This window comes from Streptomyces sp. NPDC102462 (assembly GCF_044765425.1).
Lineage (GTDB): Bacteria > Actinomycetota > Actinomycetes > Streptomycetales > Streptomycetaceae > Streptomyces.
Map to the genome: position 1 here is coordinate 1 of NZ_JBIWKB010000038.1, position 57671 is coordinate 57671.

Below are 57671 nucleotides of genomic sequence, written 5' to 3' on the forward strand. Positions count from 1 at the left end.
ACTCTGGCGGATAGTGCTTCATGACCACGGGACATCCGTTCTCCTGGACTCAAGATCCAAGTCTCTCGGGTGTCCAAGATCCGGGGTCAAGCCCCGTCGGCGAAGCCTGGTAGACCGGCCTTCGCGAGTCGGGCGATGGCATCAGTGATCGTGACGGGCGGATTGCGCTTCTCTCCGGCAAGCCTGACCACCGTATCCACCACCTCATCCGGCACCTCGCCATACAGCCCGCACAAGTACGAATCCGGGTCGATCACCCGCACTCCGTGCCCAGCCAAGCCACCCGCCGGGAAGTCGGCAAGGTTCCAGGTAACCAGCGTGGCGGCACCGGCAGCCACCGCTGCCGCCGCATGGTGCCGGTCGTCGGGATCATCGCCAGGCATCTCATCCACAAGATGCTCATAGGACGCTGCCGCGATCTCACAGTCAGCGAAGAAGCGTCGAACGGCATGGCCGACCGCGGCAGCCGACTTCGCTGAACGCCTGCCCTCCCGGACGATGACCCGCTCCCACTCCGCGAGGAGCCGCTCGGACCACACGATCTCGTGAACCGAGTCCTCCGTGAGGGCCAGCATCACGTCCATCACCGAGAACGGAAACAAGACGTTGGTGTCCACGAAGACCCGCGGTGCCACGCTTCCCCCTTCTGCTTCGCCGCTGGCGGTGAGAACCGAATCAACTGGCCGATTCGGTGTCGCCCAACACGTCGGCGATCTGACGTCGCCCCTCCCTGCGGCGCTCACGCCGCTGCTGGAACGCCAGCACATCGGCAAGGCGCACCACACGATGACTGCTTCCGGGCAGATTCACCGACGGGATGTCGCCAGCATCAAGGAGACGGGTGACAAACGGTCGAGACAAGCCCAGAAGCTCAGCAGTCTCAGCGGGCGACAGCTGAACCTCGGAGGCCAGGACCGTAACCGCATGCCCGCGGGCCAGCTCGTCGGCGGAGGCGAGGAGAATGCGGACCAGTTCCCGTGGCAGCACAAGCTCGCCACCGTCCGAGGTGCGCACCAAAACCTGAACCTGCTCTGGCACCATTCGGGCAGCCGCGGCGAGGGCACCCTGATGTGAGGGATTCGGTGCGACCTTCTCAGCACGGGCAAGGACGCTCGTACGAGCCATAGCCTCCTCCAATCACTGTCCCAGGCAAGAACTCATCTGAAATAACTGTAACCGAGGGGTCCTGCACGGACAACCGTGTAGTCACCAAGGGCGGTCACGACGGTCAGAGGACCTGCCTGGCGCTGTGACGGCGCCCCGATCAACACATCCGTCGAAGGTGGGTAGACCGGCCGGACGCACCGTTTGGAGGTCTGCCCAGTTCCGGAACTGTTTCGATGACATCCAACGCCGACATCAACGAAGCCGGACGGCAGCGCACAGCGGCACTCCTGGGCGACTGTCGGATCAGCCGACGGCGGCGACAGAGGCGGGTCTCCTGATCTGGCGTGCCCCCAGGAAACGGCTCCTCCTGAGCTGAGGTCGATGATGGAGCACCCCGGGTCGGCGGCGCGCCTTCGGCCATCGGTGATTCGCCAAGGTCCTCCCCCCTTCGGGGGAAGTCCAAGCCGCGCCACAGGCCCCGGACGCTCTCCGCGAGCCGCTGGCGCGCGGCAGGCTCGTCCGGTCAACCTCATCGGCAAGGCATCCACGACACGCACTGACTCAGGTCGACAACGTCCTCGACGGGCCCGGCGGGGGCGGTTTCAAGCTGCGTGTGGAGTGAAGGTGACGCGGGAGTCACTCTCGTCGATGGCGAGGTTCAGGGTGCCGTCCAGGGCCTTGGCCAGGCGTCGCAGCAGCGGGAGAGTGGGCACAGTGTCGCCGCCTTCCATCCGGGACACCTGAGGCTGCGTCATCCCGGCCCGCGGCGCGTGGGCGCGCTCGGGACGGGGCAGGGAAGAGCGGGTCGGACGGTGCTGGAGGGCGCGCTCCGAGGTGGGAGGGGGCTCAGCTTTGGGTGCTGCCGTCGATTAGCTCGCGGATGATGTCCGCGTGGCCGTTGTGTTGGGCGTATTCCCTGGTCATGTGCAGCATGATGCACCGCACGTCGAGATCCCCGAATCGGTGGTGCGTGCACACGTCATCCAGTGAAACCCCGGCGAAGATCTCGCGGCTGCGCTCGCAGGCGGCCCGGTAGCGCGCGACGTCCTCACGCAGTGTCGCGCCGTCGTCCAGCAGGAAGTCGCCGTCCCTGCGCTCCGGCCAATTGAAGGGCGCGGGTTCCTCGCTCTGCTTGATGACGTTGACAAACCAGATGAACTCGACCTTGGTGAGGTGTCGCACCAATCCGTGCAGGGTGGTGAGGGACGGAACGACACGCCGGGCAGCCTGTTCCTCGGTCAGCCCATCGAGCTTCCTCAGCAACTCGGCGCGATGGTAGTCGAGCCACCCTGCCAAGGCCTCACGTTCAGGCGCGATGGTGCGCAGGTCGACGGGCTCGAGCGGCGAAGCGAAGGTCTGCGGCCCAGAGGCGTCATTCATGGCCGCATTGTCGCAGACGAGGTCAACGCCCCATCCTGATCGGGGCATCGTGCTGGTCGGGCTGGGGGTGCCCTTTCCGGACATCCGCATCGCGCGGCAGGACAGCGGGCGCTGCTGCCGTCAAGGACGCTAGCGGTTCTTGTGTGTGCGGCTGCCGGTGACCAGCGCTGCCAGCACCGCGGTGACCCCGGCGACGACGCCGGGAACCGCGGTGCCGCCGTGATCGACCGCGTACTTGGCGAGAAAGAGGAGCGCCACCAGGAACCCGGAGCCGACCGCCATGCCCGCCGCGTGGAGATACAGGTTGAGCTTCTCCATGTGACGGCGGTGCGCGGCGTCCTTGATCTGCTCCTCGGCAAGCCGCGCCTGCTGGGCCAGGTCCTCCTCGACCATCTTCAGAATCCGTTCCGGCGCGTCCGGCAGGATCCGGCTCCACGTCTCGGCCTGCTCCGCCGGGGACAGTTCGCGCCAGTGCGCGGTGGGTGTGGTCCGGGCGTCCGGCTCCGGGGGCGGTTCGGGAATGGTCATGTGGCAGCCCCGTTCTCGTCGCCGGTGGCCGTACCGGCTGCGTCCAGGCGGGCGAGTACGCGGTTGAACGCCTGCTCGACTGCGGCTTCGGCGGAGGGCCGGGACGGCTCGGGCGGTCCGGACGGTGGGTCTGGGGTGGGCGGGGGTGGTGCGGCTTTCGCGGCTACGCGGATGCCCCAGGATCTCAACATGCCGCTACGGAAGGCTCGTTGAGAGTTGACGTGAGCGGCGTCAGTGGGCGGAGACGGTGTGGGATGCCGGTTGCTGCGCGCGGTGATGAGCAGCACCAGCACCCAACAGCCCGTCGCTGCCACGCTCCAGCCCCAGCTCCAGCCGCTGATCGGCGGCAGCCGGGTGAGCAGGAGGTAGCAGAGCAGGGTGGCCGTGGCGGCGGTGACGGCGGCGGCGGTGCGGCGGCGACGCTGTCGGTACTCCTGGCTCGGGTGCGGGCGGGGCACGAGTGCGGCGGGCTCGGCAGCGGGTGATTCGCCGTACCGCTCCGCCAACTCCAGCAGAGCCGTGGCCCGTTCACCGGTCGGGGTGCGGAGGGCGAGTTCTCGTAGATCGTCTCGGACCAGATGGTGAAGCCTGGCTGAGGGATCGCCCAACGGGTCATGGAAGGGATCGCCGGCATCGTCCGCGGCACGGCCTTGGCGCGGCTCCGTGCTGATCCAACTGGCCGCGAGAAGACGGGTGACGGCCCCTCGGCGTGGGGACCGCGTCCCGTGCCTGCTGCCTTCGAGCAGTGCGACGAGGTACGCGTCCGGACCCGGCCATGCCGCTGAGCGCCCCACGTCATGCAGAGGCGCGCGGCGCAGACGAGCCAGCTCGGCACACCACTCCGTATCTGTTACGGCGTCGAGGAGCTGATCGAGGTACGCGGCAGCGGCGTCGAGGTCGCCCGACGCCAGCGCGTGGTAGGCGGCCCGGCCGCGATCGCCGTTCCGCTCGGCGACGGCGCGCAATGCGGCGTGGACCTGTTCGGGCGCGGGCAGGCTGCGCAGGAGCAGAAGGCGCAGGAAAGGGTGCGGTGTGCGGGGCGGGCCGTCATGGCGCGGGTCGCCCGTGTCCAGGTGAAGAACGGTGCGCGGGTCCGACCGGAAGGCGACCAGTTCCCGGTAGAGGTCGTCGGCGCCCAGGACACGCGACTCCTCACGGGTGAGGGCGAGATCGGGGACGGTGGCCGCCAGAGCGAGCACCTGTCGTACGTTCTCCTGGAGACCGGGCGGCAGGAGCTGTTCCGTCAGCTCGCGGGTCAGGTGGCTGTCCCGTGCGAGGGCAGCGCGGAGCTGTTCCTCCCAGGGGGCGGACGGGTCCTGGGACAGTACCGTGTCGAGGATGCGCCGGGTTGCCGTCGGAAGCCCTCGGGTCAGCTCGAAGAGGGTTCGACTGAAGGCGCGATTGTCCCGGCCGCCGAGGGTGTGGCGGGCTGCGGACCCGGATTCCTGGATCGCGTGGCGGACCTCTGCCTCCACGTCGCGCGAGGACAGGTCGAGGCCGGCGGCGCGGAGTCCGTCGAGCACCTCGGTCGGCTGTTGGCCGTGGGCGGGGGCCCCGGTGGCGGGGCCGAGTCCGGTGTGTCGCAGGGTCGTCGAGTAGTCCGCGGTAACGGCCACGACCACCAGGCCGTCGGCGGGGTCGGCCGTCTCGGACCGGCGGGCCGTGACCAGATGGCGCAGGAGCCTGCCGGCTGCCGGTGTGTCCGCGTTCTCCAGGAGCAGCAGGATCCGGCTGGTGCTGCGTCGGCGGTAGCGGCGGTAGGAGTTGCGGAGGTCGGCGAAGAACGCATCGAGGAAACGGCGTTCGGTGGTCTCCCGGTCAGCCCTGGGCAGTGCGCCGACGAAGCGAACGACAGTGGTGGCGATCAGGCGGAAGTCCAGGGCACTGTGCTCGTCCCGGTGGGAGATCCGTCGCGGTGGGAACGGCAGCGAACGTCGCGAAGGTGAAACAGTCGAGGACGAGCCGGCGGCAGTGCCCCTGCGGCCCGCGAGAGCCCGTGCGGCCTCCTCTATGCGGAACACGGGCACGGAGTCATGCGACATCGGCACGGAGTCATGTGACGTCGGCACGGAGTCATGCGGCAGCGGCACCGAGTCATGCGGCAGCGGCACGGAGTCGGCAGGCGGCGGCCCCACCGACCTGGTGTACTCACGCGGCAGGTCCGCCAACAGGGCGCTGAACGAGGGGAAGACGAGCAGGGACCGTCCCGGGACGGGGCGGCTGAGACCCAGCGCGATCTCGACGAGCAGCCCGACGAGTTGGTCGTCCGCCCCGCCTCTCGCATCCACCCGCGCCCCCGGAACGTCCCCGATCCACCGCTCCAGCCAGTCGAACAGATCCTCCGCGCCGCGCCCACGCCCGCCGGTGAGCAGCGTCACGGGCACGTCCCGATGCCCGGCCGAGCGCCCCGGGAGCAGAAGTGACTCGACATAGCTGACAAGGCGTTCGTCGCGCACGTAGGTCACGCCGTTCCCGTCCCGTGCCACGGCTGCCCCCTTCTCGTCCCTCACGCGTCACACCCCGACAAGGGTCCCAGCCGGCAGGCCCGCATGAACAGACAGCCGCCCCCGTCGCCACCGGGTGCCTGTCTCTGAACCCAGTAGGGCTGACGAGGCCTGGGGGGCGCGGCTACTCTGAGGGTGCCTCATCTCAAGGCAGGGCCGGGGCCTTTGGACGAGCGGACAACGTGCGCCCCGGGGGGCCTACGTCGTCCGCGTAGGTCCCGGTCCGATGAGATGAGGTGGCAGGGATGGTCAGTACGGACACCAGCCAGGTGAGATCTGGGTGGTTACGTAAGGCGGCTTCTCGGTTGGCCGTCGCTCTCGGGGCGAAAGTCCTGTGGGCGGCGATCGTGAAGCTGTTTGACCACACGGGAGTTGATCTTTAACTCCATAGTGAGGCGGGTGGGATTCCTCCCAACCACCCCCGGGCCTGATCGCTGCAGAGCGACCGGGCAGCAAGCCCGCCTCACACCCTGTCCCTCTCGTCCTGACCGACTTCGCTGAGGTCCACATCGGCAGGGAACGCGGCGATGGGCGTGTTCGTGGCCTGCGCGTCTCGGCACCTCCGGCAGCCGTCCCAGCCAGCCCTTCACGTAGCGACTTCGGCGTAGCTGACGTCGCTGGACGAGCAGGGCGGCGAGTTCTCCTGCGGGGCCGGCGGTCCACCACAGAGGGAGCCGTCCTGCCCGGAGGTCTGCCAACCGTCAGGACCACAACGCCGCCCGGGTCAGCCCACGCCTGTTGACTTCAGTACCGTCAGCAACGTGCGGGCGTCCCGGACGGTGGGGTGGGTTTCGCCGAGGTCGGCGGCGGCGTCGTTCAGCACCTGTTCGGCGTTGGTTACTCCGCCGGGCTGGTCGCAGCCGAGCATGGCGTGGGAGACCCGCAGCCGCAGGGTCAGTGGGTGGCGTGCGCCCAGACGTGCTTCAGCCTCGCTGAGGAAGGCGCCGCAGCCGTGGCGCGTCTCCGCCATGGACATCCCCTCCTGTCCGCGCTCCCAGCGAAGGACCCGGGCCGCCAGTTCCTCGGCCGCCTCGTCCAGCGTCCCCGGGCCGGCAGCGGCACCATCGTGCCCATCCTGCGCGAGCGTGGTGGCGGCAGCGTCGGCAGTTCGCTCGGCCGCCTCTTTCAGCACACTCGCACCGGAAGCGGCATCATCACCCGTCTCCCCGGTGGCCGCAGCATCAACAGGCCGCCCCGCCGCCTCGTCCAGCCTCCCCGTGCCGGACGCGGCGCCATCGTGCGCCGGCGTGGTGGCTGCGGTGTCGACGGCTCGCTTGGTCGCCTCCTCAAGGGCCCCCGCGCCGGGAGCGTCGGGCGTGTGGGAGGGCTGGGGCATGGCCCATGTGGTGTCTTCGGGGGCGTGGGCTCGGGTGTGGGCGAGTGTCTGGTAGTGGCGGGTCGCGGGCACGGTGGCGTGTTCCGCGACCAGGGTGCGTGCCTGTTCCGACAGGGGCGGTGGGGCGATCCTGCCCTCGGCGGCTCCGGGGACCAGGGCCTCGGCCACGTCGCGGGCCGTCGGCCGCTGTTCCGGGTCGGGGTGGAGGCAGGACCGGATCACCTTCCCGAGGTCTCGGGGCAGGCCGGCGAGATCGGGTGTGCCGGCCCGGATGGCGGCGACCACGGACGGTACGTCCTGGCCCCAGGGGCTGCGCCCCAGCGCGAGGCGGGCGAGGACGGTGCCGAGGGAGAACACATCGCTGGCCGGCGTGAACGTGGGCTGCTCGCGCAGTTGTTCGGGGGAGCCGTACGCGTAGGTGCCGGCGAAGCCGCGTCGTGGCTCGGTGAGCCGTTCGATCTGGGCGATGCCGAAGTCGATGACGCGTGGGCCGTCCTCGGTCAGCAGGACGTTGGCCGGCTTGAGGTCGAGGTGCACGATGCCCTCGGCGTGGATGGCGCTCAGGGCGACGGCGATGCCCGCCCCCAGCGTACGTACGAGGTCGGTTTCCAACCGTCCGCAGCGCTCCACGAGTTCCTGCAAGGAGGGGGCGGCCACGTACGGCACCGCCATCCATGGCGTCGGACCGTCGGTGTCCGCGGCGATCACCGGCACGGTGAACCGCCCGTCGACCCGTTGGGCCGCCCGCACCTCATGGGCGAAGCCCCGCTTGATCGGGGGAGCCGCCGCGAGGTGTGCGTGCAGCGTCTTGACGGCGACCATCAGGCCGTCGGGGTCCTGGCACAGGTAGACACGTCCGAAGCCGCCCTCGCCGACGCTCTCCAGCACCTCGTACGTGCCGAAGACGCCTGGCTGGTCCACGCCGGGGTTGGGCCGGGCCCGTTCCATCTCCCGCCAGGTCCCGATGGCCGCCGCGTGCGGGTGCACCGCGATCCGGCCGTCCGCGGCGCCCGTGGACGCCCGCTTGCGCGCGGCCTGTTCACCGGTCGCGGGCTGCTCGGGCTGCACCACGACGACCCGTGCCGTCACCGGTTCGCCCTCCTGGAAGACGTACGCCTCGATCTGTACGTTCTCGTCGCTCTGGCGGGACACGTAGACGCCCGGCAGCCCCAACCGCTCGCACACGGCGGCCTCTTCGGGAGTGGGTCGCAGGTCGCCGCGGGCGAAGCAGAGGGCCGTCGCCTCATACCCCTGCCGGGACAGGCCCCGTAGCACGGCCGCCCAGTGCTCCGCGTTCCACACGCGCCATGTCACGTCGTCCGGGCCGTTGTTCACGATCGCGAGGCGGGGCGCTTCGGACCCGCCGGCCTCGCGGGCCAGCACCGCGCATGCCGCCTCCGGCGCCGCCTGCACGGTATCGCCCAACAGCGTCGCGGTCGGTTCGTCGATGCGTAGCACCGAACGCCGGGCCATGCGGGCGAGTTCGTCGCGCTGTCCGCGGAGGGTGTCGTACTCCGGCGACCCCGGCCCCTGGCCTTGCAGTTCCATGCACGCGAGTACTTTTCCGAAGCAGTCGACGGCCGTCTCGTAGTCCTCCGCCGCGACCGCCGCCTTCGCCTGCTGGACGCGCGCGGAGAGGGTCTGGGGGCTGTCCGCCCCGTGAAGTTCCTCGGAGCGCGCGGCTATCTGCCCGTACATCCGGCCCGCGCGCTGGAAGTCTCCTTCGGCTTCGACGGCGGCGGCCGTCGCGAGGAGGTCCCGCAGGCCGTCCTCGCCGCCCTCGTTGCCGAACGGCAGTACGCCGGCGACCTCGGCGTAGCGCTGGCGGGCGATGGTGACGAGCTGGTGGCCGGGGCCGAGTTCCTGCTGCGCGGTCTGCAGCATCTGGGAGAACGCGCGCAGCGCCGCCGCGTTGTCGCCGCTCTTCTGCTGCCAGTAGCCCACCTCGCACAGCAGGGTGAGGGCCGTCTCGGTGCGGTTCTCCGCCTCGGCGGTCCGGCGCATGGCCTCGTAGCGGCGCACGGCTTCCTCGGGGCGGCCCGACCGGCCGTGCCAGTGGGCCAGTTGATGCCGGGCCAGTTCGGTGTCCCGATGGCGTGGTCCCTGGATACGCTCCCGGTCGGCCATCAGTCGGCCGAACAGGTGCACCGCGGCCTCCGGTTGTCCGGACTCGCCCGTCCAGTGCGCCAGTTGGTGCCGGAGCGCCAGCGTGTTGGCGTCCTGCGGTCCCAGGAAGCGTTCCGCCAGCGCGACCAGATCCGCGTAGCGTTCGGCGGCCTCCTGCGCATTGCCCTGACGGCCCGTCAACTCGGCCTCCGCGCTGCCCTCCCGCAGCGCCGCGGCCCAGTCCGCGCGGGGTCCTGACGCCGCCCCGCGCAGCTTGCCGAACCACCCCACCAAGCCCACCCCCATCGCCGTAGCCGGACGTGTGTCCCGTGGTCAGTATGCTCTACCCAATCGTTTGCGCCAATCGTTTGGGCAGTGGTGCCCGCTGACCTCGTACGGAAGCGAACCGACGGGTGTTCGGGGCGGCTCTACGCTTTCGCGTACGCTCTCGTTCTCGCGTTCACCGTGGGGTCGGCCCGATCGGCGTGCCCGAAGAGGCCCGCACCACCAGTTCGGGCCTGAGCGTCTCCGAGGCGACGGGCTCGCCCGCGATACGGCGCAGCAGCAGCCGTACGGCGCGTCTGCCCTGCTCGGCCATGGGCGAGCGAACGCTGGTGAGCGGTACGGGGAGTTCGGCGGCGAGCGGAGTGTCGTTGAACCCGGCCAGCGCGAGGTCTTCGCCGAGCCGCAGGCCCAGGTCGCGGGCGGCGCCCATGGTGCCGATCGCCGCGAGGTCGTTCACGGCGAAGATCGCCGTCGGCCGGTCGGGTCCGCTCAGCAACTCGACGGCGGCCCGGTGCCCGCCGGCCGTGTCGAAACCGCAGTGCCGCACCCAGTGCGCGGGCAGCGGCAGGCCGACCTCGCGGTAGCGGTCGGTGAAGCCGGTGGTGCGGTCGGTGCCGGTGCTGGCGAAGGACTCACCGGCGATCACGGCCACCCGGCGGTGGCCCAGGTCCAGGAAATGCTCGGCCACACTTCGCCCGCCCAGCCGGTCGTCGCAGGTGACCGCCGGGTGGCCGGTGTCGGTGCGGCGGTTGACGAGCACGAAGGGCGTGCCATCGAGGGCCGGGTCGGCCAGCGCGGCCCCGTCCAGGTGTGCGTCGCCGATGATCAGGCCGTCCACCCGGCGGCCCAGGACCATTGCGATCCGCTCGCGCTGGGTGGCGGGGTCGTCGTGGGTGTTGGTCACGAAGGTGGAGAGCCCCCGCAGGGTCGCCTCCTCCTCCACGCCCTCGTAGATGGTGGCCACCACGATCTCCGACAGCCGCGGGAAGAGCACCCCGACCAGGTTGCTGCGCCGGGTGCGCAGGCTGGTGGCGTGCGGGTTGGGCCGGTAGCCGAGTTCGTCGGCCAGCTCCCTGATCCGCCGCGCCGTCTCGCCCGACGCCGCGCGGCCCTGCTCACCGGAGGGGCCGTTGAGGACCCGGGAGACCGTCGAGACGTGCAGCCCGAGCCGTTCCGCGATCCCCCGCAGTGTCACCGGACCGCCCTCGCCCGCCATACCCGTCTCCCACCTCGCCGCCGTCGGACCGCCCCCATTGTCCCCAACGGGGCGCCTCCGGCGGTCCCACGGGCCGACCTGGGATCGGGCCGGCGGATTCTGGGCGGCAGCCGGGCGGGGTGTCTTGGCGTTCGTCTTCGGAGGGAGCGCGGTCGGGGACTGGCGTGGGCGGGCCGGGGCCGAGGCCCTGCCGAGCCGGGTCGCGCGCTGAGCGCTCCGCTGGGTGCGCCGCGATGGGCCGTCGGTCGGCTGCGGCGGCGTCGTGGCTGGGCGCGCCCGCGCGGCGGAGCCGCATATCGACACAGCCTCGCGCCCCTTAGGGGCGCGCTGTCGGACCGCAAGGGACTTCGCCCGGCCTGCCCAGTACGGGAGCGAGGGCTCGGGGTGGCCGAGGACTCACCGAGTCGGGTCGCGGGCGGCACGTCGCCCAGTCGGTCCTGCCGGGGCGGGCGGGTCGCGGGGTCCCGTGCGGTCCCGGTCGGCGCGCTGAGCGCTCCGCTGGATGTGCCGCGATGGGCCGTCGGTCGGCTGCGGCGCCGCAGTGGCTGAGCGCGCAGTTCCCCGCGCCCCTTCGGGGCGCTGTCGGACCACAAGGGACTTCGCCGGGCCTGCCCAGCGGCCGAGGACTCACCGAGTCAGGTTGCGGCCGGGCGCGTCGCCCAGTCGGTCCTGCCGGGGCGGGCGGGTCACTGCGCTCCCATGCGGTCCCGGTCAGCGCTGAGCGCTCCGCTGGGGGCGCCGCGAGGGGCCGTCGGTCGGCTGCCGCGTCGTCGTGGCTGGGCGCGCCCGCGCGGCGGAGCCGCATATCGATACAGCCCCGCACCCCTTTGAGGCACGCGCCCCTTTGAGGCACGCCGTCCACGGTGCGGAGGCACGCCCCCGGGGGCAGACCGGGCCGAGGGTGCACGACTCTGCGCGCACCGGCGCACCGCCGTACGCCGCTTACCTCGCGGTCTGCTCCGGGAATGCTTGCCGGCTGTGTGCAAGGAACGCGCGCACCGAGGGGTTGTGTGCGCTCTTCCAGATCAGGGCGAGCAGTGCCGGTGATTCGACATCAACGATGGTGCGGGCGGTGAGCCGGTCGCGGTGGCTCTCGGCCATCGAGTCGCTGAGGATGGCGACGCCGAGCCCGCGGGCGGCGAGGCCGGCAATGGCATCCGCGGCGCTGGCTTGCAGCGCGATCGCGGGTTGGAGGCCCTGTGCGGCACAAGCCTGGTCGAAGACCGCGCGCAGGCCGGTGCCGGGTGGCATGCATACGATCGGGTGGGCGACCAGGTCGCGCAGGGTGACCCGCCGCTGTTCTGCCAAGGGGTGCCCGGCAGGGACTGCCGCGACGAGCCGTTCGCTGATGAGGGTCAGCGCCTCCACTCCGTCGGGGGTGGCGGTCGCGGCGCCGATGAGCGCCACGTCGACGGCGCCGGTACGCACCCCTTCGAGGAGCCGGTCGGAGCTGTCCTCCAGCACCGAGATCTCCACACCGGGATGCGCTTCGTGGAACGAGGCGAGGGCGTCGAACAGCGGGGTGAGGGTGCAGCCGGTGACCATCCCGACGCTGAGCCGCCCCTGGATCAGATCGGTCACCTCGCCCACCGCCTGGCCGACCGCGCCGGCCGCGGCGAGTGCGGCACGGGCGTGTTCGAGCGCGGCCTTCCCGGCGACGGTGAGGGTGACGGTGCGGGCGGACCGGTCGAACAGCTCGGCGCCGAGTTCCCGTTCGAGCTGGCGGATCTGGGCGCTGACGCCGGACTGGCTGATGTGCACCCGCTCGGCGGCACGGGTGAAGTTCCGCTCTTCGGCGACTGCGACGAAGTACTCCAGCTGCCTCAGCTCCATAACTACAGATTCTAGTTTATAGAAAATCCATCTGTTGGACTTCTGCCCGGCGGGCGACCACGCTGGGCAGTACGAGAGCCCGACACCAGGAGGAACCCATGCCGGAGTACGAACAGGCCATGCGGCCCGAAGACATCACCCGCTTGTTCGTCGAGCGATCCAACGTCGGTGACGCGGCGGGGGTCGCCGCGCTGTACGAAGAGAACGCGGTGATGGCCTACCCACCCGGCGAGGTGACGGTCGGGCGGGAAGCGATCCGTGCGCTGTGGGAGAAGGTGCTGGCCAACGCTCCCCGCTTCGAGCCGGAACCACCCCTGCCGACGCTGATCAGCGGTGACATCGCCCTCACCTCGACCCCGCCGAAGGACGGGGCCGGCGCCCGGGCCCAGGTCGTCCGGCGTCAGCCCGACGGAAGCTGGCTGCGCCTGCTCGACCAGCCCGAGTTCGTCCCGCCCACCCGCTGACCCCCTCGCCTCCGAGGGCGGGTGGGGCTTCACCGCGCCGGAAAGTAGGGAAGGTTGGAGCCCGCCCGTGCGGTCAGAGAGTTGGGAACTGGGCGTAGATCTTGCCTTTGGTGTCGTGGACGGTGACCTGGCTCACCCAGTGGGGGGAGTCACTGCCGGGCTTGATGTGGGCGATGGCGTACCAGACGCCCCAACCGGGCCTGCCGGGCAGCTCGATGAGCTTGCCGCGCACCGTGCCCCCCTCCGTCTCGATGTCGACGCCGGAGGCGGTCCCCTTGCCGCCGTAGTACAGACCGGAGAGGTAGGCGCGGCCGTCGGAGGACTCCGACTGCACCGTGACGCCGGGGGTGTTCCGGTCGATGTTGCCGTCGGCCACGCTGCGGAACTCCGGCTCCGGCGCGGAAGGCGTCGTCCAGTGCTTGCCCTTCGCCGTCAGCCAGAGCTGGAAGCCGGGAGCGGCCGTCACGCGTTCACCGGACGCGACGATACGGGGCGTCGGCGCCGGATCGGTCGAGGAGGCGGATGCGGACGGGGCCGGTGGGGCCGGTGCGGTGGGCGAGGACGCCGGTGGGGGCTTGATGCGATCGGCGTCGGAGTGCCCGCCGGGCAGCACGACGAGGGCCAGGGGCACCAGCAGCAGCCCGCACCCCGCGCCCAGCACGGTCGCCCCCCGCCTGCGCCGGATCCGCCGCCCGCGGCGCTCCACCGCCGCCAGTGGCAGCCTGGAGGGCGTGATGTCGTACGCGGCCTCGGCCAGTTCGGCACGCAACCGCTCGGTCTCGGCATGCTCCGCACCTGGATCTGCTTCGGTTCTGAGGTGATTCATCGGGGGGCTCCGGATACGGGACGGGAAGGATCGGAGACGCCGAAGGCAGGATGCGAGCGCAGGGCCGCGAGACCGCGCCGCGCATGCGTCTTGACCGTTCCGAGCGAGCAGTCGAGCAGCTCGGCGATCTCGGTTTCGGCAAGGTCCTCCCAGTAGCGCAGCACCAGCACCGTCCGCTGCCGGGCGGAGAGCGAGGCGAGCGCCTTGGTGACCATGGCGCGGCGCTCCACGGACTCGGCATGGCCGCCGTCCGGTTGCTGCACCTTCTCGGGCAGGAAGGGCATCAGCAGATGACTGACCCTTCTCCTGCGGATGCGGCTGAGGTTGTTGTTGACGAGTGAGCGCCGTACGTAGAAGTCGACCTCGTCGGGCGGTATGCGTTCCCAGCGCGCGTACGTCTTGGCCAGGGTGGTCTGCACAAGATCCTCGGCTTCGTGGAAGTCCCCGGTGAGCAGGAAGGCGGTCCGCAGCAGACGGGTCCAGGCCGCACGGGCGTAGGCGGCGAAGTCGGTGCTCCCGGGGGAGGCTGCGGGTCTCTCGTACTGCGGCACGGACGCGGTCCCTCTGAGTCGGGTACGGGGAGGAGGAGCCGGGGCGGGGACCAGGCGGGCCCCCGCCCGCGGGATCACGGTGTCGTCAACTGGGCGTAGACCGTGCCTTCGGTGTCGCGGACGGTGACTTGGGTCACGTAGTGCAGGGAGCCGCTGCCGGGCTTGATGTGGGCGGTGGCGTACCAGACGCCCCAACCGGGCCTGCCGGGCAGCTCGATGAGCTTGCCGCGCACCGTGCCGGCCTCCGTCTCGATCTCGACACTCGACGCGGTCCCCTTGCCGCCGTAGTACAGACCGGAGAGGTAGGCGCGGCTGTCCGTCAGCTCTGACTGGAGGGTGACGCCCGGGGTGTCCCGGTCGATGTTGCCGTCGACCACGCTGCGGAACTGCGGGTCGGGCGAGGAAGGCGTCGTCCAGTGCTTGCCCTCGGGGGTCAGCCAGAGTTGGAAGCCGGGGACGGCCGTCACGCGTTCACCGGACGCGACGATACGGGGCGTCGGCGCCGTCTTCTGCACCGCCGAGGCCGCCGCGGTCTGGGTGACGGCGGCGTGCGGTGCCTTGGCCGGCGCGGCGTGCGACACCGTGGCCATTCCCGCCACGGCGGCCGTGACCGCCGCGCCGGCCAGGTACTTCAGCATCCGGTTCATGAACGGGTGACTCCTTGTGGAACACGGACCCTTGGGGTCCAGGGTGGCTGATGACGGAGGGCGCCTCTCCACCCGTCCAAACTCCCGCGCGCCGCCTCCCGGATGACATGCCCGCCAAATTTCTTCACACGGGGTGCTACGCCGCCACTTCACCGCCCGGCCCACGAGCCCGACCGACCACAGGCGGGCCCCGAACCGACCGCAGGACATGACTGCCGCAGACCGGACGCACGCGTGCTCACGGCCGACGAGAAACTACGCGCCCGGAGAACACCACGGACGACCACCGCCCGCGCTGCCACCGCGCCGGACGTCAGTTCCCTCGCAGCCGGCGAAGGATGATGCGCGCCCCGGTCGGCAGCCGAGCTGAAGGTCTCTGTCCGTACGGCGTACCGAGCCATGGAGTCGCCGGTCGCGGCGGGTGCCCCGGTGTACGGCGGCCCTCGGGCACGACGGTGGTCACCGGCTACCGAACCCGGCTGACCGGACCGACCCGCGACGAGGCGGAGCCGCCCTTCCCGACCGGGCTGCCCGGCGGACCTCGCTCACCGGCGGTCGTGCCTGGACGACTTCGACGCCCGCCGGTACCGGACGAGGCGGTCGCACGGCTCTCGCCAGGCATCCTGCGGCAGTTGCCCGACCTCGTGGAACCCGCAGTGACCCGCGGTCGCCCGCGACAGCGCCGGTCCCCCGAAACCCGACGACCGGGCCCGAGCCGTGCCCCCGACCGAATCCCTCCCCCACACGGCCCGCGCGCTGCTCCAACTGGGCACGGAAACCGAGGTCTTGCCGTCCCCCACCGCATTGCGCGACCTACTGCCGCACACGACCGCCGCCCTGACCGCCCCCTACCAAAACCCGCCAGAACAACCGTGACGACGGCCGGCGGGCCGGCCTCGGCGCGCCACGGCATGGCGAACGCGCCGATCGACATGGTCAGGGGCCGCCGATGATGCCCCGTCGACTACGGACCTGTGTCGGTCGATCGCCTGCCGCGCCGCGTGGTCACCTTCCGGGCAAGGGTGTGACCGTGTCGGCCGGTGGTTGGTGGGTGGTGATCCAGCGGTTGGTGGATAGGGGGTCTTGGGGTTGGGGGTGGAGGGGGGTGTTCAGGTGGTGGGTGTGGTCGAAGGGGGTGTGGGTTGTGGTGTGCCAGCCCTGGTGGGTGAGGGTGGTCGCCGAGTCCGGGCGGGGGTCCGGGTCGAACAGGGCGAGGAGGTCGACGCCGATGCGTTCGCGGGCCGCCGTGTAGAGGGGGGAGTCGCGGACCGCGGCCGGCTCGACGCCCACTTTCACCTCGTAGACGAGGGAGCTGCCGGGGGCGCTGAGGGTGGTGACGGCGGTGATCAGGCGGCGTTCGGCGGCGGCCGGGAGGTAGAGGAGCAGGCCCTCGGCCAGCCAGGCCGTCGGGCGTGCGGGGTCGAAGCCCGCTGCGAGCAGGGCGTGCGGCCAGTCGTCCCGTCGTAGGTCCGCGGCGATCGTCACGCGCCGGGCGCGGGGTGCGGCGGACAGGGCGTCCAGGGTGTGCTGTTTGAAGGCGAGGACGGGCTCCTGGTCGATCTCGAAAACGGTGCTGCCGCTCGGCCACGGCAGTCGGTACGCGCGCGTGTCGAGGCCGGCACCGAGCAGCACCAGTTGGCGGGTGCCCGCCCCGGCACGGTCCTGCAGATGGTCGTCGAACACCCGGGTCCGCAGGCCGAAGTAGCGGCCGAGCCTGCCCCACAGGGGGTCGGCGTCCCCGCCCGGCACCTCGTCGGGGCGCACCGGCCAGTTCGCGCAGGCCGGGGCGGCGCGGACGAAGTGCTCGGCGTACTCGTCCCGGGCCAGCGCGTCGGGCCGGTGCGTCTCGATGGCCCTGGCGGCGGCCACCAGCAGCGCGGTCAGGCCGACGCCTGTCTCGACGCCCTTGGTGCCGTGGGGGGTTGCGGGCATGCCTCTTCCTCTTCGGGGTGCCGGGTCCATACGGCGGTGCGCTCGTACGCGGTGACGCGGGCGCCGTAGAGGCGCCGCATGAAGCCCAGGATCTGCTCGTCGGGGGTGTGCAGGGCGGTGGTGCAGTCGCTGAGGACCGTGATGTGGAAGCCCTTCTGGAACGCGGTACGGGCCGTGCTGTCCACGCAGACGTCGGTGAACAGCCCGGCGAGGGCCAGGTGTCCGGTGCCACGGCCGGCGAGGTGGTCCTCGAAGCCGGCGCTGAGGAAGGCGTCGAAGCAGGCCCGTTTGGTGAACACCCGCTCGCCCGGGGCCGGTTCGATCGGCGCGGCGAACTCGGCGCCCCAACTGCCCTCCAGGCACTTGGGTGGCCGTCCGCGCCGCTCGTCCCGGCGCCGCCAGGCGGGTCCCTGGTCGGCCGGGTCCCCGGTGAAGCGGACGAACACCACCTCGGTGCCGTGGTCCCGGGCCGCCGTGACCGCGCGCACGGTGTTGGCGACGACGGTCCGCAGTGCCGCCGGGTCACCGGGGTAACGGGAGGCCGCGAGCGGGCCGGTGCAGAAGTCGTTCTGCACGTCGACGACGACCAGCGCCGTGCCCCGGTGCGCCGCCGGCGTCATGGTGCGGCGGGCCGTGAGGCGGCGACGGTCTGCCCCGCCCCGGCGCCCGGCTCCACCTGCCCCGCCCCCGCCTCAGCACCCGGCTCCACCTGACCCGCCCCCGCCGCCGCACCCGGCTCCAGCGCGTCGAGGAAGGCGTTCACCACGTCCGTCGTGCGGTGGTGCCCGCCGGCGTCCGGGGTGAGGACGCCGTCCCGGCGGACCCGGGCGAGGGCCCGCTCCGCCGCTGCCCCGGCGCCAGGGCAGTGCGCGTGCCGCTCGGCGATCGCGGCGGCGGCCCGGACGGTGGCCACCGGGTTGACCAGGTCGCGTCCCGCCAGGTCGTCCGCCGAGCCGTGCACCGTCTGGTACTCGACCAGCCCGTGCGCATCGGGGTGGAGATGCACATTGCGGGTGCAGTGGTCCTCCTGGCGTCCGGCGCCGAACCGGTCGAGCAGGACGACATGCATGATGTCGGCCCACTCGTTGCCCGCCACCAGCACCGTACGGTCGGACGGGCCGTGCGCGATCAGGTTCCGGTTGACCGTGTCCGGTTGGAGGACCCGTACGTCGATGCCGTGGCGGTCGGCGAACTCGGCGGCCCAGTCGTCCAGCGCACCGTCCAGCAGATGGAACTTGTACGCCATCACGATCCGGTCCGGCCCCTCCTGCGGCCACTCACGCCAGGCCCGGCGCACCGCGTACTCCAGGACCTTCCCGGTGATCTCCCGGCTGAACTCCGTGACCCGACGGACGTGTCCGGGCCGGTGCTCGTTGTCACCGGTGTAGAAGCCCTGCGCCTGGTCCCGGACCAGCAGCGCCCTGGCCCCGCCCGCGTCGAGCGCGTCCACCTTCACGGCCCGTAGCCGCTGCCGGACCAGGTACAGGGTCTGCGCGTTGATCGCCGTACGGAAGATCACCCGGGTGCCCGCCGCGGCCCGTGCGCGGACGAACCGTTCGTAGTGGTCGGCGTCCTCCTGGGTCAGCCGGCGCATCTCCTCGATGCCGTCGCCGTCCCGTGCGGCGGACCGCGACCGCAGGGAGACGTACGAGTGGTAGGTGCGCGGCGAGCGCACCACCACTACGTCCCTGCCGTACATCCGGGCGAACCCGTCCAGGACCCGCTCGAAGACCGCGGCGATCTCCGCGCCCGTGCCCCGGCCGACAGCCAGGCCGACGATGTGTTCCGCGCTGCTCATGGCGACTTCCGGCCGCCCGTGTCAGGCCATGGACCCGGCGCTGGGCCCCACCCCGGCGACCAAGTGGTCACCGGGGATGCCCGCCTTGTCCGGGGCGTAGTAGTCGCGGATGCCCTCGACCCAGGTCGGCACGGTGATCCGGTCGTCGGCGGTGGGGCCGAAGGCGTCGAAGAGGGCGTCGATGTTGCCGCGTTCGAAGCCGATCGCCGTCATCAGGGCCATGAAGTCCGGGCGTTCGATCAGCCCGTCGCCGTCCGGGTCGCCGAGGGCGGCGAGGGCCTGGGCGAACCCGGTGATCGTGGCGTCGAAGCGTTCGGGCGAGAGCACACAGGCGGTGTACTCCTCGAAGCTGATCACGCCGTCTCCGTTGGCGTCCAGTTCGGTCAGCAGCGTGGTCCAGTACCGTTCGAAGGCGGCCCGCATGGCGTCCTTGGCCGCCTGGCCGCAGCGGGGTGCCGCGGCGACGACCCGGTCGCCCATGAGCGTGAAGTCCTCGGCCTCAAGGACTCCGTTGCCGTTCGCGTCCAGCAGGGAGAAGACGAGGGCTACTCGCTGGGTGGCCTCTGCGCGCATGACTTCGTGACCTCTCGTGAGGGTGCGTCGGGGAATGGGGGGACGGGCGGGACCTGCGCCCGCTCCGTACGGCCGGACTCCGCCCGGCCCGCATCATGATTGCCGTGGGGCCCCGCGGCGTGTGGGCTATGCGGTGATGTATCGCCGGATAGGTGGAATCAGCCGGATTCTGTGGCGTGTTGCGGTGGGGGCGTGCACGCGCGTGGCGGTCGCGGCGGTGAAGGTCAGTCGGCGGCGGTACGGGACGTCCGGCCGCCGCGGGTTCCGCCCGGGCGGCGCCCGGCCGCGGCCAGGGCCAGTGTGACCGCGAGCGAGGCCGCCGCCATCGCGGTCATCCCCGTGGCCGGCGAGGTCAGTTGGGCCACCGAGCCGGCCAGCGCGGCGCCCACGCCCTGCATCGTGATCATGCCGGCCGAGTGCAATCCCAGGGCGTGGCCGCTGAGTTCGTCCGGGGTCAGGGTCATCAGCCGCTCCTGCTGCACCAGGCTCGCGCCGAAGCCGACGGAGGCGAGGGCGACACAGACCGCGGCAAGCGGGACCGCGGGACGCAGCGCGAAGATCACGTACGGGGCGGCGAGCAGCACCAGCAGCGGTGTCGCCAGCCGGGCCCTGAGCGGCCCCGGCAGCAGCCGGCCAACGGTCACGTCACCGGCGAGCATGCCGAGCGCCGCGCAGGCGAACAGGGTGCCCGCGGCGTCCGGTGCGTACGACACGTAAAGGGACTCGCAGCCGACGACCAGACCGTTGGGGATCCACAGGCCCAGGTAGGTCAGGCGGCTCGGGCGGGCCGACCACAGGACGGCGTTGGTGCGCCAGGTCTCCGCGACCGAGGGGCGGCCGACCGCCCGGGGCGGGCGCGCGGTCAGGCCCAGGCGCAGGGCGAGGGCCGCCGCCAGGTAGAGGACGGCCGCCAGCAGCAGCGAGGCGCGCGGGGAGAGTACGGCGACCAGGACGCCGCCCGCCGCGTACCCGGTGATCTGCATGATGCCGGACATCATGTTGAACACCGAACGCCCCAGCAGATAGCCGTCCTTGGTCAGGATCTCGTTCAGCAGTCCCCAGCGGACGCCGCCGCCGAGGGAGGCGACGAGGCCGAGGACGAGGACGACGCCGAAGAGCGCGGCGATCGGCAGGCCGGGCAGGGCGAGGACCGCCGTGCCGGCCGCGAAGGACAGGGAGATGCCCGTCAGCGCGGCCCGCGGGCGCAGCCGGTCGGAGCCGGACAGGAGCAGGGTGGCGCCCAGCACCTGGGCGAGCGACGGGCCGAACATGCTCAGGGCGGACAGCAGCGGCGAGTCCGTCGCCCGGTACACCAGCGTCCCGAGGGCGAGACCGCTGACGGTCTGGGCGGCGGTGTGCGCGGCGGTGGCGAGAAAGAGCGGCGCGAACTCCGGCGTACGGAACAGACCCCGGTACCCCGACCGCCCGGAGCCCGACCGCCCCCCGAGCGGACGGTCGCTCGACGGGCGGTCGGTGGCCGGACGCTCACGCTCCGGGGAGGGGCGATCCCCGGGTGGGCGCTTCAGGGCCGGACGGTCCCCGAGCGGGGGCTCCGGGGAGAGACGGTCCCCGGACGGGCGCTCCAGGGCCGGACGGTCCCCAGGTGAGGACTTCGGGGAGGGGCAGACGGCGGAGCCCGCCCTTGCGGCGGGCGCGCGGTCGCTCGACGGGCGGTCGGTGGATGGACGCTCACGCTCCGCGGAGGGACGGACCCCGGATGAGGGCTCCGGAGAGGGGCGGACGGCGGAGCCCGCCCTTGCGGCAGATTCGCCGTTGCTCGGCGGGCGGTCGGCTGCCGTATCGGCGAGGGGCGCACGCTCCAAGGCCGGGCGGCCGGAAGTCACGCTGCCGGAAGGCGGACGGTCGCGCGACGGTCGGCCGGAAGACGGGCGGTCCTGAGCCGCACCGTCCGGAGTCGAGCCTCCCGGGGTCGCACCGCCCGGAGCCGCGCCGTCCGGCGTCGGGCCGTCCGGCGTCGGGCCGTTCAGAGCCGGACCGCCCAGAGCCCCGCCGCCCACTGTCACACCACCCGGAACCGCACAATCCGGAACTGGGCCGTCCGCTGTCGCGCCGTTCAGAGCCGGACCGCCCAGAGCCCCGCCACCCGCTGTCACACCACCCGGAACCGGGCCGCCCGCTGTCGCGCCGCCCGGAGCCGCACCATCCGGAGCCGGGCCGCCCAGAGCCGCGCCGTCCGCTGTCGGGCCGGCCGGTGTCGGGGGGCTCTGGGTCGGTTCGACCCCGGGCGGGCCGGGTGGGGGCGGGGCAGGTGGGGGCGTTGGGGAGAGGGGGTTTGGGGTGGGGGTCTTGCCGCGGGGTGGGGTGGTTGGGGGCATGGGCGGAGTCTTGGGGCGGCTGAGCGGGGGCCGTTATTGTTTCGCCCTGGCGCGAAACGTCGTACGGGAGGAGACCGCCGTGGGCTGGTGGCAGATCAACGCCGACACGCTGGCCGGGAGCCGCTTCGTGCTCTCCCCGCTCGCCGAGACCTTCGCCGCCCTGAAGCTGCTGCACGCGGGCAGCGGGACGCATCCCGGCGAGGCCGAGTGGCTGCGCACGCATCTGCCCGCCTACCGGGCGCGGCTCGCGGCCGACCCGGTCACCGCGCTGCTGGTGCGGGCCGGCCTGGGCCGGCAGCGGTCCCTGCGGCCGGAGCCGTGGCGGCCGGGCGGCCGGGAGGTCGAGGGCTGGAACGCCGACTTCCTCACTCCCCCGCCGCGCGACGGCGAGACCTTCGATCAGGGCGTGGCGCGGGTGCGGGCGGCCCGCCCCGAGGCGGCGCGGGCCGATCTGCGGGTGGCCCTGGCCGGGCCGGTCCCCGCCGCACTGCACCGCGACGACCTGCCCGAGCGGGCGGCCACGCTCCTGGAGTACGTCTGGACGAGGACCGTACGGCCGTACTGGGAGCGGCGCCGGCGCGTCCTGGAGGCGGATGTGGTCGCGCGGACCGCGCAGGTGAGCCGGGGCGGCTGGGCGGCGGCGCTGGACGCGCTCGCGCCGGGGCGCACGCGCTGGCTCGGCGAGAACCGGCTCCAGGTGAACCGGCACGAGTACCCGCCCCGGGAGATCTCCGGCGCGGAGTTGGTGTTCGTGCCGGTGACCGTGCAGACGGGCTGGGTGTCCTGGGAGGAGCGGGACCGGTACGCCGTGATCTACCCGTGCGCCGGGGTGCTGACGGACGTACGGGACCGTGTGGTGCCCGCGAGCCTGGGCGCGCTGCTCGGGGCGGCCAGGGCCGAGGTGCTGGTGCTGCTCGGCTCCCCGATGAGCACGACGCAGGTGACGGCGGTGACCGGGCAGGGGCTCGGTTCGGTCGGGCGGCATCTGAAGGTGCTGCTGGAGGCGGGACTGGTCGAGCGGCGGCGGGCGGGCCGGTCGGTGCTGTACTCGCGGACCGCGGCCGGCCAGGTGCTGGTCGAGGCCGGAAGGCCGTGACGCGCCGGCGGCCGGCCGCGGCGGCATCGTGACCCGGCCGCTCCCTCAGGTCCGCGGCTGCGCATAGCATCCGGTCATGACGACTACCGACCAGAACGGCTCCGTGCTCGACGTCGAGATCGACGCCCTCCAGGGCGGCCCCGCGGATCTGCCGCAGTACGCGGGCCAGGCCGTGCTCATCGTGAACGTGGCCTCCAAGTGCGGCCTGACCCCGCAGTACTCGGGGCTCGAACGGCTCCAGGAGCGGTACGCGGCGCGGGGCTTCACCGTGCTCGGCGTGCCCTGCAACCAGTTCCTCGGGCAGGAGCCCGGCAGCGCCGAGGAGATCGCCGAGTTCTGCTCCGCGACGTACGGCGTGACCTTCCCGATGACCGAGAAGGTCGAGGTGAACGGGGCGGAACGGCATGCCCTGTACGAGCGTCTTGCCGGTTTCGCCGACGCCGAGGGGCACAGCGGCGACATCCGCTGGAACTTCGAGAAGTTCCTGATCGGGCGGGACGGCACGGTGGTCGCCCGGTTCGCGCCGCAGACCGAGCCGGAGTCGGCGGAGGTCGTGGCGGCCATCGAGGGTCAGCTCCGCTGAGCGGCGGCCCACGCGGTTGACCTTGCCCCTGGGGCAGGGCTGAGCGTCCTTGTCACCGGGCGGAAGGACCGCCCGGTGACGGAGGGCGGGTGCGCCGGGCCGAAGGAGAGGCTGCTGTGGTGGACGAGGAACTGCTCACCATCGGCGTGTTCGCCGCCAGGTCCCGGCTCTCGGCCAAGGCCCTGCGGCTGTACGACCGTCTGGGGCTGCTGTGCCCCGCGTACGTCGACGAGGCCAGCGGCTACCGCTACTACCGTGCCGACCAGGTCGAACGGGCCCGTCTCGTGGCCATGTTGCGGCAGTTGGACATGCCGCTCGCGCGGGTCGCCGAGGTGGTCGGGGCGGACGGGGCCGAGGCCGCCGACCGGCTCGCCGCGTACTGGGCGGACGTCGAGTCGCGGCTGGCGGGGCAGCGGACGCTCGTCGAGTACCTCCGTGGACGGCTGTCGGGGAGGAGTTCCGAGATGTACCGGATGTTCGAGGTCAGGACGGTGGAGGTGCCCGAGCAGGTGGTGCTCACCGAGACCCGGCACACGCTGGCGGACGAGTTGCCCGCGTGGATCGGGGCGTCGCTGGGCCGGCTGGAGGCGGCGGCGCGGGAGTGCGGGGGTGTCGTCGGGGCGCCGTACGTCGTGTACCACGCGGAGGTGTCCATGGAGAGCGACGGGCCCGCGGAGTCGTGCGTGCCGGTGGCCGACGAGGCCGCGGCGCGGGAGTGGGCCGCGCGGCGCGGGCGCGCCTGGCAGACGCGGGTGCGGGTGGAGCCCGCGGCCCGGCTGGCGTACACCCGGATCACCAAGGCGCAGGTGGCGCACCCGCAGATCCTCGCCGCCTTCGAGGCGGTTCAGGAGTGGCTGACGGCGCGGCGGCTGGAGCCGGCGGGGCCGTGCCGTGAGGTGTACTTCGCGGACTGGGACGCGGCGGCGCCCGGGGACGCGGTGTGCGACGTGGCGTTCCCGGTACGGTGACGCAGCTCATGCCGGTGGCGCCGAATGACCCTTGAAAAGGGGCGAGCCCCCTCGGCAAGGACGGCGAACTGGTCGAGAGGGCTCTGGGTCAAGCGTGTGCAGTTGTTGTCGCTTGTGCAGGTGTAAACGGTGGGGTTGTGGTTGGTGCGGTTGTCCGGCGGAATCCGGCGGGGCCAGAAAGGTTTCCCTACGCCTTGACCGACGCCACGAAGGCGTTCCACACGTCGGTGGGGAAGGCCAGGACCGGTCCCTCGGAAACCTTGGAGTCGCGTACGGCGAGTCCCTCGGGTGCGGGCGACTTGACCTCGACGCACGCCCCGTTCCCTGCGGAATAGGAGGACTTCGTCCACGTCGCCGTGGCGCCCTGAAGCAGTGCCATGTCCACTCCTGTTGCGAGTTTCTGTCGTGCGATTCGCGCCAACGGTCTTCCAGTTGGCGTGATCGACGCTACTCGCCACCCCTCCCTCGCGGAGGAGTCGTTCACTCGACTGGATGGCATATTCCAGGGGAGTCTTCCACCGGAACGATGGGCCCGTGTACGATGCGGCGCCCCGCTCCGCGGAAGGCTCAACGGGCATAGCTCTTCGCCACATCCGAGATGAACTGCCGGGATTGTTCCACATTGAGGGACTGTGCCCGCAGATGTTCGTACATCACCGCGTACTTCTGAACGTCGTGCGCCTTCTCCAGGTACAGGTCGCTGGTGACCCCCTCCAGGTACACCACGCTGGAGTCGGCCGCGTCCGCGAACTCCAGGATCGCGTACTGCCCGTTGAGCCCGGGATGCGCCCCGCACTCGAACGGCAGCACCTGCACGGTGACATGGGGCAGATGGGACATCTCGATCAGATGCTCCAGCTGCTCGCGCATCACCAGTTCGCTGCCGACGAGCCGGCGCAGCGCCGCCTCGTCCAGCACCACCCACAGCCGCAGCGGGTTGTGCTCGGCGCTGATACGTTCCTGTCGCCGCATCCGCACCTGGACCCGCTTGTCGATGTCCTCGGTCGACGTCTCCGGCAACGCCCCCTGCACCAGGGCCTCCGCGTACGCGCGGGTCTGCAACAGGCCCGTGACGAGCTGGGGTTCGTACACCCGCAGCGACTCGGCGTCGGTCTCCAGACCGATGTAGACGCTGTACGGGATGTCCCCGAACGCATGCCACCAGCCCTGCTGCCGCGAGTCCCGGGCCATCTCCATCAGCGAGTCGACGATCCGCTGGTCCTCGACCTCGTACACCCCGCACAGGTCACGGACGTCCCGCTGGCTGATGCTGCGCCGCCCGTTCTCCAACCGGCTGATCTTCGACTGCGACACCAGCAGTCGCTCCGCCACCTCCTCCGCCGTCATGCCCTTGAGCTCGCGGAGCCTGCGCAGCTCCTGGCCCAACCGGCGTCGCCTGACGGTGGGATTGACATTGGACGCCACGGGATGTGCACCTCCGGCTGACTGCCTGTTACCTGGCACTTTGCGTATCTGCTGTTGAGCAGACTGCCACCAAGGTGCTTATTACCGCTGGCAAACGGTGGATATGCGGCGCGTACGCGTCAGTTCGGGCACAGACGGCCGAGCGGGACGGCGAGACCAGGGTCTCACCGTCCCGCTCGGACCAGCGGCTCCCGAACCGGGTCTGGGGACTGACGGTGCGGCATACGGTGGTGCTTCCGTGCGGCCGGGTGGCGCGCGGTGCCGTGGAAACTGCGGCTCAGTGGACCACGGCGCGCGCCATCGAACCGCGGCGCGGCTGCATCGGAACCCCGCGCGCGGGTTCCACCGCGGGCCGGGCGCCGGGCCCGGCCTGCTGCCGGCCGGCCGCGGCGGGGCCGCGACGCGGCTGGGCAACCGCACCGTTCTGGACGTCCATCACGGCGTGCGCCACGAGGCCGCCCATCGGGTCGTGCCTGATCAGGTCCCGCAGCCGGGAGCGGGACGAGCGTCCCTCGTTGCCCGGATACAGGTGCTTGCCGAGGCCGACCGCGTGCGCCAGGGCGGCGAGCGCCGCGGTCCGCGGGTCCGGCGGCACGCCGGTGCGGATCGCGGAGTCCAACCGGGCACGGATCTCCCGGCTGATGTCGGTGTCCGTCGCCTGATAGCGAGTGGTCGGCAGCACCCCGCACATCTGGCCCGGCACGGCGGCGACCATGCCGCACCGCTCCAGATGCGAGAGGTAGGTCTGGCGAAGCCCCAGGCGGGGCCCGCCGATCCAGTGGACGGCACGCACCGGAGCGCCGCGCCTGCGCAGCAACTCCAACGCGCTGTCCAGAGTCGGATCTCCTGTCGGCCGTGGCACCACCACGGCGATACGATCCCCGTCTGGGGCTATCCGTCCGGCCAGCGCCAGCTCCACTAGCTGTGCTCCGGCCAGACCGAGGTCGAGCGACTGCGGCTGCGCAGTGGTACCCGTGGTCGGGTCCAGTGCCAGCAGCAGAAGCTCCTCCGGAAGTGTTCTGCGGCTCCTGCCCATCCATGCCTCCCCGCGTGGATGAATGACAGGGTGACCCCTCTCACATTGGTCTGTCGAGGGTGCGTGACCGGTTCGTAAGGGAACCGGTAGGTATGTCGTTCTCGTCTACCCCATGGGTTTGGCCCATACACAGGACACTGGTACATGGTTCGGACAGCGGTGGGGGACGCGGTCCGGGCGGGGTCAGCGGTCAGCAACGGTCGGTTCGGCAGCCGTACTCAGGACGTGCGGCACATGGAGGAGGCATCGGTGGCGGGCGAGTCCCCCGACAGGTCGAAGCAGCGCGAGTCGTCGGGAGAACCGACGCCGGGGAGCGCGGGCGCGGTTCCCGACGCGCGGGATCCGCGGCTCGCGGTGGCCCGCGCGTCCGAGTCCCACGGGGGTGCGGACACGGCGACCAAGGTGCTCTCGACACGGGAGGCGTCCCCCGACGCCCCGACGCCCTCCGGGCAGCGAACCCGCACCGGTGGCCGGCCGGGGTCCACGACCACGGGCGAAACGGAGAGCCGGGACGGGACCGAGGACACGGGCGGGACCGGGGACCGGGCCGGGGCCAGGAACACTGGCGGAACCGAGAGCCGGGGCGGGGCCGGGGACACCGACGGGACCAAGGGCCGGGCCGGGACCGGGAAGACGGCCGAGGCCGAAAGCCGGGGCGGAGCCGGGAAGACGGGCGGGACCGGGGACCGGGCCGGGGACCGGAGCGGGCGTGTGGAGGCGGCCGGGAACACGGCCCAGACCGAGAGCCGAGCGGGGGTCCGCAGCGGGAGCGCCGAGACGGACGGAAACACGGCGGGGGCCAACGCGCGCGCCGTCGGTGCGGCGGAGGCCGGGGACACGGGCGAGACCAAGGGCCGGGGCGAGGCCGAGGGCCGGGCCGGGGCCGGGAAGACGGCCGAGGCCGAGGGCCGGGCCGGGGCCGGGGACACGGGCGAGACCGAGGGCCGGGGCGGGAGCGCGGAAGTGGCTGGGGAATCGGCGGGGGGCGCCTCGCGTGCCGGTGCGGTGGAGGCCGCGGCGGCGGACGGCGTCGGTCCGGAGACCGACGGGACGGGAGCGCGTCTGGCGGCTGCTGTGGCGGCCTGGGTGCGCTCGGGTGACTCCGACGGCGCTGAGCCCGCTGGAGCGCCCTCCAAGCCGCTTCCCGGGGCCGCTGAGCCTCGACCGGAGGACTCCGCCGCCTCGAAGGCGCCCTCCGCTTCCGGAACCGACCCCGAGGACGCGGACCGCACCTCGGATCCCGCGACGGCCTCCGAACGGACGACTGCCCGTCAGACGCCCGCAGCCACCGACACGAGCGCGGCCCCCGCAAAGAGCACGGGCTCCAAGCCACACGCGGACTCCGCAACGGCGGACTCCGAGGCGGGGGCGAACGGCAAGGCGGACTCGGGCTCCAAGTCGGGCACGGGCTCCGGGCCGGATACGGGGTCCAAGGCGAACGCGGACTCGTCGGCGGCCGACTCCGACGTGGACGCCGGCTCCGAGGCGGGGGCGAGCCGCGGCGCGGGCGCCCGTGCGGCGGCCGGCCGGGAGGCGGGCGTCGCCCGTGCCGCGGAGGCGGCCATAGCCGGCCCCTCGGTTTCCGGCGCCCGGACGGACGACGAAACCGAGGCAGGGGCCGAGGACGCCGCGGGCACCGATACTTCTCAGGCGTCCGGCACCGAGGCGGGTGCCGACGCCTCCGCAAAGACCCGCGATGCCGTGGCCGCCGACGCCGCCCCCGACTCGGCCGACCAGGCGGACGCCGGCTCCGCGGCAGGCGACGACGCGACGACCGACGCCGACGCCAAGACTGGTGCTGCCTCCAGGACGGATGCCGGCCACGGCTCCTCCCCCGGTGCCGACGCCTCCGCAAAGGCCCGCGATGCCGCGGCCACCGACGCCGCCCCGGACTCGGCCGACCAGGCAGACGCCGGCTCTGCAGCAGGCGGCGGGGCGAAGGCCGGCGTCAAGGCCGGTGCTGCCTCCGGGGTGGATGGTGGTTCCAAGGCCGGTCATGGCTCTTCCTCGGGTGCCGGTGCGCAAGGCGACGCCGGGGCCGGTGCCGGGCGCGAAGGCGGGGCCGGGGCGCAGGGGGTTGATCAGCCGACCGCTGTTTTCAAGGCCGTGCGGGTGCCCGCGGACGCGCCGGTCGATCAGCCGACGACCATGCTCAAGCTGGGCGGCGCAAAGAAGCCCGGCGGCGCCGAGACCGACGCCGAGCGGACCAGCAAGTTCGTCGCGCTCAAGCCGCTCGACGACCCGGCCACCCGCAGGCCGCCGGCGCCCCCCGCCGACGCCACCGCCCGCGTCCCCCAGTTCGGCCCCGAGCGCACCACCCAGCAGCCGCTCCCGCCCAAGCCGCCGCTGGACCTGCTGGCCGAGCTGACGAACACGCCGCCGCCCCCGCAGACCCCGGTCCGCACCATCGTGCGCCGGATCAAGATCTGGACCCCGCTGGTCCTCCTGCTGGCCGTCGTCTTTGCGATCGTGCAGGCGGTGCGCCCGCTGCCCGCGCCGAGCCTCGACCTGACCGCCGAGGAGAACTACACCTTCGACGGCGGCAAGGCGTCGATCCCGTGGCCGTCCGGCGGTCAGGGCGCGCTCGACGTACAGGGCATCGGCTCGTTCGGCTCGTCCGGCGAGCAGAAGCCCGTGCCGATCGCCAGTGTCGCCAAGGTCATGACCGCGTACCTGATCCTGCGCGACCATCCGCTCAAGGGCGGCGACGGCCCGAAGATCCCCGTGGACCAGACGGCCCAGGACCAGGCGACGGCGGACGGCGAGTCCACCGTGGAGGTCCGCGCGGGCGACACCATCACCGAACGGGAGGCGCTCGAAGGGGTGCTGATCGCGTCCGCGAACAACGTGGCGCGGCTGCTCGCCCGCTGGGACGCCGGTTCGGAGAAGGCGTTCGTGGCGAAGATGAACGCCGCCGCCAAGGACCTGGGGATGACCCACACGACGTACACGGACCCGTCGGGTCTGGAGAAGACGACGGTCAGCACGGCCGTGGACCAGGTGAAGCTGGCGAAGGCCGCGATGCAGGACGCCACCTTCCGGGAGGTCGCCCGGATGATGGAGTACACCGACTACAAGGGCACCAAGCACAGCAACTGGAACCGTCTGGTCGGCTACAACGGCGTGATCGGCATCAAGACCGGCACCACCACCGCGGCCGGCGGCAATCTGGTCTTCGCGGCGACCCGGGAGGTCGGCGGGGAGACGCGGACCATAGTCGGCGCGGTGCTCGGCCAGGGCCCCGGCGGTGCGGACAACACGATCATCAGCGGCGCCCTGGACGCGGGCGACAAGCTGATCCGGGCCGCGCAGGGCGCGCTGAAGTCGGCGACGATCCTGAAGAAGGGCGATGTCGTCGGGTACGTCGACGACGGGCTCGGCGGCCGTACGCCGGTCGTGATCACGAAGGACGTCACGGCGGTCGGCTGGGCGGGTCTCAAGGTCGGGCTGTCGTTCGTCACCGACGATGTGCCGCACTCCGCGAAGGCGGGCGCGAAGGTCGGCACCCTCACCGTGGGTGACGGTTCGAACGGCGCGGTCAAGGTGCCGGTCGCCTTGCAGAAGGACCTCGCGGAGCCCGGTTTCACGGACAAGCTGACCCGGCTCGGCTGACCCGCCGCGCCCGGTCCGTCCCCGCACCCCGTCGACGGGGCCCCCACCCGGGGGCCGCGTGGCGGGGTGCGTGCTAGCGTCACGAATCGGGGCAGGTCGCCGGTCAAGGGACAGGGCCGCGAACTGGCCGGTAAGCGGCCGGAAACACCGGGGAACACGGCCGAGAACAAAAGACGGGACACGGGGAGTGCCTTCAGGTGGCCACTGCGGAGCCGACACGCGCCGACGACGCCGATCCGGGCCCGGGATCCGGCTCGCGAATACGCCTGCCCGCAACCGACGTTGACGCCCGCACGGGCCCCGCGGACGACCGTGCGTCCCGCCCGGCCGGGCTGCTCGCCGTCGCCGAACCCCTGCGGCAGCGGCTGTTGCGGCATCCGGCACTCTCCGTCACCGCGCTCGCCGGTGTGCTGCACATCATCTGGTTCTTCACGTTCGCCAACAGCGGCGGCGACCTCGCGGCGCAGGACGCGTGGGCCGAGTTCGTCGGCCGGCACCCCGACTCGGCGTACAACCTCGCCTGGTACGGCGGGATGCACCCGGTGTCGTACAGCGTGGTGTCGCCGTATCTGATGTCGGTCCTCGGTGTCCGTACGACCATGATGGTCGCGGGGACGGTGTCGGCGGGGCTGCTGACCATGGTGCTGATCCGCAGCCGGTCGGTGCGCAATCCGCTGTGGGCGGCGTTGGCCGGGGTCTTCGCGCTGCTGTGCAACGCGTTGTCCGGCCGGGTGACCTTCGGTCTCGGCACGCTGTTCGGGCTGGGCGCGGTCGCGGCCGTCTTCTGCTGGCCCTACCGCTGGCGCCACAAGCGGTGGGCGAAGGCCCTGGTCGCGGCGCCGCTGGCCGCGCTGGCCACCATGGCATCGCCGGTCGCGGGCCTGTTCGTGGGCCTGGTCGCGGTGGCGTTGTTCCTGCAGAAGCGCCGCCCGGGGGCCTGGGCGCTGGGGCTCGCGCCGTCCGCGGTCGTCGCCGTCGCGGCCTGGCTGTTCCCGTTCTCGGGCACCCAGCCGATGGGTCTCGGCTCGATGGCCCTGCCCCTGCTGTACGGGCTGCTGTGTCTTTTCCTGGTGCCGAAGCAGTGGACGACGGTCCGGCTGACGGCCGGGGTGTACAGCCTCGCGGTGCTGCTGGTGTGGCTGGTCAGTTCGCAGATCGGGTCGAACATCTCCCGGCTGGCGATGCTGTTCGCGGGGGTGGCGTTGGTCGCGGCGCTGCCCTTCGCGGTGCCGCGGTCACGCAAGTGGTACGCGATCGTGCTGTCGTTCCTGGGGTTCGCCGGCTGGATCGGCTTCAAGTCGGTCGATGACATCGTGCACACGACGCCGGCGGCCTCCTGGGCGCGTGAGCTGGCCCCGCTGGTCAACGAGTTGCAGCAGGTGGACGCCGAGAAGGGGCGGGTCGAGGTGGTCCCGGCGCGCTCCCACCGGGAGGCGTCGGCGCTCGCCCCGTACGTCAATCTGGCGCGCGGCTGGAACCGGCAGGCCGACATGGAGCGCAACCCCCTCTTCTACGACGACACGCTCAACTCGGCGAACTACCACGAGTGGTTGCAGCGCTGGGCCGTCCACTTCGTGGTGCTGCCCAAGGGCGAGCCGGACGGTGACGGCGGTGAACGGGAGCGGGAGCTGGTCCAGCGCGGGCTGCCGTATCTGAAGCAGGTCTGGGGCGACGCCAACTGGCAGTTGTTCCGGGTGACGGACCCGGCGCCGCTCGCCGAGCCGAACGCGGTCGTCGACCGGGCGGAGCAGGGCGAGCTGACCATCGAGGTGCGCAAGGCGGGCCGGGTCCTGATCCGCATCCCGTACTCGCCGTGGCTGAGCATCGTGGACGCCGACGGCAAGAGCCTGAAGCCGCCGCAGGAGACGCAGACCTCCAAGCATCGCGCCGACGGGATGCCGAAGACGTACGAGAACGTCAACGGCTGTCTGATGGAGACGGCGGAGGACGCCAAGGGCGACAAGTGGACGATGCTGCTGGCCCCGCGGGCCGGGACGTACCGTCTGGCGGCGCCGTACCAGCTGCCGCGGGGCACGCCGTGCCCGGACGAGCTGAAGCGGTGACCGGCGCCGGTCAGGCGTCGGACGGTCCGGTGGCCCGCAGTTCGGCCACATAGCGGTCGGTGCCGGGGATCGTCGGGATGAACGGCGCCACCAGTTCCACCCGGCCGAGGCCCGAGTCCCGTACCTGTTGGTCGAGTCCGGTGAAGTGCCGTTCCCAGCACTGGCGCGGGTCGCTCTCCAGGAACCAGAGCAGGGTGAGGCGGGTGTCGGTGCCCTCGACCTGTTTCACATAGGTCATGCGGTCGCCGGGCAGCGGTGTCGGGCGGAACACGGTCACCAGGGCGGCCGGGGAGCCCGCCAGCCGCTTGGGCAGGTGGCGGCCGCGCAGCCACTCCAGCAGGGCGGCCCGGCCGCCGCCCTGCTCGGCGTCCACGACCTCCAGGACCAGCCCGGCATAGGGGTGGTCGAGGGCGTGGTGGTCGCGGGGGCCGGCGGCGCCGTCCCGGTAGACGGTCGCCTCGTGGTCCTGGAAGGCCGTGAAGACATGGGTGCGGTCCTGGTAGACGCGGGCGTCGCGGTTCAGGCGCCGGTTGATGGCGACCGTCCAGCGCATGTGGTCGTCGTAGCGGCCGTCGGTGATCCAGTACGTGGAGAGGTAGCAGCCGGCGGTGACCGGCCGGGCCACGGCCGACTTCTCGGGGTAGCGCAGGAGTTGCAGGTCTCGGGTGGCCACCCAGCGGCGGCCCGCGTACATCCAGGGCATGGCCATCGCCCCGGCGTAGTAGTGGTCGTCCTCGTACCAGCGGTTGTAGGCGTACTCGTGGCCGGGGTGCGGTTCGACCATGGTGATCAGGGCGTGTCCGGGGCGGACCCCGTAGGGGCCCACGGCGGCCAGTTCGGCGTACAGCTCGCTGCGGGTTTCCTCACTCATGCCGTTCCCCTCCGTCGTCCGGTGCTCTTCCTGACTCCTGCTCTTCCTAACTCCTGCAGACGCCCATACTCTGACGCTCCGTCAGATAAAGCGCCAGGGCCGGGACAGCCAGGAGGTCCGCCATGTCACTGCTCGCGGGCAAGACCGTCGTCGTGTCGGGGGTGGGGGCCGGGCTCGGCCACCAGGTCGCCGCGGCCGTCGTACGGGACGGGGGCAACGCGGTGCTCGGGGCGCGCACCGAGGCGAACCTCGCCAAGAGCGCGGCGGAGATCGACCCGGCGGGCGCGCACACGGCGTACCGGGCGACCGACATCACCGACGAGGAGCAGTGCGGGGCGCTGGCGGGGCTGGCGCGGGAGCGGTTCGGACGGATCGGCGCCGTGGTGCATGTGGCAGCGTGGGACTCCTACTTCGGCGGGCTCGAGGACGCGGACCTTGCGACCTGGGGGTCGGTGCTCGATGTGAATCTGCTGGGCACGCTGCGGATGACCCGGGCCTGTCTGCCCGCGCTGAAGGCGGGCGGCGGTTCGGTGGTGTTCATCGGGACACAGTCGGCGGTGGCGGCGCCCACGCAGGTGCAGCAGGCCGCGTACGCCGCTTCGAAGGGGGCGTTGACCAGCGCGATGTACTCGCTGGCGCGCGAGCTGGGGCCGTACCGGATCCGGGTGAACACCGTGCTGCCCGGCTGGATGTGGGGCCCGCCGGTGCGGGCTTACGTTCGGTTCACCGCGCAGGCCGAGCAGGTGCCGGAGGCGGAGGTGCTGGGCCGGCTGACGGACCGGATGGCGCTGCCGGAGCTGGCGACGGACGGGGACGTGGCGGACGCGGCGGTGTTCCTGGCCTCGGACCGGGCGCGCGCCATCACGGGGCAGTCGCTGCTGGTCAACGCCGGGGAGCTGATGCGCTGAGCCCTCTCGCCGCCCCCGCGTCGATGTTCAGGGATGTGAATCAAGGTCAGCAAGGCGAACCTTTTTACCCGCACTTGACCTTCCATCGACTTGTCGTGCCCTCTTCAGCGCACCCACGATGAGCGGGCACTTCGCGGCCTTCCCCGTCCCCGCTCCGTTCGTGCGAAGTGCCGCCCGGCTGAGCGGAGTTCACAAGGCGGACCCTGGAAGGGGGGCACATGAACGGTCTCGACTGGGCCGTGCTCATCGCCTACTTCGGCGTGATGGTCGCGATCGGGGTGTGGTCGCACAAGCGCGTGGACAACGTGAGCGACTTCTTCACGGCCGGCGGCAAGATGCCCTGGTGGCTCTCCGGCATCTCGCACCACATGTCCGGCTACAGCGCGGTCATGTTCACCGGGTACGCCGGAATCGCCTACACCTACGGCGTCACCTCCTTCGTCACCTGGTCCTTCCCCATCGCGCTGGGCATCGCCATCGGCTCGAAGCTGTTCGCGCCGCGGATCAACCGGCTGCGCTCACGGCTGCACGTGGCCTCGCCGCTGGAATACCTGAAGAACCGCTACAACCTCCCCACCCAGCAGGCGCTCGCCTGGTCCGGCATGCTGCTGAAGATCGTGGACGTGGGCGCCAAGTGGGCCGCCATCGCCACGCTGCTGTCCGTCTTCACCGGCGTCTCCCTCAATCAGGGCATCCTCATCACCGGTGTGATCACCGCGATCTACTGCACCATCGGCGGCCTGTGGGCGGACGCGCTGACCGAACTCGGCCAGTTCGCCATCCAGTTACTGGCCGGCCTCGCCATGTTCGTCGCGGTGGTGGTCGAACTCCACGACAAGAACATCGGGTTCCTCGGCGCCTGGGACGAGCCCGCGCTGCACGGCCACGGCAAACCGCTGGTCGGCCCCTACGGCACGGTCTTCCTGCTCGCCTTCCTGTTCATCAAGCTCTTCGAGTACAACGGCGGCATGCTGAACCAGGCCCAGCGCTACATGGCGACCGCCAGTGCGCACGAGGCCTCGCGTTCGGCCCGGCTGTCCGCGGCGCTCTGGCTGGTGTGGCCGGTCGTCCTGTTCTTCCCGATGTGGATGTCGCCGCTGCTGGTCCAGGCGCAGAAGCCGGACGGCTCCGACTCCTACGCCCTGATGACCGAACAGCTCCTGCCGCACGGCATGCTGGGTCTGGTCATCGTCGGCTTCTTCTCCCACACCATGGCCATGTGCTCCTCCGACGCCAACGCCATCGCCGCCGTGTTCACCCGGGACGTGGCACCGGTGCTGTCCGCACGGGCGCGGGGCTGGGGCGAACGCTCGGGCCTGATCGCGGCCCGCATCACCACCGTCGTCTTCCTCGGTCTGTCCATGGCGGTCGCCACACAGGTCAACTCGCCCGCGTTCAAGGACATCATCACCGTCGTCATCAAGTGGGTCGCCGGTCTCATGGGGCCGATCGCCATCCCGATGATGCTGGGGCTGCTGCGCACGTTCCGCAGGTCGGGACCGACGGCCGCGCTCGTCAGCTGGGCGGCCGGGCTGCTGGCCTTCTGGCTGGTCAACTACCCGATCAACTGGAATGTCGACGGCGGCGTCCCGCTCCAGTACCAGGTCTCCGTGCCGCTGGCCGTCTCCCTGGTGCTGTACGTCCTGATCGGCTACCTCAAGCCGGAGGACACCCCGGAACGGCTCGCGATCATCGAGCGGATCAACACGGACGACGACAGCGCGGCCCGCGCCGTGCCGGCGCCCGCGCAGCCGGGCGACAACGCGGTGGGCGCGCCCGCGCAGGAGTGAGCGTCAGGCCCTCGGATACCGGACCAGCCACCCCGGCGACGACCCGGAGGGCCCGTGCAGCGCGGGCCCCTGGGTCATCTCCATCGCGAAGTCGTCGGCCAGTTCCAGGATCGTGGGGCGGCCCTCCAGCTCGGCCAGCCAGGCCGGCGGGAGGGCCGTTTCGCCGTGCAGGGCGCCGAGCAGTCCGCCGGTGAGCGCGCCCGCCGCGCCGGAGGGCCCCGCCTGGTTGACGGCCAGGCACAGCCCGTGCCGTACGTCCTCCCCCACCAGCGCGCAGTACACGGCGGCGGCCAGCAGCCCGTCCGCCGTGCCGTCGCCCGCCAGCTCCTCCACCCGCGCCGGGCTCGGCATGCCCTGCCGCACCGCACCGAGCGCGTGCTGCAGGGCGTCCGAGACCGGCTGGTGGCCGGGCCGGGCGGCGAGCAGGGCGAGCGCCCGCTGGACGGCGCCGTCCAGGCTCTCGCCGCGGGCCAGCGCGTGCACGATCACCGCGTAAGCGCCCGCCGCCAGATACGCCGTGGGGTGCCCGTGGGTCTGCGCCGCGCACTCCACGGCCAGCTGCACCACCAGTTGCGGCTCCCAGCCGACCAGCAGCCCGAACGGCGCCGACCTGGCCACCGCCTCCGGGCCCAGCTCGCCCGGGTTCTTGGGCTTGTCCAGCGTGCCCATGTGCGCGTCGCCGAAGCCGATCAGCAGCGCCCGCGTCGGGTCCCGCCGGGCGTACAGCCACTCCTCCCGGGCCAGCCAGCCGTCCTCCTCACGGCGCTCGTCCGGACCCCAGTCCCGCTGGGTGGCCGCCCAACGCAGATACGCCCGGTGCAGATCGGTCGGCGGATGCCAGGCGCCGGTGTCGCGGCGTACCTGGGCGCGGATCAGGCCGTCCACGGTGAACAGGGTCAGCTGGGTGTGGTGGGTGACCGCGCCGCGCCTGCCGAAGCCGACGGCCAGGTCCACCAGGCCCTCGGCGCCGAACGCGGAGCGGATCTCCTCCAGCGTGAGCCCGTCCGCCGGGCCGCCCAGCGCGTCGCCGACGGCCGCCCCGAGGAGCGTGCCCCGCACCCGGCTGCGGAAGTCCTGCTGTTCGGCACGGCCCCAGACCGCACCGGCTGTCGCACCCACCAAGACCTCCTCCGGGCAGCGTCCGTACGCACGACAGCACAGCACTGTATTCGACCGGGAACGGTCCGTTCAGGAGGCGGATCAGTATGCGGGATGTGCCGGAAGTGACGGGGAGTGGCCGTATCGGGTGTCAGCAGGGCTGCCGGCGGCACCGGAGGGCGTCGCCGTCAGTGGGTGCGGGGCGCGGGGTAGGACTTGGGCAGGCGCATGCCGCGCTCGGCCATGATGTCCCGGACGTGGTTGGGGTAGTCGGTGATGATGCCGTCGATCCCCATGTCCATCAGCGCCTCGATGGTCGGGTTGTCGTCACAGGTCCACGGGATGACCTTCAGGCCGCGCTCGTGGGCGTCCGCGACCATCTTCTCGGTGACGTAGAACCGGAAGTCCGGGTCCGCGACGGTCCCGTTCTGCGGCATGCCGTAGACGGGCGAGAGCGCCTTGACGCCCGGGACGGCGGCGGCGGCCTTGACGAAGTCGCCGTCGTAGTCGTCGGCGTCGATGCCGCCGAGCCACGGGGACGCTCCGGGCTTGCCGACCTGGAGGAAGTCGTAGTTGGTCAGCGCCACCAGCGGGTAGGACGGCGCGAGCCGGTGCATCACCTTCAGGGCGCCCCAGTCGAAGGACTGGATGGTGACCTGCTTCTCGATGCCCGAGCGGTGGATCTCCTCGTGGACGCGCCGTACGAACAGCTCGCGCGGCGCCGTCTGCTCGGGCGCGCCCGCCTCGACCTTGGTCTCGATGTTGAGCTTGACCTGCTTGGCCTTGTAGCTCTTGACCAGGTTGAGGACGTCCTTCAGCTCCACCATGCGGAAGCCCTTGATCTGCTCCTGCTCGGGGAAGCCGGGCAGTTGCTGGTAGCCGCAGTCCATCGTCTTGATCTGGGCCAGCGTCAGGTCCTTGATGTACTTGCCGACGTACGGGTACATCGGGTCGCCCGGCGTCACCGGGCCGGTGTCCTTGCACTTCTGGGCGCTGATCTGCCGGTCGTGGTTGACGACGACCTTCTGGTCCTTGGTGACGTGCGTGTCCAGCTCAAGGGTGCTCACCCCGAGGCGCAGGGCCTTGCCGAAGCCCTCCAGGGACTCCTCGGTGGTCATGCCGATGCCGCCGCGGTGGGCCTGCAGATCGAAGTGGGTCTTCTGGGGAAGAACGTGCTGGGCACCCTGCTGGGCGGTGGCCGCCTGGGCGGTCGCCGGGACAGCGAGCGCGGGCACCACTGCCAGGGCGGCGATTGCATGCCTGAGAAGCATTCTGGCCTCGCTTATATCGGACCGACTGTGCCCCGTGAAGGTAGGCCGGGCGCAAAGCCGTCACCAAGCCTCACCGCATGAGGGCTTCGTGAACGCCTGGAGAACGACGACGCGCGCGGGCTTTGCTGATCTCGACGCCGGCGCGCGCTGCCCCGCCCCGACGACTCCCGAACACCGGCTGCGCGCGGGTCCCTGGCCGGGCAGCGCCACCGAATGACCGGCGGTCCCGACCGGGAGGCGTTGCCGAACGCGACCGTCGGGCCCCTTGGGGCACCCACTCCGCCAGAGCACCGACCCGCCCCAGCCACCCGGTCACCGGACCTTCGGTCCGCATGCGCAACACTGCCATCCGCTGCCGCCAGGCCCGGGGAAGCCCGGCCTGAGCACCATGTCGGATCGGCGCGGATCGCGGCGTGGTGGTCGGGAACGGCGGGGCGAAAGCGGGTGACTGGGCGGGCCCGCTCCCGCGGGAGCGCGGTTGCGGTCTCCTCGCGGCCGCCGTGCGAGCAGCGGCGCCTCCGGGACAGGCGCCGCACCGGGCCGTGCGGCGCACGTCGTGGCCGGCCCGCCGCAACGCGGTGCGCCGAGCCCCGGCCGGAAACACCGCACGGCCCGGCCGGGCACGGCGACGGCCAGGCGGCCGGGTACGCATCCGCCCGCGGGCGCCGTACCTCGTCGGCGGGCAGGTGCCGGGCCCCGCCTGGAGACACCGACGCCGACGAACCACTCGGGCCCGCCGGAGCGCCGACTCACCCGGTGCCGCCCCCGCCCCGGGCGTCAATCCGCGGGCCGCATGCGCAGCACTGCCGTCCGCTGCCGCCAGGCCCGGGGACACCCCGACCCGGTTCCAACACGAGTCCCCGTGACACCACCGCTCGTATACGCCGACGCACGACACAGGCCCTCGCCCGCCCCGTCGGAACAGCTACTCGCCGTGCTTCAGTCCGCCGGACGGGTGTGGAGGAGTGCCGTTCGTTGGGTCTGGGCCCAGGGGTAGTCCGGTCTGCGTTGCAGTGCGCGGTCGAAGTCCGCGAGTGCGTCCTCGTGGCGGTCCAGGGCGGCCAGCGAGGCACCGCGGCTCGCGTATGCCGACGCGTAGTCGGGATCCAGGGCCAGCGCACGGTCGTAGTCGGCCAGTGCCTCCTCGTGGCGGCCCGCCACCCGCAGCGCGTCGCCGCGTTCGCAGCGGCCCCAGGGCCAGTCGGGCCACAGCTCGATGCCCCGGTCCAGGTCGGCGAGCTGGCGTTCGTGGTCGCCGAGGGCACGCCAGATGCGGGCCCGGCGGCCGAGTGCCCAGGCGTAGTCCGGCTTGAGTTCCAGGGCGCGGTTCAGATCGGCGAGCGCCGCGTCCAGGTCGCCCCGGCGTTCGTGCGCGGCCCCGCGGGAGGCCCAGGCGAACTCGCTGTCGGGGTCGAGCCGCAGGCCCTCGCTCAGGTCCCGGACGGCCGCGTCGTCATGCCCCAGGATGCGGTGGAACTCACCGCGCAGACTGTGCGCCAGGGCGTGTTCCGGCTCCAGTTCCAGGGCCCGGTCCAGATCGGTGATCGCCGCGTCGTAGTCGCCCAGGTCGCTGCGGACCCTGGCCCGGTCGAGGCGGACCCAGACCGGCCCGGGGTCCAGTTCGACCGCCCGGTCGAGGTCGGCGAGTGCCTCCACGTGCGCCCCGCCGCGCCACAGCTGCCGGCCCCGCACCCCGCGGACCAGCGCCTGCGACGGGTCGTCGAGCCCGGCCCGGCCCAGCAGCAGGGTCAGCGCGTCCACCGTCCCGCCGGCCGCGAGGGCCGCGGTCAGCTCGCTCCCCCAGCGGCCCGCCCGTGCCGCGTCGGCGTCCTGCCCGGCGTCCAGCAGGGCCCGCGCCCACCGCCGTGCGGCGACCTCGCCCACGTCACAGGCGCGGGCGAAGTCACGCAGCGCGACGGGCAGCGCGTCGCGCTCCGCCGAGCAGAGCAGATGGTAGGACTCCGCCAGCCGCAGTTCCCGCCAGCGTTCGTCGCTCCACACCTGGTCGGCCCGCAGCCCCGACTCGGCCTCGGCCCGCCACGCGCCGAAGGTCTCGGCGAGCCGCCGCTGCCGCTGGGCCCAGCCCCGCGGCGACCGCTTGCGCAGCAGCCGCAGCATCGGCGCCCGTACGACGTCGTGGTACCGCGTCCGCTCCCCGCGCTCGTCCACGAACGGCAGTTCCGTCAACCCCGTGTACAGCGCGTCCAGTTCGTCGTCGGCGCAGTCCACGACCGTCCGGAACACATCCGTGTCCAGCCAGCGCGGCAGCGCGCAGACCAGCGCGACGCCCCGCCGTACCGGATCGCGCTCCCATTTCAGGAACCGCTCCACGGCGGTGGCGCTCGGGTCGCCGACGTCCTCGGGGTCGGCGGGACGCGTCTCGGCGAGGGTGGAGACGAGCACCGGCAGTCCGCCGGTGAGCCGCAGCACCTCCGCGACGACCGGCTCGGCCACGACTCCCCGGTCGGCGAGCAGTCCCCGCGCCTCGGCGTCCGTGAACGGCGTCAGCGGCAGGTCGGACATGAAGTCGGCGAACGCACCCCAGCGACCGGTGTCGAACGCCCGCTGTCCCGCGGTGACCACGACGACCTCGGCGGGCAGTGCCCCGTAGCGGTCGGTGGTCATCACGTCGTGCAGCCAGCCGTCGAGGAACGGGCCGGTGCGTTCGTAGGTGTCGAAGAACAGGACGGCCCACGGCGCCGCGGTGAGCGCGTCGGCGAGTCCGGTCAGGAACACCGGTGTCAGGACGCGTTCGGGGGACAGCACGATCTGCACGTCCTCGGGGTTGCGGAACCGCGCGCTCAGGCCCGCCCGCAGCCGGTCGGCGCCCTGGGCCAGCCGCTCGGCGTCCAGCGCGCCCGCGAAGGCACCGACGCCGGGAACCATGCCGAGCCCCACCAGTCCGGCCCGGGCCAACGCCAGGCTTCCCGCCGACGCGGCTTCCGGGTCCAGCGCGGCGACCGCCGCCTCCGCCTCGTGCCGGCGCTCCCGGTGCGCGGCCAGCAGCCGGTCCAGTTCCTTGAACCGGTGGCCCTGACCGGCGAATTGGCGGCTGATGACGGCCAGCGCCTCCGGTACGCTCCCGGCGGCCTCGTCCACATACGCGGTCAGCGCCCCGCGTTCCCTGGCGATCTGCTCCAACTCCCGCACCAGGAAGGTCTTTCCGACCCCCGCGTTGCCATGGACGTGGAACAGGAACCGGTGCCGCTCGTCCTCGGGTGCAAAGCCGAAGTTCGCCCGGAACGCGGCCCGTTCGGCGCCGCGTCCGATGAACCCGGACCGCCGGCGGCGCCCGATCAGCTCCTGCATCGACAGCCGCGGCTGCGCCATGCGTTACGCCCCCTCGCCTCACCGGAACGGCCCGGCTCCATTGTGGCTCAATGCGTACGGGACACACCGGAGTCGGCAGGGAAGGAACCGGTCATGGTCACCACCTCCACCACCCGCACCGCCGACGCCGGTGCCGCCGCCGGATCCCGTGGGCTCGCCCTGGCCGCGGGAGTGCTCACCGCGACCGTCGCCCTCTATATGACGCTCGTCGCCCTCGGGAACGTCATGGACTTCGGCACCAATCAGCAGTTCGTACGGCATGTTCTGGCCATGGACACGACGTTCCGGGACGAGGACCTGATGGGCCGGGCCGTCACGAGCACCGCGCTCCAGGACGCCGCCTACGTCGCGATCATCGTCTGGGAGTGGGCCGCGGCCCTCGTCCTCGTCGCCGGGACGTGGCTGTGGGTGCGCCGCGACCACGGGCGGGCCCGGCGGGTGTCCACGTACGGGCTGCTGATGGTGATGCTGCTGTTCGGCGCCGGGTTCATCGCGATCGGCGGCGAGTGGTTCGCCATGTGGCAGTCGAAGACGTGGAACGGGCTGGAGGCGGCGACCCGGGCGTTCCTGCTCAGCGGTGTCGTCCTGCTGATCGTCCAGTTGCCGGACCGGTCGTCGGCTAGCTGACCACCGTCACCTTGGTGTCCGGCTCCGTGCCGAACGTCCACAGGGCCGCGCCGTCCGCCTTGGGCATCCGGATGCCGCTGGTCTGCTTGCCGTCGGCGGGCGGTGGGGACGAGCCGTCGGCCGCGTTGGAGAAGGCGATCGACAGGCCCGACTTGCCGGCGAAGTAGAGGACGTGCTCGATCGGCACGCCGTCCGAACCGGTCGTGGCCGGGCGGGTGTTGGAGATGGTGTAGGTGCCGGGGTCGGGGCTGACCGTCCCCGGCCACACGGTGAAGGTCCTGGTCGCCTTCTCCGCCGCGTCGACCAGCCACACCCGCTTCTGGCCGAGCGAGTAGACGATGCGCCGGCCGGTGCCGGAGCCGTCCGGCACCGCGGGGGCCGCCGTCCGGGTCGGCTCGGGTGCCGGGTGCGCGCTCGCGGACGCCGACGCGCTGGGCCGGGCCGCCGCGGCCGTGGGGTGCGGCCCCTTGTCGGCCTGGACGGCGAGGGCGACGACGGCCGCGGTCGCCCCCACCGTCAGACCGGTGACCCAGGCCCACGAGGGCAGTCGGGCTGGCACGGGTACGCATCTCCTCCGCTACGGGTCCCCGTCGAACGGGGGTCGGATCATCGTACTGTGGCCGTGCCGTCCGGCGGCCTCCCGAGGGTGTCAGTCCAGCACCGGCAGCAGCTCCGGAAGATGCCCGTCCGAGGCCGCCGCCGCCCGCTGCCGCTCCTCGGGCACCTGCCCGTACAGCGTCGTACGGGGCCGGGCCGGGCGGCCCGCCGCCTCGGCCACCGCGACCAGGTCGCGCACCGACTTGTAGGAGCCGTACGAGGAGCCCGCCATGCGGGAGATCGTCTCCTCCATGAGCGTGCCGCCCAGGTCGTTCGCGCCGGAGCGCAGCATCTCCGCCGCGCCCTCCGTGCCCAGCTTCACCCAGCTGGTCTGGATGTTCGGGATGTACGGGTGCAGCAGCAGCCGGGCCATCGCGGTCACCGCCCGGTTGTCCCGCAGCGTCGGGCCCGGCCGGGCGATGCCCGCCAGATACACCGGCGCGTTGGTGTGGATGAACGGCAAGGTCACGAACTCCGTGAAGCCGCCCGTCTCCCGCTGGATGCGGGCGAGCGTGCGCAGATGGCCGAGCCAGTGGCGGGGCTGGTCCACATGGCCGTACATCATCGTCGAACTCGACCGGATGCCCAGCTCGTGCGCGGTCGTGATCACCTCGATCCAGGTCGCCGTGGGCAGCTTGCCCTTGGTGAGCACCCAGCGCACCTCGTCGTCCAGGATCTCCGCCGCCGTACCCGGCACGGAGTCGAGCCCGGCCTCCTTCGCCGCCGTCAGCCACTCGCGGATCGACAGGCCGGTGCGGGTGGCGCCGTTGACCACCTCCATCGGCGAGAAGGCGTGCACATGCATCCCCGGGACGCGTTCCTTGACCGCCCTCGCGATGTCGAAGTACGCGGTACCGGGCAGGTCGGGGTGGATGCCGCCCTGCATGCACACCTCCACCGCGCCGACGTCCCATGCCTGCTGGGCGCGGTCCGCGACCTGCTCCAGGGACAGGGTGTAGGCGTCGGCGTCCGTGCGGCGCTGCGCGAACGCGCAGAAGCGGCAGCCGGTGTAGCAGACATTGGTGAAGTTGATGTTGCGGGTGACGATGTAGGTGACGTCGTCGCCGACCGCCGCCCGGCGCACATCGTCGGCGATCCGGGTGAGCGCGTCCAGCGCCGTGCCGTCGGCGTGCAGCAGGGCCAGCGCCTCCGCGTCGGTCAGCCGGGTCGGGTCGTCGGCCGCGGTCGCCAGGGCCGCGCGTACATCCGTGTCGATCCGCTCCGGCGCCATCCCGGGGGCCGCCGCCTCGCGCAGCGCGGACCAGTCGCCGTACACCTCGTCGAAGTCGTCGCGCCGGTCGGCGGTACGGCCCTCCGTGTCGATGGTGCGGTGCAGATCGGTACGGCCGGTGGCAGCGAACGCCTCCTCCGGCTCCTGCCAGGGCAGCCCCGCCGGGCGGGCCCCGGGACGCGCCAGGCCGGTCTCCGGGTCGGCCAGCGCGGCCACGTGCGGACGCAGCCGCGGGTCCAGCCAGGGCTCGCCGCGCCGCACGAACTCCGGGTAGACACACAGGCGTTCTTGCAGTTCGAAGCCGGCCGCCGCGGACTTCGCGGCCAGCTCCTCGATCTGCGGCCAGGGGCGTTCCGGGTTGACGTGGTCGATGGTGAGCGGGGAGACACCGCCCCAGTCGTCGATGCCCGCGCCGATCAGCCGCTCGTACTCGGCGTCGACCAGGTTCGGCGGGGCCTGCAGGCAGGCGCTCGGACCCATGATGTGCCGGGCGACGGCCACGGTGGCGACCAGGTCGTCCAGTTCCGCGTCCGGCATGCCGCGCATCGCCGTGTCCGGCTTGGCGCGGAAGTTCTGGATGATCAGCTCCTGGATGCCGTGGTAGGCGCGTGCCACCTTGCGCAGCGCGAAAAGGGACTCCGCGCGCTCCTCGTACGTCTCGCCGATGCCGATCAGCAGCCCGGAGGTGAACGGGACGGAGGAGCGGCCCGCGTCCTCCAGAACCCGCAGCCGTACGGCGGGTTCCTTGTCCGGGGAGCCGTGGTGCGGGCCGCCCGGCTCCGACCACAGGCGGGTCGCGGTGGTCTCCAGCATCATGCCCATGGAGGGGGCGACGGGCTTGAGGCGCTGGAAGTCCGTCCACGTCATGACGCCCGGGTTGAGGTGCGGGAGCAGACCCGTCTCCTCCAGGATGCGGATGGAGACGGCCCGGACGTAGGCGATGGTGTCGTCGTAGCCGTGCGCGTCCAGCCATTCACGCGCCTCGGGCCAGCGGTCCTCGGGCTTGTCGCCGAGGGTGATCAGGGCTTCCTTGCAGCCGAGCGCCGCGCCCTTGCGGGCGATGTCCAGGACCTCGTCCGGGGACATGAACATCCCGTGCCCGGCGCGGCGCAGCTTGCCGGGGACGGTGACGAAGGTGCAGTAGTGGCACTTGTCCCGGCACAGCCGGGTGAGGGGGATGAAGACGCTCTTCGAGTACGTGATGACGCCGGGCCTGCCCGCCGCTTCCAGGCCCGCGTCCCGCACCCGGGCGGCGGACGCGGCGAGGTCGTCAAGGGCCTCGCCGCGCGCCTGGAGCAGCACCGCAGCCTCAGAGACGTCGAGGGCGACGCCGTCCCGGGCGCGTTTGAGGGCGCGACGCATGGAGTTCTCGGTCGGGCCGGTTCCGGAGGTCGCGGAAGTCGTCATTCCTTGAGCATACGTTCGGGCTCCGCCGGTTCAGCGGGGTCGGGGGTTGCGGTGCCATCGCCGGGTACGACACCCCCGTGGCCGCTCGCGCAGTTCCCCGCGCCCCTTTGCGTCCGGGGCGGGGGACAGCTCGGGGGTGCGCGGTGCGTTGCCGGGTGCGGGACCGTGGTGGCCGGTCGCGCAGTTCCCCGCGCCCCCTTCGGGGCGGCCGCGTCACCGTCGGTCCAGCGGAGGCGGGAGACAGCTCGGGGGTGCGCGGTGCGTTGCCGGGTGCGGGGCCGTCGTGGCTGGGCGCGCAGTTCCCCGCGCCCCTTTCGGGGCGGCCGTGTCGCCGTCGGTCCAACGGAGGCGGGAGACAGCTCGGGGGTGCGCGGTGCGTTGCCGAGTGCGGGACCGTGGTGGCCGGTCGCGCAGTTCCCCGCGCCCCCTTCGGGGCGGCCGGCGTCACCGTCGATCCAGCGGGGGCGGAGACAGCCCGGGGGTGCGCGGTGCGTTGCCGGGTGCGGGGCCGTCGTGGCTGGGCGCGCCGTTCCCCGGGCCCCTTTCGGGGCGGCCGTGTCACCGTCGGTCCGGCGGGGGGCGGGGGCAGCTCGGGGGGTGCGAGGGCGTCGTGGCTGGTCGCGCCGTTCCTCGCGGCCGTTCGGTCGGCCGTGCCGCCGTCCGTCGAGCGATGGCGACCGGATGGTCCGCGCCCGCGTGCCGACCTCGCTGGCGTCCTTGCCTGTTTCAGAGACAGCAGCGTCGCGGAGCGGCGGCCTCTTGCACGGTCGGCCGAGGTACGGGACTGATAGATGCTCGGGAAGGGGATGAAGCCGTCCATGAACCAGGCGATGTACCAGTGGGCACAAACCATCGCGCAGGCCGAGCTCGCTGACGCGCTTCCTCGTCGATGGGCGCACAGCCAGGGAGTCGCCGCCCGGGCGGCGGAGATCGGGCGGCTTCTGCACGAGGATGCCGACCTGCTGATCTCCGCCGCCATCCTGCACGACGTCGGCTACGCGCCCCGCTTGGCGATGACCGGTTTCCACCCCCTCGACGGCGCCCGCTTCCTCAGGGACGAGCACGCTGCGGACGAACGGCTGATCCGCCTGGTCGCCAACCACACCTTCGCGCTGCTGGAAGCCGAGGAGCGCGCGCTGGGTGAGGAGCTGGAAACGGAGTTCCCGCTGCTGGACGATCCACTGCTGGTGGACGCACTCGTGTACTGCGACATGACGACGACGCCCGACGGCAACCGGACCACCGCACGGGAGCGGATCCCGGAGGTCGTCGGCCGCTACGGCCCGGACAGTGTGGTCGGGCGGTTCATCCGGCGGGCGGCGCCGGAGATCTCCTGCTCGGTCGAGAGGATCGGAGCTGCCCTGGTGCCTCAGCCGAGGTAGGGGTAGGTGCCGGCGAGGTAGTCGCCGATCTGCTGGCGCATGCTCTGATGGATGTCGTACTGGTCCAGGTCGGCCGGCTGGACGAAGCGGACCCCGTCGGCCTCGTCGTTGATCGTGGGTGTTCCGCCGACGGGGCGGCCGATGTAGGTGTTCTCGTACTGCTGGCGGATCTCGCCGTCGGTGTAGGCCACGATGTGGTTCGGATTGGTGTAGACGCCGAGGAAACCGGTGATCTCCGCGATGATGCCGGTCTCCTCCAGGCACTCGCGCACCGCGCACTCGGCCGCGGTCTCGCCGATGTCCTGGGCCCCGCCGGGAAGCGCCCACTGGCCGGTGTCGCGGCGGCGCTGGAGGAGGATGGCGCCGGTCTCGTCGACGACGAGCAGGTTGCTGGCCGGGACGAGGGTGTTCGCCTTCGGGGCGGCCGGGTCGTTGTAGTACTCAGTCCTGCCCACGGTCGGCGGTCCTCTCCTGGTCGGGTGCCCAGGGTCGCGCGGCGGCCCAGACGGCGTCGAAGCTCTGAGCGTAGTTGTCGAACCACCCAGTTCCGTCAGTTCTCTTGAGGTGGAGCAGGGGGTTGGCGCTGGCCGGTTGCCCCCAGATGTGGGGATTGACCAATAAGTTGTCGTCGTAGCGGAACATCGACGTGTAGAGCGTGGTGTCGTGGAGCCGTACCGCGCACCCGGCCTCGCCCAGCAGGAGGCGGTAGTACGTCATCGATGCCCGGATCTTGGCGGCCAGTGTGTCGCCGATTCCCTCCTCACGACCTCGGATGGCCACTGCCTGACCGTCCGGGTCGCCGAAGCAGAGGCGCACCCGCACGCCCTCGGCGGCGCGTTCGGAGAGCATCTTGGCGACATGCGGGTTGGACTGGGCGAAGAACGTCCCGGAGAAGACGAGGACGCCGATCTCCTGCTGCGCCTCGCGCAGCAGTGAGAGCCAGACGTCCCGTGGCACGCTGGCCCGGTTCTGGTAGGTGCCGACCAGTTCGGTTCCCAGTCCGTCACGCGATCGGCCGGATCGTCGAGACGGCGCCGGCCAGAGGAATGTCTCTTCCACGCGCAGGTGGCGCGCGACCCGGAACCGATGCCGTGCGTGGGGAACCCGCCCGCCCAGCCACCGGCTCACCGTCTTGGGATCCACCTCGCAGACCTCCGCGAGCGATTCGGGCGAGACGCCGCGCTGCGCCAGCACAGAGTGCAGTCGGTCGTTCACAGCAGCCATGGAAGCGTTGCGCGGCGCGATCACGCAAGGACGTTACGGGACGTCGTGGCGGAAGAGCAGCGCTGCCGACTGCCTACGCTGGCGCTATGGAGCTCATCGTCCTGTGGGACATCGACCACACCCTGATCGAGAACGCCGGGGTGAGCAAGGAGATCTACGCCGCTGCCTTCACGGCGCTGTCGCGACGCGAGCCGACGGAGCCGGCGCATACGGAGGGGCGTACGGATCGACTGATCATGCGTGGCATGTTCCTGCGCGACGGGCTGCTCGTGCCCGAGTGGTCAGACATCGAGACCGCCCTCGCCCGTGCGGGGCACGAGCGCCTGGACGAGCTGCGCTTGCGCGGCTCGGCGTTGCCTGGGGTCCACGAGGCGCTGAAGGCTGCTTCAGTGATGAGCGGTTGGGTTTCCTCCGTCCTGACCGGCAACATCGCCGCCAATGCCCTTGTGAAGCTGTCTGCTTTCGGTCTCGACTCTCTGTTGGATCTGTCGGTGGGCGCCTACGGAGCGGACGCCGAGTTGCGTCCCGAGCTTGTCGCGGTCGCCCGCGAGCGGACACAGCGACTCCGTGGCGTTGCGCGCGACGTGCCCGCCGTCCTGGTGGGGGACACTCCCCGTGACGTGGAAGCCGCCTTGGCCACGGGTGCCGGAATCGTCGCGGTCGCATCCGGCATCCACAGTCCTGAGGAACTGGCGGCTGCTGGCGCCCCCGAGATCCTGCCCGACCTCTCGGACACGAAGCGCGTTCTCAGTGTCCTGGAGTCGTTCGCAGCTCACGGGAGGCGTCCCAGGACGTCCTCAGACCGTCCCCGGACGCGGTGACGAGGTCCCCCGACAGACGGCCACCATCGGGGTTCCCTCAGGCAGTCAGTTGAAGGAGCCCATGTGATCGGCGAAGTCACCGGGATCAGGAAGATCCGGATGCTGTACCTGCAGCTGCTGTACCGCTGCAATTTCGCGTGCTTGCACTGTTTCCACGGCGAACGGCTCCAGTACGCGGATGTCTTCGCCGCCGACGAAGCCATCAGCCTTCTCGCCCTGATGCGAGACCAGTACGCCACGGAGGCCGTCACCCTGCTCGGCGGGGAGCCGTTCGTCTACCGGGATCTCCCGCAGGTTGTCCGTCACGCCAAGGAGGAACTGGGCCAGCGCGTCGAGATCTGCACCAACGGGTACCGGATCGAACGCCGCCTGACCGAGATCGCTCCGCACCTGGACCTGCTCAGGGTCTCTCTGGAAGGTGTCGGCTCGACCAACGACGGCATCCGACGGCACGGCAGCTACCAGAGTGCCCTCAACACCCTCAGCTTGGCACAGGACCTCGGAGTCGCGGCAGGCGCGACCATGACCGTGACCTCACGGAACATCGGCGAGGTACTCCCCCTCGCCCGCATCCTGGCGCAACTCGGGGTCAAGCAGCTGAAGCTGCACCATCTGCGGCCGGTCGGCAACGCAGCCGGCCACCCCGAGCTGCAAGTCACCGACCCGGCCGCCTATGGCCGGCTCCGCGAAGAGCTCCATTCGGTGGAGCTGCCCCTTGAGGTGATCGTCGACGAGGACCTCTCCGAGCACGGCAGCCCGGAGGTCTGCGCACCCTCAGGCGTGCCTCGCGAGATCGACCGGATCGAGGCAGACCCGCGTGGGGCGCTGACCATGTCCTGCAAGGCCGTGGGCAAGGACTCCCACGCGTTCTGGTACGAGAAGACCGCGGGGTGCATCGTCCACCGGCCTTCGGCCACGGACGAACTCATCCTTTCGGTGCCCGACGTGGTCTATGCCCGGGTCTGACCTCCCGCGGTTCGAGAGCCTGGAAGGTTTACGGGGCACCGGCAAGTCGACCATCGCACCGATGCTGGCCGCCGCCCGCCAGGCCGTCCTCGTCCCCACCGTGCCGACCCTGTACCAGCCTCTCAGACAGGAGGTGGACAAGCGGACCAATGCCGATGCGCGTATGTGCCTCTACCTCGCCTCGCTGTTCACGGCAGCCGAAGAGATCCAACGCAACCTCGAAGGCGGCGTTTCGGTCGTCGTGGAGAGCTACTTCGCCCGGTGCCTTGCCAGCCACCGCGCTCTGGGCGCCCAGCTCGGCGTCACTTTGCCGGCCTGGCTGCCCACGCCTGTCACCTACCAGCTCGTCTGCGCCGACGAGGAACGCCGACGCCGCATCACCGCCCGGAACAAGCCGACATCGCGATGGGACTCGCTGCTCGAAACCGTCACGGATCAAGTGACGGACGACTACGCATCATTCCCGATGCACCGCATAGACACCACGGGGCTCAGCCCTGAAGAAGTCCTCCGCGTGATCACCGCCACCGATACGCAAGGAGCGCACCCCCATGGAGACGCAGAGCCTGTGGGAGCACACCCTCACCTTCTTCCCGCAGTACCTCGCCGCACTGCGGGAACGCGTCGCCCCTGACGCCACCGTCGCGGTCGTCGGCGCAAGCGACGGCAAGTTCGTCCTGCCTCTGGCTGCCGCTGGGTACCGCGTGGTCGCCATCGAACGCGACGCGCTCGCTCTGCGCGGAGGCCAGGTCCGTCTCCCGGGTGACAGTGATGCATATGCGATGGGCCTGATAGACCGGCTGGAACTCGAAGAACTCCATGCCCGCGTTGAAGTGATCGAAGGGGACTTCCTTGAGGGCGAACCTCTGGACATGCAATGCGACGCGGTCTGGACGAGTTGCTCGTGGCACTACAGTGCCAACCACCACCACCCGCTCGCCGAATTCGTCGACCGTATGCAGCGCCTGGTCCGCCCGGGCGGTGTGTTCGGCGCGGAGTTCATGATGCCCGTCGAAAAGCGCCACCACTCGGTGGAGCACTACACGTCTCCCGAGCGCCTGCACCGTCACTTCCTCGGAGACTGGGTTGTCCTGCTCACCCTGCACACGAACGAGTTCACCGAACGGGCCCACGTCGGCCGACCGCACGACCACACCCATCGCATGGGCCTGCTCCTGGCGGCCCGTTCGCACACACTTACGGACCGTTTCTGAGAGAAGGAGCCATGAAGCACGAGTACGAGGCGAAGTTCCTGGCAGTCGACACCGCCGGCCTCCAGGCCAAGCTGACCTCCCTCGGCGCCGTCCAGGCCCTCCCCCGCACCCTCCTCACCCGCAAGATTTTCGAGAACGACTCCCTCGACGGCGGAGCGTGGCTCCGTCTACGCGATGAGGGCGCCCGTTCGACGCTCACGCTCAAGCAGGTCACCGACGCCACGACGATCGACGGCACCAAGGAGATCGAGACCGAGGTCGCCGACCTGCACGCCATGGCCGACATCCTGCGCCGCGTCGGTCTCACCGAGGTGCGCTACCAGGAGAACTACCGCGAGGAATGGCGCCTGGGAGAGGTCGCCTTCGACTTCGACACCTGGCCCGACCTCCCCACGTTCCTGGAGATCGAGGGGCCCGACGAGGCATCGGTCCGGCATGCCGCCGCGCTTTTGGAACTGGACTACTCGGAGGCCCGGTTCGGCAGCGTCGACGAGATCTACAAGAGCGAGGCCGGCCGCGACATCCTTGCCGAGCCGACCCTCCTGTTCTCCGACGCGGAGAAGCAGGCAGGGGCTTCCTCGGCAGTCCAGGGCGGTTGACGGGTAACGCCGGCTGCGAGCTGTGCCGCGGCCGCCGTTGGCAAGGTCGCGCTCAGGGTGTCGTTGGGGGGCGGGGTTTGCGGAGGGGTTGGGGGGTTCTTGGGGGGCGGGCTGTTATGCGGCCGTAGGTTTTTTTGCCGGTCAGTTCTATTCGGAGGGTGACCGGGGTGTCGGGGTGCGGGGGGCGGCGGACTTTGAGCTTGCTGAACTCCAGGGTCAGGGCGTCGGCGTCGACCACGATGCCCGGCTTGGTGATCAGCGTCAGCGTCTTGCCGCGCATGTCCAGATCGATCCGCAGGGTGTCCTGCGTGATCACCGCCTGGGTGAAGTCGAGCGTCACCTCGCACCACTCCGCCGCGAGTTCCAGCCGTCGCGGCAGCACCCAGCGCCCCGTCCGCTTGACCGTACTGAACCGCTGTTCGATCCGGAGTACGTCCTTGACCCCCTCCACCACCGCGCCGCCGGCGGCCGACACGGGTGGCAGGTCGGCGGTGAGCACGGTCAGTTCGCCGACCGTGCGCGCCGACAGGGCCGCCTCCAGGCGCTCGTCCAGTTCGGCCGCGCTCAGCCGGCCGTCGCCCGCCGCGATGCGCAGCACGTCGACCGCCCGGTCACGGTCCGCATGCGAGGCCCGCAGTACGGGCGAGGTCTCTGCCGGCATGCTTCCCCCGGGTCTCGTCGAAGGGCTTTGAAGGGCTCGTGTGATGCGGCATGGCCGCACACGGCTGGAGTAACGTTATATCGCGATAGGGGGTGCGCCAAGCCCCCGGGCGGAAACAGAGGCGCACGGGGTCAGTGGCTCGGGGCCGCCACCAGCGTGCCGTATGTGTCGAGCGTCCGCAGCACCTCCCGCTCGTCCGCGGACGGGAGTTGCACCACGGTCTCCTCGATGCCGAGTTCCGCGTAGTGGGCGAGCTTGCCGGGCGTGGGCAGGACGGCGTACGGCACCACCTGGAGGGCGGCCGGGTCGCGGCCCGCGTCGGCCCACACCGAGCGCAGCACGGGCAGCGACTCGGCAAGGCCGCGCCCGCCGATCGGCAGCCAGCCGTCGGCGTACTGGGCGATGTGCGCGAACAGCTTGGGTCCGGCGGCCCCGCCGACCAGGGTGCGCGGGCCGGTCACCGGGCCGCGCGGCCGCTGGGCGGGCTTGGGGTGCGCGTGGCTGGCCCGGACGCCGCCGAACTCCCCTTCGTAGGCGGTGGGTTCGTCGGACCACAGGGCCTGCATGAGCCGCATCCGGTCGCGGGTCAGCTCCCGGCGGGTCTGCCATCGCACGCCGTGGTCGGCGCCCTCCTCCACGTTCCAGCCGAAGCCGACGCCGAGGGTGAGGCGCCCCGCGGAGAGATGGTCCAGGGTCGCGATCTGCTTGGCGAGGGCGATCGGGTCGTGCTGGGCGACGAGCGTGACGCCGGTGCCGAGGCCCAGCCGTGCGGTCACCGCCGCGGCCTGCCCGAGCGCGACGAAGGGGTCGAGGGTGCGGCCGTACTCGCGCGGCAGCTCGCCGCCGGCCGGGTACGGGGTGGTGCGCTCGACCGGGATGTGGGTGTGCTCGGGCAGGTACAGCCCGGCGAAGCCGCGCTCCTCCAGTTCCCGGGCGAGCCGGACGGGCGCGATGGTCTCGTCGGTGAGGAAGATCGTGACGGCGATGCGCATCCCCCATCTGTACCCGCCCGCCCGCCAAGTGTCCATACCGACTGGTCGGCATTCCACCGGCCGCGGCGGCGGCGCCTACGGTGGGAAGCGTGAGCTTCGCCGCGGCCGACGGACAGCAGGAAGAGAGAAGGACCGTGCGCGGCACCCTGCCGCCCGGCTCCCCCGACTTCGTCCACGTACCCGTCGAAGTCCCCTCCGGAGTACGGGAGATCAAGGTCTCCTACACCTATGAGAGACCGTCCGTGCCGGCCGGCACACCGGGCAACGCGCTCGACATCGGCCTCTTCGACCAGCACGGCACCGACCTGGGCGGCCGGGGCTTCAGGGGCTGGTCGGGCGGCGCCCGCACGGAGTTCTTCGTCCGCGCCGACGACGCGACCCCGGGCTATATGCCGGGCCCGGTGGGCGCGGGCACCTGGCACATCGCGCTCGGCCCGTACACCATCGCGCCACAGGGCCTGGCGTACGAACTCACCATCACGCTGACCTACGGCGAGCCGGGCCGGACCGCGCGGCCGGTGTATCCGCCGGAGCGGGCGAAGGGACGCGGCCGTGCCTGGTACCGCGGCGACTGCCATCTGCACTCCTGGCACTCCGACGGCCGCCACACCCCGGCCGAGATCGCGGCGCTGGCCCGGGCCGCGGGCCTGGACTTCATCAACACCTCGGAGCACAACACGCACTCCGCGCACCGGCACTGGGCGGACCAGGCCGGCGACGACCTGCTGATCATGCTGGGCGAGGAGGTCACGACGCGCAACGGCCACCTGGTGGCCCTCGGCACCGATCCCGGCACCTTCGTCGAGTGGCGCTACCGGGCCAGGGACAACCTTTTCGGCCGGTTCGCCCGGCAGATCCGCGCCGCCGGCGGTCTGGTCGTGCCCGCCCACCCGCACGCCACCTGCATCGGCTGCGGCTGGAAGTTCGGCTTCGGCGAGGCCGACGCGGTGGAGGTGTGGAACGGCCCCTACACGCCCGACGACGAGGTCGCCCTGGCCGCATGGGACGCCCAGCTGGTGGCGTCGGTGCGGGAGAACCGGCGGTGGCTGCCGGCGATGGGCAGCAGCGACGCCCACCGCGACCCGGACGTGGTCGGTCTGCCGCAGACGGTGGTCCTCGCCGACGACCTGACCCGCCCGGCCGTCCAGGACGGCATCCGCGCGGGCCGCTGCTACGTCGCCGAGTCGAAGAACGTCACGATGGCGTTCACGGCCACCGGCGGACGGGCCCGGCAGGCGGGCATCGGCGAACGCCTCGACGTCGACGCGGACACGCCGGTCACGGTCCGCCTGGAGGTCTCGGGCGCCCCGCGCTGCACGGTCCGCTTCGTGACGGACGAGGGCGTCCTGCTGACCAGCGATCCGCTACCGGTGAGCGGTTCGGGGGTCGTCGAGTGGCGGACGACCCCGTCGTACGCGGCGTACGTGCGGGCGGAGCTGCGCCACGAGACGGCGGCGGGCCCGCTGCCCGGCGCACCGGCGGGCTTCACGAACCCGGTCTTCCTGGGCCGCCGCTGACGTCGCGGGCCCAGCGCACCTCGCCGTCCTGCCGCTCGCCGGTCGGCTCCAGGCCGGCAGCGGCGGCGACGGCGGCGGACGCGTGGTGCCCGGGGTGCACATGCGCGACGATCCTGCGCACCGGCCGCAGGCCGAGCCAGCCGACGAGCCCACGGGCCGCCTCGGTGGCGATGCCCCGCCCCTGCCAGGGCGTGCCCACCACCCAGGCCACCTCGGCGACCGGTCCCCCGTCGGCGGCGGCGATCGTCGCCTGGACGGTGCCGGTGAGCCGGTCCTCGGCGCGCAGCAGGACCACCCAGTTCAGCCAGGTGACGGCGGGGTCGGGGGAGCCGGCCGTCCACCGCCGGTAGCGCGAGCGCAGGTCCTGCGGGCCTGCCGGGGTGCCGCCGATGAAGGTGTGCAGGGCGGGGTCGGACAGCACGGCGGCCATCTCCTCGGCGTCCTCGACGCGCAGCGGACGCAGCTCCAGCCGACGGGTACGGATGATCTCGGCCTGCATGCTCATGGACGTACCTTCGCACGGGCGCGCGGGGCGTACCGTCCGAGGAGGAACCCGTCCCGCCACCCTCAGGAGATCCGGATGTCCCCACGCCCCGAGACGAAGCACCGCATCGTGACCCGGTTCCAGCGTCATCTGGCCAATCCGCTCTCGCGGCGGCTTCCGCTGCAGACCGTGCTGGAGACGACGGGCCGCACCTCAGGACTGCCCCGGCGCACCCCGGTGGGCGGGCGGCGCGTCGGCGACTCGTTCTGGCTGGTCTCGGAGTTCGGCCTGAAGTCGCAGTACGTACGGAACATCCAGGCCGATCCCCGGGTCCGGGTCCGCATCAGGGGCCGCTGGCACACCGGCACCGCGCATCTGCTCCCGGACGACGACGCCGTGGCCCGCCTGCGCGGCCTGCCCCGGATGAACAGCGCCGCGGTGCGGGCGTTCGGCACGGACCTGCTGACGGTGCGGGTGGACCTGACGGACTGAGGCCCCGCGACCCGGCCGCTGCCCGGCCGCTCAGCCCGGCCACACCAGCGCCTGGACCTCGCTGTAGGCGTGCAGGGCGTAGGAGCCGACGTCCCGGCCCACCCCGCTCTTCTTGAACCCGCCGAACGGCGCCTCCATGTTGCGGCCGACGGTGTTGATGCCGACCCCGCCGGCCCGCAGCCGCCGGGCCACCCGGAACGCCCGCGCCACGTCCCCGGACCACACGTAGTCGATGAGGCCGTAGTCGCTGTCGTTGGCGAGGCGGACGCCCTCTTCCTCGTCGTCGAAGGGGATCACCGCCACCACCGGGCCGAAGATCTCCTCCCGGGCCGCCCGCATGCTGTTGGTGCAGTCGGCCAGCAGCGTGGGCGCCACATAGAACCCGCGGTCCAGCGGCGGCCGTTCACCGCCGGTCACCACCGTCGCGCCCTCCTTGCGGGCCAGTTCGACATACGACTCCACCCGGTCCCGGTGCGCGGCCGAGATCACCGGCCCCACCACCGTGTCCGGCTCCCCGGGGTCGCCCGTCTTCAGCCGGGCCGCGTACGCCGCGAGCCCGGCGACCAGCCGCTCGTACACCCCGCGCTGCGCCAGCACCCGGGTCGGCGCGGTGCAGATCTGCCCGCTGTAGAAGGAGAACGTGGTGCCGATCCCGGCGACCGCGGAAGCGAGGTCGGCGTCGTCGAAGACGAGGGCCGCGCCCTTGCCGCCCAGCTCCATCAGCTGCCGTTTCATCGCGCGCCCGCACACTTCGGCGATGCGCTGCCCGACGGCCGTGGACCCGGTGAAGCTGACCATGTCGACGTCGGGCGACTCCACGACGGCCTCGCCCACCGCCACCGAGCGCCCCGAGACGACGTTCACCACCCCGGGCGGCGCGCCCGCCTCCGCCAGCGCGTCCGCCATCCGGTACACGGACAGCGGGTCCTGCGGGGCCGGTTTCACCACCACCGTGTTGCCCATCGCGAGCGCCGGGGCGATCTTCCCCGCCGGGTTGGCCCACGGATTGTTGTAGGAGGTGACGCAGGCGACGACGCCCACCGGCTGGCGCACCGCGAGCGCGCCGAGCACGCCGGCCGGGCCCATCGGGCCCGCCTCGCTGATCTGCGGCGCGATCGCCCACTCGGTGTCCTCCACGCGCGCGTAGCGGTGGAACCGGGCCGCCGCCACCGCCACCTGCATGCCGCGCGCCGTGGCGGTCGTCGCGCCGGTCTCCGCGCGGGCCAGGTCGGCGTACGGGACCAGCCGGCCGCGGACGATGTCGGCGGCCCGCGCGAGCACGGCCGCCCGTTCCCGCGGCGGCGTCCGCGACCACGGGCCGAACGCCTCGCGGGCCGCGGCGCAGGCGGCGAGCGCCTGCTCCGGTGTCGCCTCCGGGGCCAGGCCCACGGTCCGTTCCGTCGCCGGGTCGATCACCGGGTAGTGGCCGGCGGCCGGTTCGGCCCAGTCGCCGCCGATGAACAGCCGCTGCCGCTCGGGCGGACCGTTCACTTGGTGGCCACCGTCTCGGTGTCCCGGCCCGAGCGCAGCACCCGGCCGGGCACCGCGCCGCTCACCGCGTCGTCGCGGATCGCCTCGACGCCGTTGACCCACACGGCCCTGACGCCGATCGCCCGGGAGTCCAGCCGCGGGCTGTCGCCCGGCAGGTCGTGCACCAAGGTGGCCTGGCCCGCGTCGATCCGCTCCGGGTCGAACAGGACCAGGTCGGCATGCCAGCCCTCGCGTATCCGGCCGCGCTCGCGCAGCCCGAACAGCCGCGCCGGGTCGTCCGTCAGCATCTTCACGGCCGCCTCCAGGCCGACCAGCCGGCGTCCGCGCAGGCAGTCGCCGAGGAAGCGGGTCGTGTACGGGGCGCCGCACATGCGGTCCAGGTGGGCGCCCGCGTCGGAGCCGCCGAGCAGTACGTCGGGGTGCCGCCAGGTGTCGGCCCTGAGCGCCCAGGACGCCGGGTCGTTGTCGGTGGGCATGGGCCACAGGACCGTGC

Annotated in this window: 49 protein-coding genes and 1 pseudogene (1 of these 50 running past the window's edge); 17 read left to right on the forward strand and 33 right to left on the reverse strand. The window is 72.0% G+C overall.

All coding sequences use genetic code 11. The features are described from left to right. Positions 1–86: 86 nt before the first annotated feature. From ACIRFL_RS28205 to ACIRFL_RS28245, 9 genes and pseudogenes are all read right to left on the reverse strand, one after another. Positions 87–617, reverse strand: coding sequence for a PIN domain-containing protein (locus ACIRFL_RS28205; RefSeq protein ID WP_404033825.1), 531 nt, complete (start codon positions 615–617; stop codon positions 87–89). Positions 618–675: 58 nt separating this feature from the next. Further along, a complete protein-coding gene (locus ACIRFL_RS28210) occupies positions 676–1125 on the reverse strand; it encodes a helix-turn-helix domain-containing protein (RefSeq protein WP_404033827.1) in 450 nt (149 codons plus the stop codon). 584 nt (positions 1126–1709) lie between these two features. After that, positions 1710–1877: pseudogene (locus ACIRFL_RS28215) on the reverse strand (helix-turn-helix domain-containing protein); the annotation flags it as partial. 76 nt (positions 1878–1953) lie between these two features. Continuing rightward, on the reverse strand, positions 1954–2487 hold the full coding sequence (locus ACIRFL_RS28220) for a DinB family protein (RefSeq protein ID WP_404033829.1): 534 nt from the start codon (positions 2485–2487) through the stop codon (positions 1954–1956). Between the two features lie 129 nt (positions 2488–2616). After that, the gene (locus ACIRFL_RS28225; protein WP_404033831.1) at positions 2617–3015 is read right to left on the reverse strand and encodes a hypothetical protein; all 399 of its coding nucleotides are present in this window, start codon (positions 3013–3015) and stop codon (positions 2617–2619) included. Continuing rightward, positions 3012–5525 (reverse strand): hypothetical protein, encoded by a 2514-nt coding sequence (locus tag ACIRFL_RS28230; RefSeq protein WP_404033833.1) that lies wholly within the window; start codon positions 5523–5525, stop codon positions 3012–3014. Before ACIRFL_RS28230 ends, ACIRFL_RS28225 begins: the two co-directional genes overlap by 4 nt. A gap of 718 nt (positions 5526–6243) precedes the next feature. Then, positions 6244–9252, reverse strand: a complete 3009-nt coding sequence (locus ACIRFL_RS28235) for a protein kinase (RefSeq protein WP_404033963.1) — start codon at positions 9250–9252, stop codon at positions 6244–6246. Between the two features lie 169 nt (positions 9253–9421). Then, complete coding sequence (locus ACIRFL_RS28240; RefSeq protein ID WP_404033835.1) at positions 9422–10462, reverse strand: LacI family DNA-binding transcriptional regulator; 1041 nt, start codon at positions 10460–10462, stop codon at positions 9422–9424. A 942-nt stretch (positions 10463–11404) separates the two neighbouring features. Then, positions 11405–12295, reverse strand: a complete 891-nt coding sequence (locus tag ACIRFL_RS28245; protein ID WP_404033837.1) for a LysR family transcriptional regulator — start codon at positions 12293–12295, stop codon at positions 11405–11407. 98 nt (positions 12296–12393) lie between these two features. On the opposite strand from ACIRFL_RS28245, the gene ACIRFL_RS28250 reads away from it, so the two are divergent. Beyond that, positions 12394–12759, forward strand: a complete 366-nt coding sequence (locus tag ACIRFL_RS28250) for a YybH family protein (protein WP_404033839.1) — start codon at positions 12394–12396, stop codon at positions 12757–12759. A gap of 73 nt (positions 12760–12832) precedes the next feature. On the opposite strand, the gene ACIRFL_RS28255 is transcribed toward ACIRFL_RS28250, so the two are convergent. The 8 genes from ACIRFL_RS28255 to ACIRFL_RS28290 form a co-directional block, all read right to left on the reverse strand. Continuing rightward, complete coding sequence (locus ACIRFL_RS28255) at positions 12833–13585, reverse strand: hypothetical protein (RefSeq protein WP_404033841.1); 753 nt, start codon at positions 13583–13585, stop codon at positions 12833–12835. After that, positions 13582–14136 (reverse strand): SigE family RNA polymerase sigma factor, encoded by a 555-nt coding sequence (locus ACIRFL_RS28260; RefSeq protein ID WP_404033843.1) that lies wholly within the window; start codon positions 14134–14136, stop codon positions 13582–13584. Before ACIRFL_RS28260 ends, ACIRFL_RS28255 begins: the two co-directional genes overlap by 4 nt. Positions 14137–14210: 74 nt before the next feature. Then, on the reverse strand, positions 14211–14783 hold the full coding sequence (locus tag ACIRFL_RS28265; protein WP_404033845.1) for a hypothetical protein: 573 nt from the start codon (positions 14781–14783) through the stop codon (positions 14211–14213). A 1005-nt stretch (positions 14784–15788) separates the two neighbouring features. Next, positions 15789–16715 (reverse strand): class I SAM-dependent methyltransferase, encoded by a 927-nt coding sequence (locus ACIRFL_RS28270; RefSeq protein ID WP_404033847.1) that lies wholly within the window; start codon positions 16713–16715, stop codon positions 15789–15791. Then, the gene (locus tag ACIRFL_RS28275) at positions 16664–17335 is read right to left on the reverse strand and encodes a cysteine hydrolase family protein (protein ID WP_404033849.1); all 672 of its coding nucleotides are present in this window, start codon (positions 17333–17335) and stop codon (positions 16664–16666) included. The genes ACIRFL_RS28270 and ACIRFL_RS28275 overlap by 52 nt, the downstream gene beginning before the upstream one ends. Continuing rightward, a complete protein-coding gene (locus tag ACIRFL_RS28280; RefSeq protein ID WP_404033851.1) occupies positions 17332–18513 on the reverse strand; it encodes an isocitrate/isopropylmalate family dehydrogenase in 1182 nt (393 codons plus the stop codon). Before ACIRFL_RS28280 ends, ACIRFL_RS28275 begins: the two co-directional genes overlap by 4 nt. A gap of 21 nt (positions 18514–18534) precedes the next feature. Beyond that, positions 18535–19086: an EF-hand domain-containing protein gene (locus ACIRFL_RS28285; protein WP_404033853.1), complete on the reverse strand. Its 552-nt coding sequence runs from the start codon at positions 19084–19086 to the stop codon at positions 18535–18537. 224 nt (positions 19087–19310) lie between these two features. Next, positions 19311–20399, reverse strand: coding sequence for an MFS transporter (locus ACIRFL_RS28290; RefSeq protein WP_404033855.1), 1089 nt, complete (start codon positions 20397–20399; stop codon positions 19311–19313). 1102 nt (positions 20400–21501) lie between these two features. Here ACIRFL_RS28290 and ACIRFL_RS28295 point away from each other — a divergent pair. From ACIRFL_RS28295 to ACIRFL_RS28305, 3 genes are all read left to right on the forward strand, one after another. Continuing rightward, positions 21502–22518: an ArsR/SmtB family transcription factor gene (locus ACIRFL_RS28295; protein ID WP_404033965.1), complete on the forward strand. Its 1017-nt coding sequence runs from the start codon at positions 21502–21504 to the stop codon at positions 22516–22518. 76 nt (positions 22519–22594) lie between these two features. Next, positions 22595–23101, forward strand: coding sequence for a glutathione peroxidase (locus ACIRFL_RS28300; protein ID WP_404033857.1), 507 nt, complete (start codon positions 22595–22597; stop codon positions 23099–23101). 119 nt (positions 23102–23220) lie between these two features. Beyond that, on the forward strand, positions 23221–24069 hold the full coding sequence (locus ACIRFL_RS28305) for a MerR family transcriptional regulator (protein WP_404033967.1): 849 nt from the start codon (positions 23221–23223) through the stop codon (positions 24067–24069). Positions 24070–24256: 187 nt separating this feature from the next. Here ACIRFL_RS28305 and ACIRFL_RS28310 read toward each other — a convergent pair whose 3' ends face one another. The 3 genes from ACIRFL_RS28310 to ACIRFL_RS28320 all read right to left on the reverse strand — a co-directional run bounded on the left by ACIRFL_RS28310 (position 24257) and on the right by ACIRFL_RS28320 (position 26530). Continuing rightward, positions 24257–24448, reverse strand: a complete 192-nt coding sequence (locus ACIRFL_RS28310; protein WP_404033859.1) for a DUF397 domain-containing protein — start codon at positions 24446–24448, stop codon at positions 24257–24259. A 188-nt stretch (positions 24449–24636) separates the two neighbouring features. After that, entirely contained in the window at positions 24637–25494 is an 858-nt protein-coding gene (locus tag ACIRFL_RS28315) for a helix-turn-helix domain-containing protein (protein WP_404033861.1), read from the reverse strand. A 277-nt stretch (positions 25495–25771) separates the two neighbouring features. Then, entirely contained in the window at positions 25772–26530 is a 759-nt protein-coding gene (locus ACIRFL_RS28320; protein WP_404033863.1) for a GPP34 family phosphoprotein, read from the reverse strand. 1467 nt (positions 26531–27997) lie between these two features. Between ACIRFL_RS28320 and ACIRFL_RS28325 the strand changes: the two genes are divergently transcribed. Continuing rightward, positions 27998–30142 (forward strand): D-alanyl-D-alanine carboxypeptidase, encoded by a 2145-nt coding sequence (locus ACIRFL_RS28325; RefSeq protein WP_404033969.1) that lies wholly within the window; start codon positions 27998–28000, stop codon positions 30140–30142. Between the two features lie 197 nt (positions 30143–30339). Next, positions 30340–32205: an MFS transporter gene (locus ACIRFL_RS28330; RefSeq protein WP_404033865.1), complete on the forward strand. Its 1866-nt coding sequence runs from the start codon at positions 30340–30342 to the stop codon at positions 32203–32205. A 10-nt stretch (positions 32206–32215) separates the two neighbouring features. On the opposite strand, the gene ACIRFL_RS28335 is transcribed toward ACIRFL_RS28330, so the two are convergent. Beyond that, the gene (locus ACIRFL_RS28335) at positions 32216–33076 is read right to left on the reverse strand and encodes a hypothetical protein (protein ID WP_404033867.1); all 861 of its coding nucleotides are present in this window, start codon (positions 33074–33076) and stop codon (positions 32216–32218) included. Positions 33077–33198: 122 nt separating this feature from the next. On the opposite strand from ACIRFL_RS28335, the gene ACIRFL_RS28340 reads away from it, so the two are divergent. Beyond that, a complete protein-coding gene (locus ACIRFL_RS28340; RefSeq protein WP_404033869.1) occupies positions 33199–33984 on the forward strand; it encodes an SDR family oxidoreductase in 786 nt (261 codons plus the stop codon). A 218-nt stretch (positions 33985–34202) separates the two neighbouring features. Further along, the gene (locus ACIRFL_RS28345) at positions 34203–35774 is read left to right on the forward strand and encodes a sodium:solute symporter family protein (RefSeq protein ID WP_404033871.1); all 1572 of its coding nucleotides are present in this window, start codon (positions 34203–34205) and stop codon (positions 35772–35774) included. Positions 35775–35777: 3 nt separating this feature from the next. On the opposite strand, the gene ACIRFL_RS28350 is transcribed toward ACIRFL_RS28345, so the two are convergent. The 3 genes from ACIRFL_RS28350 to ACIRFL_RS28360 form a co-directional block, all read right to left on the reverse strand. Further along, entirely contained in the window at positions 35778–36893 is a 1116-nt protein-coding gene (locus tag ACIRFL_RS28350) for an ADP-ribosylglycohydrolase family protein (RefSeq protein ID WP_404033873.1), read from the reverse strand. A gap of 167 nt (positions 36894–37060) precedes the next feature. Beyond that, positions 37061–38143: a glycerophosphodiester phosphodiesterase family protein gene (locus ACIRFL_RS28355; RefSeq protein WP_404033875.1), complete on the reverse strand. Its 1083-nt coding sequence runs from the start codon at positions 38141–38143 to the stop codon at positions 37061–37063. 939 nt (positions 38144–39082) lie between these two features. Then, entirely contained in the window at positions 39083–41473 is a 2391-nt protein-coding gene (locus ACIRFL_RS28360) for a tetratricopeptide repeat protein (protein WP_404033877.1), read from the reverse strand. Between the two features lie 93 nt (positions 41474–41566). Between ACIRFL_RS28360 and ACIRFL_RS28365 the strand changes: the two genes are divergently transcribed. Next, entirely contained in the window at positions 41567–42100 is a 534-nt protein-coding gene (locus tag ACIRFL_RS28365) for a DUF2165 domain-containing protein (protein WP_404033879.1), read from the forward strand. Here the strand turns inward: ACIRFL_RS28365 and ACIRFL_RS28370 are convergent. Together ACIRFL_RS28370 and ACIRFL_RS28375 are read right to left on the reverse strand one after the other, a co-directional pair. Beyond that, positions 42093–42659: a hypothetical protein gene (locus ACIRFL_RS28370; RefSeq protein WP_404033881.1), complete on the reverse strand. Its 567-nt coding sequence runs from the start codon at positions 42657–42659 to the stop codon at positions 42093–42095. The two genes, ACIRFL_RS28365 and ACIRFL_RS28370, sit on opposite strands and share 8 nt — an antisense overlap. Positions 42660–42749: 90 nt before the next feature. Beyond that, complete coding sequence (locus ACIRFL_RS28375) at positions 42750–45335, reverse strand: bifunctional FO biosynthesis protein CofGH (protein WP_404033883.1); 2586 nt, start codon at positions 45333–45335, stop codon at positions 42750–42752. Between the two features lie 818 nt (positions 45336–46153). On the opposite strand from ACIRFL_RS28375, the gene ACIRFL_RS28380 reads away from it, so the two are divergent. Continuing rightward, a complete protein-coding gene (locus ACIRFL_RS28380; protein WP_404033885.1) occupies positions 46154–46717 on the forward strand; it encodes an HD domain-containing protein in 564 nt (187 codons plus the stop codon). Here ACIRFL_RS28380 and ACIRFL_RS28385 read toward each other — a convergent pair. Beyond that, positions 46705–47172: an NUDIX hydrolase gene (locus ACIRFL_RS28385; protein ID WP_404033887.1), complete on the reverse strand. Its 468-nt coding sequence runs from the start codon at positions 47170–47172 to the stop codon at positions 46705–46707. The genes ACIRFL_RS28380 and ACIRFL_RS28385 overlap by 13 nt on opposite strands. After that, entirely contained in the window at positions 47159–47932 is a 774-nt protein-coding gene (locus tag ACIRFL_RS28390; protein ID WP_404033889.1) for an XRE family transcriptional regulator, read from the reverse strand. Before ACIRFL_RS28390 ends, ACIRFL_RS28385 begins: the two co-directional genes overlap by 14 nt. 95 nt (positions 47933–48027) lie before the next feature. Between ACIRFL_RS28390 and ACIRFL_RS28395 the strand changes: the two genes are divergently transcribed. The 5 genes from ACIRFL_RS28395 (at position 48028) to ACIRFL_RS28415 (ending at position 51541) form a co-directional block, all read left to right on the forward strand. Continuing rightward, positions 48028–48762 (forward strand): HAD family hydrolase, encoded by a 735-nt coding sequence (locus ACIRFL_RS28395; protein WP_404033891.1) that lies wholly within the window; start codon positions 48028–48030, stop codon positions 48760–48762. 63 nt (positions 48763–48825) lie between these two features. After that, positions 48826–49728: a radical SAM protein gene (locus ACIRFL_RS28400; protein WP_404033893.1), complete on the forward strand. Its 903-nt coding sequence runs from the start codon at positions 48826–48828 to the stop codon at positions 49726–49728. A gap of 61 nt (positions 49729–49789) precedes the next feature. Then, positions 49790–50362, forward strand: a complete 573-nt coding sequence (locus ACIRFL_RS28405) for a hypothetical protein (RefSeq protein WP_404033895.1) — start codon at positions 49790–49792, stop codon at positions 50360–50362. Further along, a complete protein-coding gene (locus tag ACIRFL_RS28410; RefSeq protein ID WP_404033897.1) occupies positions 50280–50942 on the forward strand; it encodes a class I SAM-dependent methyltransferase in 663 nt (220 codons plus the stop codon). The genes ACIRFL_RS28405 and ACIRFL_RS28410 overlap by 83 nt, the downstream gene beginning before the upstream one ends. A gap of 11 nt (positions 50943–50953) precedes the next feature. Next, complete coding sequence (locus ACIRFL_RS28415; protein WP_404033899.1) at positions 50954–51541, forward strand: class IV adenylate cyclase; 588 nt, start codon at positions 50954–50956, stop codon at positions 51539–51541. A 52-nt stretch (positions 51542–51593) separates the two neighbouring features. Here the strand turns inward: ACIRFL_RS28415 and ACIRFL_RS28420 are convergent, their stop codons facing one another. Both ACIRFL_RS28420 and ACIRFL_RS28425 read right to left on the reverse strand, forming a co-directional pair. Continuing rightward, positions 51594–52202, reverse strand: coding sequence for a DUF1707 domain-containing protein (locus tag ACIRFL_RS28420; RefSeq protein ID WP_404033901.1), 609 nt, complete (start codon positions 52200–52202; stop codon positions 51594–51596). Between the two features lie 131 nt (positions 52203–52333). Further along, positions 52334–53194, reverse strand: a complete 861-nt coding sequence (locus ACIRFL_RS28425) for an LLM class F420-dependent oxidoreductase (protein WP_404033903.1) — start codon at positions 53192–53194, stop codon at positions 52334–52336. Positions 53195–53199: 5 nt separating this feature from the next. Between ACIRFL_RS28425 and ACIRFL_RS28430 the strand changes: the two genes are divergently transcribed. Continuing rightward, complete coding sequence (locus ACIRFL_RS28430; protein WP_404033971.1) at positions 53200–54711, forward strand: CehA/McbA family metallohydrolase; 1512 nt, start codon at positions 53200–53202, stop codon at positions 54709–54711. Here ACIRFL_RS28430 and ACIRFL_RS28435 read toward each other — a convergent pair. Then, complete coding sequence (locus ACIRFL_RS28435; RefSeq protein ID WP_404033905.1) at positions 54680–55216, reverse strand: GNAT family N-acetyltransferase; 537 nt, start codon at positions 55214–55216, stop codon at positions 54680–54682. The genes ACIRFL_RS28430 and ACIRFL_RS28435 overlap by 32 nt on opposite strands. A gap of 75 nt (positions 55217–55291) precedes the next feature. Here ACIRFL_RS28435 and ACIRFL_RS28440 point away from each other — a divergent pair, with 75 nt between their 5' ends. Continuing rightward, positions 55292–55687 (forward strand): nitroreductase/quinone reductase family protein, encoded by a 396-nt coding sequence (locus ACIRFL_RS28440; RefSeq protein WP_404033907.1) that lies wholly within the window; start codon positions 55292–55294, stop codon positions 55685–55687. 30 nt (positions 55688–55717) lie between these two features. On the opposite strand, the gene ACIRFL_RS28445 is transcribed toward ACIRFL_RS28440, so the two are convergent. Continuing rightward, the gene (locus ACIRFL_RS28445; protein WP_404033909.1) at positions 55718–57178 is read right to left on the reverse strand and encodes an aldehyde dehydrogenase family protein; all 1461 of its coding nucleotides are present in this window, start codon (positions 57176–57178) and stop codon (positions 55718–55720) included. Further along, positions 57175–57671 carry the 3' portion of an amidohydrolase family protein gene (locus ACIRFL_RS28450; RefSeq protein ID WP_404033911.1) on the reverse strand. The gene runs 1234 nt beyond the window's last position, so 497 of the gene's 1731 nt are visible here — the last part of the coding sequence; the start codon falls outside the window, past its right edge; the stop codon is at positions 57175–57177. Before ACIRFL_RS28450 ends, ACIRFL_RS28445 begins: the two co-directional genes overlap by 4 nt.

Coding starts and splice junctions, on each gene's coding strand:
- ACIRFL_RS28210 (WP_404033827.1), bottom strand. CDS start 1,125: ATGGCTCGTACGAGCGTCCTTGCCCGTGCTGAGAAGGTCGCACCGAAT.
- ACIRFL_RS28220 (WP_404033829.1), bottom strand. CDS start 2,487: ATGAATGACGCCTCTGGGCCGCAGACCTTCGCTTCGCCGCTCGAGCCC.
- ACIRFL_RS28225 (WP_404033831.1), bottom strand. CDS start 3,015: ATGACCATTCCCGAACCGCCCCCGGAGCCGGACGCCCGGACCACACCC.
- ACIRFL_RS28240 (WP_404033835.1), bottom strand. CDS start 10,462: ATGGCGGGCGAGGGCGGTCCGGTGACACTGCGGGGGATCGCGGAACGG.
- ACIRFL_RS28245 (WP_404033837.1), bottom strand. CDS start 12,295: ATGGAGCTGAGGCAGCTGGAGTACTTCGTCGCAGTCGCCGAAGAGCGG.
- ACIRFL_RS28250 (WP_404033839.1), top strand. CDS start 12,394: ATGCCGGAGTACGAACAGGCCATGCGGCCCGAAGACATCACCCGCTTG.
- ACIRFL_RS28255 (WP_404033841.1), bottom strand. CDS start 13,585: ATGAATCACCTCAGAACCGAAGCAGATCCAGGTGCGGAGCATGCCGAG.
- ACIRFL_RS28265 (WP_404033845.1), bottom strand. CDS start 14,783: ATGAACCGGATGCTGAAGTACCTGGCCGGCGCGGCGGTCACGGCCGCC.
- ACIRFL_RS28270 (WP_404033847.1), bottom strand. CDS start 16,715: ATGCCCGCAACCCCCCACGGCACCAAGGGCGTCGAGACAGGCGTCGGC.
- ACIRFL_RS28275 (WP_404033849.1), bottom strand. CDS start 17,335: ATGACGCCGGCGGCGCACCGGGGCACGGCGCTGGTCGTCGTCGACGTG.
- ACIRFL_RS28280 (WP_404033851.1), bottom strand. CDS start 18,513: ATGAGCAGCGCGGAACACATCGTCGGCCTGGCTGTCGGCCGGGGCACG.
- ACIRFL_RS28285 (WP_404033853.1), bottom strand. CDS start 19,086: ATGCGCGCAGAGGCCACCCAGCGAGTAGCCCTCGTCTTCTCCCTGCTG.
- ACIRFL_RS28300 (WP_404033857.1), top strand. CDS start 22,595: ATGACGACTACCGACCAGAACGGCTCCGTGCTCGACGTCGAGATCGAC.
- ACIRFL_RS28310 (WP_404033859.1), bottom strand. CDS start 24,448: ATGGCACTGCTTCAGGGCGCCACGGCGACGTGGACGAAGTCCTCCTAT.
- ACIRFL_RS28320 (WP_404033863.1), bottom strand. CDS start 26,530: ATGGGCAGGAGCCGCAGAACACTTCCGGAGGAGCTTCTGCTGCTGGCA.
- ACIRFL_RS28335 (WP_404033867.1), bottom strand. CDS start 33,076: ATGAGTGAGGAAACCCGCAGCGAGCTGTACGCCGAACTGGCCGCCGTG.
- ACIRFL_RS28340 (WP_404033869.1), top strand. CDS start 33,199: ATGTCACTGCTCGCGGGCAAGACCGTCGTCGTGTCGGGGGTGGGGGCC.
- ACIRFL_RS28345 (WP_404033871.1), top strand. CDS start 34,203: ATGAACGGTCTCGACTGGGCCGTGCTCATCGCCTACTTCGGCGTGATG.
- ACIRFL_RS28355 (WP_404033875.1), bottom strand. CDS start 38,143: ATGCTTCTCAGGCATGCAATCGCCGCCCTGGCAGTGGTGCCCGCGCTC.
- ACIRFL_RS28360 (WP_404033877.1), bottom strand. CDS start 41,473: ATGGCGCAGCCGCGGCTGTCGATGCAGGAGCTGATCGGGCGCCGCCGG.
- ACIRFL_RS28365 (WP_404033879.1), top strand. CDS start 41,567: ATGGTCACCACCTCCACCACCCGCACCGCCGACGCCGGTGCCGCCGCC.
- ACIRFL_RS28375 (WP_404033883.1), bottom strand. CDS start 45,335: ATGACGACTTCCGCGACCTCCGGAACCGGCCCGACCGAGAACTCCATG.
- ACIRFL_RS28380 (WP_404033885.1), top strand. CDS start 46,154: ATGAACCAGGCGATGTACCAGTGGGCACAAACCATCGCGCAGGCCGAG.
- ACIRFL_RS28395 (WP_404033891.1), top strand. CDS start 48,028: ATGGAGCTCATCGTCCTGTGGGACATCGACCACACCCTGATCGAGAAC.
- ACIRFL_RS28405 (WP_404033895.1), top strand. CDS start 49,790: ATGCTGGCCGCCGCCCGCCAGGCCGTCCTCGTCCCCACCGTGCCGACC.
- ACIRFL_RS28410 (WP_404033897.1), top strand. CDS start 50,280: ATGGAGACGCAGAGCCTGTGGGAGCACACCCTCACCTTCTTCCCGCAG.
- ACIRFL_RS28415 (WP_404033899.1), top strand. CDS start 50,954: ATGAAGCACGAGTACGAGGCGAAGTTCCTGGCAGTCGACACCGCCGGC.
- ACIRFL_RS28420 (WP_404033901.1), bottom strand. CDS start 52,202: ATGCCGGCAGAGACCTCGCCCGTACTGCGGGCCTCGCATGCGGACCGT.
- ACIRFL_RS28425 (WP_404033903.1), bottom strand. CDS start 53,194: ATGCGCATCGCCGTCACGATCTTCCTCACCGACGAGACCATCGCGCCC.
- ACIRFL_RS28435 (WP_404033905.1), bottom strand. CDS start 55,216: ATGAGCATGCAGGCCGAGATCATCCGTACCCGTCGGCTGGAGCTGCGT.
- ACIRFL_RS28440 (WP_404033907.1), top strand. CDS start 55,292: ATGTCCCCACGCCCCGAGACGAAGCACCGCATCGTGACCCGGTTCCAG.